At 70.4% G+C, this 55598-nt stretch carries 61 protein-coding genes (2 of these 61 cut by a window edge); 18 read left to right on the forward strand and 43 right to left on the reverse strand.

Features of this window, described 5'->3' with window-relative positions; translation table 11 throughout:
• Positions 1-1216: the 3' portion of a phytoene desaturase family protein gene (locus RC2_RS07430; protein WP_068145917.1), read on the forward strand. The gene continues 275 nt to the left of window position 1, outside the view; only the last 1216 of its 1491 coding nucleotides appear in the window; the start codon falls outside the window, past its left edge; the stop codon is at positions 1214-1216.
• Here the strand turns inward: RC2_RS07430 and RC2_RS07435 are convergent.
• From RC2_RS07435 to RC2_RS07480, 10 genes are all read right to left on the reverse strand, one after another.
• Positions 1213-1737 carry a phenolic acid decarboxylase gene (locus tag RC2_RS07435; protein ID WP_068145914.1) on the reverse strand — a complete coding sequence of 175 codons (525 nt, stop codon included), beginning with the start codon at positions 1735-1737 and terminating at the stop codon, positions 1213-1215. The two genes, RC2_RS07430 and RC2_RS07435, sit on opposite strands and share 4 nt — an antisense overlap.
• Positions 1734-2801 (reverse strand): lysophospholipid acyltransferase family protein, encoded by a 1068-nt coding sequence (locus tag RC2_RS07440; RefSeq protein WP_068145912.1) that lies wholly within the window; start codon positions 2799-2801, stop codon positions 1734-1736. The genes RC2_RS07435 and RC2_RS07440 overlap by 4 nt, the downstream gene beginning before the upstream one ends.
• Positions 2798-3898, reverse strand: a complete 1101-nt coding sequence (locus tag RC2_RS07445; RefSeq protein WP_072681244.1) for an NAD-dependent epimerase/dehydratase family protein — start codon at positions 3896-3898, stop codon at positions 2798-2800. The genes RC2_RS07440 and RC2_RS07445 overlap by 4 nt, the downstream gene beginning before the upstream one ends.
• A 216-nt stretch (positions 3899-4114) precedes the next feature.
• Positions 4115-4216 carry a 30S ribosomal protein bS22 gene (locus RC2_RS07450; protein WP_003402602.1) on the reverse strand — a complete coding sequence of 34 codons (102 nt, stop codon included), beginning with the start codon at positions 4214-4216 and terminating at the stop codon, positions 4115-4117.
• Positions 4217-4405: 189 nt separating this feature from the next.
• Entirely contained in the window at positions 4406-4654 is a 249-nt protein-coding gene (locus tag RC2_RS07455; RefSeq protein ID WP_068099453.1) for a helix-turn-helix domain-containing protein, read from the reverse strand.
• Between the two features lie 152 nt (positions 4655-4806).
• Positions 4807-5640 carry a pyrroline-5-carboxylate reductase gene (gene proC, locus RC2_RS07460; RefSeq protein WP_068145906.1) on the reverse strand — a complete coding sequence of 278 codons (834 nt, stop codon included), beginning with the start codon at positions 5638-5640 and terminating at the stop codon, positions 4807-4809.
• 26 nt (positions 5641-5666) lie between these two features.
• Positions 5667-6521 carry a thioesterase family protein gene (locus RC2_RS07465; protein ID WP_068145905.1) on the reverse strand — a complete coding sequence of 285 codons (855 nt, stop codon included), beginning with the start codon at positions 6519-6521 and terminating at the stop codon, positions 5667-5669.
• Complete coding sequence (locus RC2_RS07470) at positions 6518-7396, reverse strand: sugar phosphate isomerase/epimerase family protein (RefSeq protein WP_068145901.1); 879 nt, start codon at positions 7394-7396, stop codon at positions 6518-6520. The genes RC2_RS07465 and RC2_RS07470 overlap by 4 nt, the downstream gene beginning before the upstream one ends.
• Positions 7393-8436 (reverse strand): Rv0497 family membrane protein, encoded by a 1044-nt coding sequence (locus RC2_RS07475; protein ID WP_068145899.1) that lies wholly within the window; start codon positions 8434-8436, stop codon positions 7393-7395. The genes RC2_RS07470 and RC2_RS07475 overlap by 4 nt, the downstream gene beginning before the upstream one ends.
• Before the next feature lie 66 nt (positions 8437-8502).
• Entirely contained in the window at positions 8503-9459 is a 957-nt protein-coding gene (locus RC2_RS07480; RefSeq protein ID WP_068146090.1) for a Ppx/GppA family phosphatase, read from the reverse strand.
• Between the two features lie 127 nt (positions 9460-9586).
• On the opposite strand from RC2_RS07480, the gene RC2_RS07485 reads away from it, so the two are divergent.
• Positions 9587-10339: a DUF3109 family protein gene (locus RC2_RS07485; protein WP_068146093.1), complete on the forward strand. Its 753-nt coding sequence runs from the start codon at positions 9587-9589 to the stop codon at positions 10337-10339.
• Positions 10340-10361: 22 nt separating this feature from the next.
• On the opposite strand, the gene RC2_RS07490 is transcribed toward RC2_RS07485, so the two are convergent.
• From RC2_RS07490 to RC2_RS07525, 8 genes are all read right to left on the reverse strand, one after another.
• Positions 10362-11045 carry a winged helix-turn-helix domain-containing protein gene (locus tag RC2_RS07490; protein WP_068145896.1) on the reverse strand — a complete coding sequence of 228 codons (684 nt, stop codon included), beginning with the start codon at positions 11043-11045 and terminating at the stop codon, positions 10362-10364.
• A gap of 16 nt (positions 11046-11061) precedes the next feature.
• Positions 11062-12222 (reverse strand): sensor histidine kinase, encoded by a 1161-nt coding sequence (locus tag RC2_RS07495; protein ID WP_068145893.1) that lies wholly within the window; start codon positions 12220-12222, stop codon positions 11062-11064.
• A 105-nt stretch (positions 12223-12327) separates the two neighbouring features.
• Complete coding sequence (locus RC2_RS07500) at positions 12328-13083, reverse strand: phosphoglyceromutase (RefSeq protein ID WP_068145891.1); 756 nt, start codon at positions 13081-13083, stop codon at positions 12328-12330.
• Positions 13084-13135: 52 nt separating this feature from the next.
• Positions 13136-14596: a carboxylesterase/lipase family protein gene (locus RC2_RS07505; RefSeq protein WP_068145888.1), complete on the reverse strand. Its 1461-nt coding sequence runs from the start codon at positions 14594-14596 to the stop codon at positions 13136-13138.
• A 209-nt stretch (positions 14597-14805) separates the two neighbouring features.
• Entirely contained in the window at positions 14806-16401 is a 1596-nt protein-coding gene (locus tag RC2_RS07510) for an AMP-binding protein (RefSeq protein WP_068145885.1), read from the reverse strand.
• 151 nt (positions 16402-16552) lie between these two features.
• Positions 16553-17161 (reverse strand): type III secretion system chaperone family protein, encoded by a 609-nt coding sequence (locus RC2_RS07515; protein WP_082895384.1) that lies wholly within the window; start codon positions 17159-17161, stop codon positions 16553-16555.
• Positions 17158-18504 (reverse strand): D-inositol-3-phosphate glycosyltransferase, encoded by a 1347-nt coding sequence (mshA, locus tag RC2_RS07520; RefSeq protein WP_068145881.1) that lies wholly within the window; start codon positions 18502-18504, stop codon positions 17158-17160. The genes RC2_RS07515 and mshA overlap by 4 nt, the downstream gene beginning before the upstream one ends.
• Positions 18505-18575: 71 nt before the next feature.
• The gene (locus RC2_RS07525) at positions 18576-19406 is read right to left on the reverse strand and encodes an alpha/beta fold hydrolase (RefSeq protein WP_068145879.1); all 831 of its coding nucleotides are present in this window, start codon (positions 19404-19406) and stop codon (positions 18576-18578) included.
• A gap of 122 nt (positions 19407-19528) precedes the next feature.
• Between RC2_RS07525 and RC2_RS07530 the strand changes: the two genes are divergently transcribed.
• Positions 19529-20752, forward strand: a complete 1224-nt coding sequence (locus tag RC2_RS07530) for an alkane 1-monooxygenase (protein ID WP_068145876.1) — start codon at positions 19529-19531, stop codon at positions 20750-20752.
• 1 nt (position 20753) lies between these two features.
• On the opposite strand, the gene RC2_RS07535 is transcribed toward RC2_RS07530, so the two are convergent.
• Positions 20754-22061, reverse strand: coding sequence for an ROK family transcriptional regulator (locus tag RC2_RS07535; RefSeq protein WP_068145874.1), 1308 nt, complete (start codon positions 22059-22061; stop codon positions 20754-20756).
• Between the two features lie 305 nt (positions 22062-22366).
• Between RC2_RS07535 and RC2_RS07540 the strand changes: the two genes are divergently transcribed.
• Both RC2_RS07540 and RC2_RS07545 read left to right on the forward strand, forming a co-directional pair.
• Positions 22367-23272: a TauD/TfdA dioxygenase family protein gene (locus RC2_RS07540; protein WP_068146085.1), complete on the forward strand. Its 906-nt coding sequence runs from the start codon at positions 22367-22369 to the stop codon at positions 23270-23272.
• 20 nt (positions 23273-23292) lie between these two features.
• Positions 23293-24060 (forward strand): SDR family NAD(P)-dependent oxidoreductase, encoded by a 768-nt coding sequence (locus RC2_RS07545; protein WP_068145871.1) that lies wholly within the window; start codon positions 23293-23295, stop codon positions 24058-24060.
• Between the two features lie 6 nt (positions 24061-24066).
• Here RC2_RS07545 and RC2_RS07550 read toward each other — a convergent pair whose 3' ends face one another.
• Both RC2_RS07550 and RC2_RS07555 read right to left on the reverse strand, forming a co-directional pair.
• Positions 24067-25251, reverse strand: a complete 1185-nt coding sequence (locus RC2_RS07550; protein ID WP_442981462.1) for a L,D-transpeptidase — start codon at positions 25249-25251, stop codon at positions 24067-24069.
• Between the two features lie 31 nt (positions 25252-25282).
• Complete coding sequence (locus tag RC2_RS07555) at positions 25283-26344, reverse strand: UDP-N-acetylmuramate dehydrogenase (protein WP_245811013.1); 1062 nt, start codon at positions 26342-26344, stop codon at positions 25283-25285.
• An 88-nt stretch (positions 26345-26432) separates the two neighbouring features.
• Here RC2_RS07555 and RC2_RS07560 point away from each other — a divergent pair, with 88 nt between their 5' ends.
• From RC2_RS07560 to RC2_RS07575, 4 genes are all read left to right on the forward strand, one after another.
• The gene (locus RC2_RS07560) at positions 26433-28001 is read left to right on the forward strand and encodes an MBL fold metallo-hydrolase (protein ID WP_068145867.1); all 1569 of its coding nucleotides are present in this window, start codon (positions 26433-26435) and stop codon (positions 27999-28001) included.
• A 34-nt stretch (positions 28002-28035) separates the two neighbouring features.
• The gene (locus tag RC2_RS07565) at positions 28036-28554 is read left to right on the forward strand and encodes a DUF2505 domain-containing protein (protein ID WP_068145864.1); all 519 of its coding nucleotides are present in this window, start codon (positions 28036-28038) and stop codon (positions 28552-28554) included.
• A 100-nt stretch (positions 28555-28654) separates the two neighbouring features.
• Complete coding sequence (locus RC2_RS07570) at positions 28655-29158, forward strand: DUF2505 domain-containing protein (protein WP_068145863.1); 504 nt, start codon at positions 28655-28657, stop codon at positions 29156-29158.
• A 3-nt stretch (positions 29159-29161) separates the two neighbouring features.
• On the forward strand, positions 29162-29944 hold the full coding sequence (locus RC2_RS07575; protein WP_068145861.1) for a methylase: 783 nt from the start codon (positions 29162-29164) through the stop codon (positions 29942-29944).
• A 19-nt stretch (positions 29945-29963) separates the two neighbouring features.
• Here the strand turns inward: RC2_RS07575 and RC2_RS07580 are convergent, their stop codons facing one another.
• Positions 29964-30539: a type IV toxin-antitoxin system AbiEi family antitoxin gene (locus tag RC2_RS07580; RefSeq protein ID WP_068146081.1), complete on the reverse strand. Its 576-nt coding sequence runs from the start codon at positions 30537-30539 to the stop codon at positions 29964-29966.
• A gap of 106 nt (positions 30540-30645) precedes the next feature.
• Here RC2_RS07580 and RC2_RS07585 point away from each other — a divergent pair, with 106 nt between their 5' ends.
• Entirely contained in the window at positions 30646-31395 is a 750-nt protein-coding gene (locus tag RC2_RS07585; protein ID WP_139277310.1) for an LmeA family phospholipid-binding protein, read from the forward strand.
• On the opposite strand, the gene deoC is transcribed toward RC2_RS07585, so the two are convergent.
• Positions 31385-32074, reverse strand: coding sequence for a deoxyribose-phosphate aldolase (deoC, locus tag RC2_RS07590; RefSeq protein ID WP_068145855.1), 690 nt, complete (start codon positions 32072-32074; stop codon positions 31385-31387). The two genes, RC2_RS07585 and deoC, sit on opposite strands and share 11 nt — an antisense overlap.
• Before the next feature lie 54 nt (positions 32075-32128).
• Between deoC and purU the strand changes: the two genes are divergently transcribed.
• Complete coding sequence (purU, locus tag RC2_RS07595; protein ID WP_068145854.1) at positions 32129-33001, forward strand: formyltetrahydrofolate deformylase; 873 nt, start codon at positions 32129-32131, stop codon at positions 32999-33001.
• Here purU and RC2_RS07600 read toward each other — a convergent pair.
• Both RC2_RS07600 and RC2_RS07605 read right to left on the reverse strand, forming a co-directional pair.
• Positions 32998-34020, reverse strand: a complete 1023-nt coding sequence (locus tag RC2_RS07600; protein ID WP_068145850.1) for an alpha/beta fold hydrolase — start codon at positions 34018-34020, stop codon at positions 32998-33000. The two genes, purU and RC2_RS07600, sit on opposite strands and share 4 nt — an antisense overlap.
• A 15-nt stretch (positions 34021-34035) precedes the next feature.
• Entirely contained in the window at positions 34036-35061 is a 1026-nt protein-coding gene (locus RC2_RS07605; RefSeq protein ID WP_072681246.1) for an ATP-binding protein, read from the reverse strand.
• A 95-nt stretch (positions 35062-35156) separates the two neighbouring features.
• On the opposite strand from RC2_RS07605, the gene RC2_RS07610 reads away from it, so the two are divergent.
• Complete coding sequence (locus tag RC2_RS07610; protein ID WP_068145845.1) at positions 35157-36404, forward strand: Nramp family divalent metal transporter; 1248 nt, start codon at positions 35157-35159, stop codon at positions 36402-36404.
• Position 36405: 1 nt separating this feature from the next.
• Here the strand turns inward: RC2_RS07610 and RC2_RS07615 are convergent, their stop codons facing one another.
• The 4 genes from RC2_RS07615 to RC2_RS07630 form a co-directional block, all read right to left on the reverse strand.
• Positions 36406-36699 (reverse strand): DUF2516 family protein, encoded by a 294-nt coding sequence (locus tag RC2_RS07615; protein WP_068145842.1) that lies wholly within the window; start codon positions 36697-36699, stop codon positions 36406-36408.
• Between the two features lie 75 nt (positions 36700-36774).
• Complete coding sequence (locus RC2_RS07620) at positions 36775-37593, reverse strand: heparin-binding hemagglutinin (RefSeq protein ID WP_068145838.1); 819 nt, start codon at positions 37591-37593, stop codon at positions 36775-36777.
• 1 nt (position 37594) lies between these two features.
• Complete coding sequence (locus tag RC2_RS07625) at positions 37595-38062, reverse strand: helix-turn-helix domain-containing protein (RefSeq protein ID WP_068145836.1); 468 nt, start codon at positions 38060-38062, stop codon at positions 37595-37597.
• A gap of 152 nt (positions 38063-38214) precedes the next feature.
• A complete protein-coding gene (locus RC2_RS07630) occupies positions 38215-39471 on the reverse strand; it encodes a DUF445 domain-containing protein (protein WP_082895374.1) in 1257 nt (418 codons plus the stop codon).
• A 139-nt stretch (positions 39472-39610) separates the two neighbouring features.
• Here RC2_RS07630 and RC2_RS07635 point away from each other — a divergent pair, with 139 nt between their 5' ends.
• Entirely contained in the window at positions 39611-40363 is a 753-nt protein-coding gene (locus RC2_RS07635) for a TetR/AcrR family transcriptional regulator (protein ID WP_068146075.1), read from the forward strand.
• Here RC2_RS07635 and RC2_RS07640 read toward each other — a convergent pair.
• Together RC2_RS07640 and RC2_RS07645 are read right to left on the reverse strand one after the other, a co-directional pair.
• Complete coding sequence (locus RC2_RS07640; protein ID WP_068145831.1) at positions 40348-40548, reverse strand: hypothetical protein; 201 nt, start codon at positions 40546-40548, stop codon at positions 40348-40350. The genes RC2_RS07635 and RC2_RS07640 overlap by 16 nt on opposite strands.
• A gap of 65 nt (positions 40549-40613) precedes the next feature.
• Positions 40614-40853, reverse strand: coding sequence for a hypothetical protein (locus RC2_RS07645; RefSeq protein ID WP_139277311.1), 240 nt, complete (start codon positions 40851-40853; stop codon positions 40614-40616).
• A gap of 179 nt (positions 40854-41032) precedes the next feature.
• Here RC2_RS07645 and RC2_RS07650 point away from each other — a divergent pair, with 179 nt between their 5' ends.
• Complete coding sequence (locus tag RC2_RS07650; protein ID WP_068145823.1) at positions 41033-41614, forward strand: type 1 glutamine amidotransferase domain-containing protein; 582 nt, start codon at positions 41033-41035, stop codon at positions 41612-41614.
• A gap of 19 nt (positions 41615-41633) precedes the next feature.
• Here the strand turns inward: RC2_RS07650 and RC2_RS07655 are convergent, their stop codons facing one another.
• The 4 genes from RC2_RS07655 to RC2_RS18920 all read right to left on the reverse strand — a co-directional run bounded on the left by RC2_RS07655 (position 41634) and on the right by RC2_RS18920 (position 45836).
• Entirely contained in the window at positions 41634-42101 is a 468-nt protein-coding gene (locus tag RC2_RS07655; RefSeq protein ID WP_068145820.1) for a PPOX class F420-dependent oxidoreductase, read from the reverse strand.
• Positions 42102-42111: 10 nt separating this feature from the next.
• A complete protein-coding gene (locus tag RC2_RS07660; RefSeq protein WP_068145817.1) occupies positions 42112-44337 on the reverse strand; it encodes a putative bifunctional diguanylate cyclase/phosphodiesterase in 2226 nt (741 codons plus the stop codon).
• Positions 44334-45404, reverse strand: a complete 1071-nt coding sequence (locus RC2_RS07665; RefSeq protein ID WP_068145814.1) for a PHP domain-containing protein — start codon at positions 45402-45404, stop codon at positions 44334-44336. Before RC2_RS07665 ends, RC2_RS07660 begins: the two co-directional genes overlap by 4 nt.
• A gap of 72 nt (positions 45405-45476) precedes the next feature.
• The gene (locus RC2_RS18920; protein WP_068145812.1) at positions 45477-45836 is read right to left on the reverse strand and encodes an STAS domain-containing protein; all 360 of its coding nucleotides are present in this window, start codon (positions 45834-45836) and stop codon (positions 45477-45479) included.
• 383 nt (positions 45837-46219) lie between these two features.
• Between RC2_RS18920 and RC2_RS07675 the strand changes: the two genes are divergently transcribed.
• Genes RC2_RS07675 through RC2_RS07685 form a run of 3 tightly spaced genes read left to right on the forward strand, consistent with a single transcriptional unit; the run spans position 46220 to position 48320 of the window.
• Entirely contained in the window at positions 46220-46648 is a 429-nt protein-coding gene (locus tag RC2_RS07675; protein ID WP_068145810.1) for an ATP-binding protein, read from the forward strand.
• The gene (locus tag RC2_RS07680; protein WP_068145808.1) at positions 46645-47436 is read left to right on the forward strand and encodes a SigB/SigF/SigG family RNA polymerase sigma factor; all 792 of its coding nucleotides are present in this window, start codon (positions 46645-46647) and stop codon (positions 47434-47436) included. The genes RC2_RS07675 and RC2_RS07680 overlap by 4 nt, the downstream gene beginning before the upstream one ends.
• A 29-nt stretch (positions 47437-47465) precedes the next feature.
• Positions 47466-48320: a PPK2 family polyphosphate kinase gene (locus tag RC2_RS07685; protein ID WP_068145806.1), complete on the forward strand. Its 855-nt coding sequence runs from the start codon at positions 47466-47468 to the stop codon at positions 48318-48320.
• 19 nt (positions 48321-48339) lie between these two features.
• On the opposite strand, the gene RC2_RS07690 is transcribed toward RC2_RS07685, so the two are convergent.
• Positions 48340-49380 carry an NAD(P)-dependent alcohol dehydrogenase gene (locus RC2_RS07690; protein WP_068145805.1) on the reverse strand — a complete coding sequence of 347 codons (1041 nt, stop codon included), beginning with the start codon at positions 49378-49380 and terminating at the stop codon, positions 48340-48342.
• A 121-nt stretch (positions 49381-49501) separates the two neighbouring features.
• The gene (locus RC2_RS07695) at positions 49502-49759 is read right to left on the reverse strand and encodes a DoxX-related protein (RefSeq protein ID WP_068145802.1); all 258 of its coding nucleotides are present in this window, start codon (positions 49757-49759) and stop codon (positions 49502-49504) included.
• A 34-nt stretch (positions 49760-49793) separates the two neighbouring features.
• Between RC2_RS07695 and RC2_RS07700 the strand changes: the two genes are divergently transcribed.
• The gene (locus RC2_RS07700) at positions 49794-50576 is read left to right on the forward strand and encodes a class I SAM-dependent methyltransferase (protein WP_068145800.1); all 783 of its coding nucleotides are present in this window, start codon (positions 49794-49796) and stop codon (positions 50574-50576) included.
• Positions 50577-50607: 31 nt separating this feature from the next.
• Here RC2_RS07700 and RC2_RS07705 read toward each other — a convergent pair whose 3' ends face one another.
• The 6 genes in view from RC2_RS07705 to RC2_RS07730 are tightly spaced (at most 49 nt apart) and all read right to left on the reverse strand, a layout consistent with a single transcriptional unit that may run on beyond the window.
• A complete protein-coding gene (locus RC2_RS07705) occupies positions 50608-51312 on the reverse strand; it encodes an Rv1363c family protein (RefSeq protein ID WP_082895371.1) in 705 nt (234 codons plus the stop codon).
• A 49-nt stretch (positions 51313-51361) separates the two neighbouring features.
• Positions 51362-52309 carry an MlaD family protein gene (locus RC2_RS07710; RefSeq protein WP_068145798.1) on the reverse strand — a complete coding sequence of 316 codons (948 nt, stop codon included), beginning with the start codon at positions 52307-52309 and terminating at the stop codon, positions 51362-51364.
• Entirely contained in the window at positions 52306-53400 is a 1095-nt protein-coding gene (locus RC2_RS07715) for an MlaD family protein (RefSeq protein ID WP_082895370.1), read from the reverse strand. Before RC2_RS07715 ends, RC2_RS07710 begins: the two co-directional genes overlap by 4 nt.
• A complete protein-coding gene (locus RC2_RS07720; protein WP_068145793.1) occupies positions 53397-54455 on the reverse strand; it encodes an MCE family protein in 1059 nt (352 codons plus the stop codon). Before RC2_RS07720 ends, RC2_RS07715 begins: the two co-directional genes overlap by 4 nt.
• 1 nt (position 54456) lies before the next feature.
• Positions 54457-55437 (reverse strand): MCE family protein, encoded by a 981-nt coding sequence (locus RC2_RS07725; protein WP_068145790.1) that lies wholly within the window; start codon positions 55435-55437, stop codon positions 54457-54459.
• Positions 55434-55598: the end of an MCE family protein gene (locus RC2_RS07730; protein WP_245811014.1), read on the reverse strand. It continues 885 nt past the right edge of the window; the window shows 165 of its 1050 coding nt (coding positions 886-1050); the start codon falls outside the window, past its right edge — the gene reads right to left on this strand; it ends in the stop codon at positions 55434-55436. Before RC2_RS07730 ends, RC2_RS07725 begins: the two co-directional genes overlap by 4 nt.

Consider the following 55598-nt stretch of genomic DNA (forward strand, 5'->3'; position numbering starts at 1 on the left):
CACGGCGCTGGACATGCCCGGGTACGCCGAGCAGATCCCCGACGCGCTCGATGCCGCCCTGGGGGCCGGCGCGGGAGCGCAGTGGAGTGCCTTCTCCGCACGGGCCGAACGGATCTGGGACGCCACGCACGCCGCGTTCCTCGAGTCGTCCATCGGTCCGCGGGAGTTGCTGACGCTCGGACGCCGGGTCGGCGACGTGCGCACGATCGCGCCGTGGTCGAGCCTGCGCGGCCTCGGCGCGCAGTACCTGACGGACCCACGACTGACGACGATGCTTGATCGCTACGCCACGTACACCGGATCGGACCCGCGGCGGGCACCCGCTGCTCTGGCCACCGTGCCCCATGTCGAGCAGCGCTGGGGGTCCTGGCACGTGCCGGGTGGACTGCACCGGATCGCGGACGCGCTGGCGGACCGAGCGCGACTGTGCGGCACGGACATTCACACAAAGGTGACGGTGACCGGCATCGCCACCGAGAACGGGCGGGTCCGCGGGGTCCACACCACCGCGGGCACCGTCGACGCCGACGTGGTGATCGCGAACGCGGACGCCGAGCAGGTGTACCGTGACCTGCTGCCCCCGTCCCGGCGCACCGCGCTCACCCGGCGGCGAATCGGGGCCACCACGCCCAGCCTGTCCGGATTCGTCGTGCTGCTCGCCCTGCGCGGCCGCGATCCGGACACCCCGCACCACCGCATCCTGTTCCCCGCGCACTACGACGACGAGTTCGACGCCGTCTTCGGAACCCGTACGCGCGCTGCGCATCCCGCGACGGACCCCACCGTGTACGTCAGCGCGCCGAACGATCCCGCGCTGCGGCCGAACGACGACTCCGACGCCTGGTTCGTCCTGGTCAACGCGGCTCGTCACGGCCGCGGATCGCGCTCACTGGTGGACTGGGACGCACCCGGACTCGCGGAGAGCTACGCCGACCGCATCCTGGCGATCATGGCCGCCCGCGGTGTCGACGTCCGGGATCGCGTGCTGTGGCGGCAGATCCTCTCCCCCGCCGATCTGGAGCGTCGCACCGTGACGCCCGGCGGGTCGATCTACGGCACGTCGTCGAACGGTGCGCTCGCCGCATTCCTGCGCCCCGCCAATCGATCTCCCGTGGACGGGCTGTTCCTCGTGGGCGGATCGTCCCACCCGGGCGGCGGTCTGCCGTTGGTGACCCTCTCGGCCGAGATCGTGGACCGGATGGTGCGGGCGCGCTAGTTCGTGCGGTCGGCGAAGCCGGCGGGCAGGGCGCCCGGGGCGGTGTCGATCACGGTCTCGTCGTCATCGCCGACGTGCTCGAACAGCGTGATGTGGGCGAACTCCGGCACCACGTAGATCGGGTAGGTGGGACCGGCGTCGCGGTAGCGGCGCATCTCGTCGAGGTGGTCGTTCTGGTACAGGACGGTCTTGTCCCCGTCGAGTTCGATCCAGTGCGGGAAGAAGATCGTGCCGTGCAGCACGCGCTGCTCGGGCACCACGGTGACGACGACGCTCGTCCCGGTGGGCTCCGTCCAGGAGACCTTGAACACGCCGGCCGCCAGGGCGACCAGGTCGACGTCCTGGTCCCGCACCCAGCGGCCCCCGACGTGGCCGGAGTGGATGCGGTAGTCGATGGTGGTCGCGTTCTTGACGTACATCTCGTACTGCCACCCGTTGGCGTACGTGTAGATCATCCGGTGGCCGACCAGGCCGGAGAGATCCTGCGGCGGAACGGGATCGGAGACCGACGTCGGCCTCATCCGAGGAAGACCCCGCGCCGTCGGGTCAGCAACCGGTACAGCGTCTGCTGAATGGTCTCGCGGACGTGGTCGGTGACCTCGAAGAGCTCCATCGGATCGTCCGCCGCAGCGGGCGAGAACTGGTCCGTCCGAATGGGTTCGCCGAACTCGATGTACCACTTCGACGGCAGCGGGATCAGTCCCAGCGGACCGAAGTGCGGGAACAGCGGGGTCACCGGGAAGTACGGCAGACCCAGCACGCGCGCCAGCGTGGTCAGATCGCCGATCTTCGGGTAGATCTCCTCCGAACCGACGATCGAGCACGGAATGATCGGCGTCTGGGTCCGCAGTGCGGCCGAGACGAACCCTCCGCGCCCGAAGCGCTGCAGCTTGTACCGCTCGCTGAACGGCTTGCCGATTCCCTTGAAGCCCTCCGGGAACACCGCGACCACCTCGCCGCCGCGCAGCAACCGCTCCGCGTCGGGCTGGCAGGCCAGAGTGTGTCCGGCCCGACGCGCGACCGTGCCCACCAGCGGCGTCTCGAACGCCAGGTCCGCGGCCAACATGCGCAGGGCGCGCTTCTGCGGGTGGTGATCGCGCATGGCCACCGACGCCATCAGACCGTCGATGGGGATGACGCCCGCGTGGTTGGAGACCACCAGCGCTCCCCCCGTCGCTGGAACGTTCTCGATCCCGCGGACCTCGACGCGGAACCACTTGTCGAACAACGGCCGCAGCGCGGGCAGCCACACGTTGTCGGCGAAGTGCGGGTCGTAGCCGAACTCGTCCACCTCGTAGTCGCCGGACAACCGGGTACGCAGGAAATCGGCACCGCCGGACACACGCTCGGCGACCGCGCGGCGCAGTGCGTCGAGGGCCGACGACGTGCGCTCGGCTGCCTCGTCCGGCACGGACTCGGCGAGGACCGGCGCCGTGGGTGGGTCGAGCCGCGGACCGACGACGGGCGCGTCGGTGTAGGCCGACGGATGACGCCCGCGGACGTCCTCGGGCGTGCTGCCGGACGCCGACCGCGCCGGACGGGTCACCGAGCCGCGCAGCGGAATCACCTTCGCCACCCCGCTCACCGCCCCGCCGCCACGGATCGCATCGGAGCCGGTCGCGCGGCGTCGACACCGAGCAGCGCGAGCAGACGCGCTTCGGCGGCGTCGATCCATTCCCGTCGCACCACGGGCGTCAGCGCCACTCCGCGGACGAAGTCGTCGAACGCCTGCATCGTGGTCCACCTCGGGGTGAATCCCAGCACGGTCTTCATGCGCGTCGTGTCCACCCCGCAGCCGAAGTTGAAGTAGTCGAGTTGTTCCTCGGAGAAGCCGCGCATGAGCGACCCCATCACCGCCTTGCCCGTCGTGCGGAACAGCGCCGGCGGCACCGGCACCTCGATGCGCCCGGCGCGCCGGATGGCCTGCGACAGCATGACGATGCCGTCGGCGGCCACGTTGAACGTGCCCGCCGGCCCGGCGACGGTGGCTCGCTCCAGCGCCGCGAGAGCGTCCTCCTCGTGCAGCAACTGCATCCGGGCATCCCGCCCCAGCACCGACGGCGTGAGCGGTGAGGTCAGATACCGCGAGACGGCCCCGTTGAGCCGCGGGCCGATCATGGGCGCGTTGCGCAGGATGGTCACGTCCACGTCGGGACGACGACGGCCGAGCCCACGCGCATAGCCTTCGGTCTCCACCGCGTCGCGCGCGAAGCCGCCGCGCAGGCGCGATTTCGACCCCATCTCCTCGGTGAACTGGGCGGGGTCCTTGGCGCTGCACCCGTACACCGCGGTCGACGAGCGGAGCACCACCCGCCGTACCGACGGCGACTTCTGGCAGACGGCGAACAGCTGCATCGCGCCGAGGACGTTGAGATCCTTCATGACGGTGCGTCCACCGCCGCCGGGCGGCCGGGAGATGAGCGAGGCGTGCACCACGGTGTCGACCTCGCTGCTGCGAATGACCTTGCCGATGAGCGGATTCCTGATGTCGGCGCGCACGAACTCGGCGCGCCCCATCCGTCGGATCATGTCCTTGGTCGGGGCGACGGCGTCGACGGCGATCACCCGCTCGACCGACGGATCCTGTGCCAGCCGCGCCGTGAGGTAGCCGCCCAGGAAGCGGCTGGCGCCGGTCACCAGAACGACGCGCGGCGCGGCCGGGGCACGGCTGTCATCGCTCATCGATCTCACCCCGACTCGCTCGTGAATCTCGCCTACTCGTCCCGACCATCGTGTCACGGGTCGCCGATCCGCGCTGTGGACTCGGCCACAGACGACGCGGGGGGCGGGGCCCCGAGACACGACAGCCCCGAGAGACGACGCCCCCGAAACACGACTCTGCCCGTGCACCTGACGGGCACGGGCAGAGTCGGCGCGGCGGTCACCGCCGCGGACGAATCACTTACCGAGTTTCCTGCGCTGAACGCGGGTGCGGCGCAGCAGCTTGCGGTGCTTCTTCTTCGACATGCGCTTGCGGCGCTTCTTGATCACTGAACCCATGCGGGTGTCCTCGCGTTCTTCTGGTCGTATCGGTCGGCAGCGTGTGCTGCTGCGCACGGCGGGGCGGCGCACCTCGGAAGGTGCGCACAACGGCGCAGGGGCTGTCCGCACGCGCGTGTGCAGCCCCCATCATAAACCGGCAGGCAACGCTCGCCCGAATCGGGTGATCCGACCGCGGGGCTCGCGCGCCTATCCGGCGTCGAAGTAGGAGGTCTCCAAGTAGTCGTGCACCGCCTTCGCATGCACTCGGAACGAGCGGCCCACCCGAACGGCCGGCAGCTCGCCGCCGTGCACCAAGCGGTACACGGTCATCTTGGAGACCCTCATCAGCGACGCCACTTCGGCCACCGTGAGGAATTGCGTACCGGCCACGGCCGGTCCTCCGTCGTGCGACGAGTTCTTCGAACCCGACCCGGACGGCTTGTCCACTGATTCCATGAAATTCACATACCTCCGGCACGTCCGCGCCGCCGGCTTCCCCTCCGGCGGAACAGACACGCACGTGCTGCGACCGAGCTTAGCGGGACACCTGTGACTTCTGCGACGGGTGGGGGTGGATTTCGTCCGAATTGCCGACGGAGCCGACCCGATCAGCCGATCAGCGGAGTCCCGTCGGCCGGGATTCCGAGCGCCACGCTGCGCGCTCGGGCCGCCTCCACGGCGTCCAGCACGGCGGCCCTGAATCCGCGTCGTTCCAGCTCGGCGAGGGCGGCGGCCGTCGTTCCCCCCGGCGAGGTGACCCCGGCGCGGAGCTCCGTGGCCGTCTCGTCGGACCGATCGAGCATCGCGGCCGACCCCACCATGGTCTGCGTCACCAACGTCGTCGCCGTCTCGCGTGTCAGGCCCAACCCGACGGCCGCGTCCACCATGGCCTCGGCCATGAGGAAGAAATAGGCGGGCCCGGACCCGGACACCGCCGTCACCGCGTCGATCTTGTCCTCCGCGACCACGGCGGTCCGGCCCACGGTGCCGAGCAGCTTGCGGACGGCCTCGATGTGCTCGGACCGCGCGTGCCGGCCCGGAGCCAGCACGCTCATCGCCTCGCCGACGAGCATGGGGGTGTTGGGCATGACCCGCACGATCGGGATGCCCGCGGGCAGCTTGGGTTCGTACCGCGACGCCGGCACCCCCGCGGCCATCGACACCACGATCTGCTCGCGCTCGCCGTTCAGCTCGGCCTTGGACATCTGGGTGACGACGGAGTCCACGTCGTCCGGCTTGACGGCGACGACGATGACGTCGGCACCCTCCACGGCGTCGACGACGCTCGTCGCGCGGATGCCGAACTGCGTCGCCACGGCCTCGGCCCGCGCCGGGTGCTTCTCCGCCAGCACCACCGAGCCCGTCGGCAGTCCCCCCTCGATCAGACCGGCGATCAACGCCTCTCCGATTCGGCCGCCACCGATCACCGCGATTCTCGTCATGGGTGACAGGTTCTCACGCGGGCCGATCAGGCCGGCGGGAGCGGCACCATCGCCAGCTGACGGCTCTGCACCACCAGCGCGCCGGTCTCGTCGACGATGGTGTGGTCCTCCTCGAACCACTGTCCCCCGACGACGGCCGACGACGACGTCACGCGCAGCCACCCCGGCGTCGGCGTGCGGCGCAGGTACGTCGTCAACTGCACCGTCGGTGCCCACCCGAACAGCCCGCGGTTCATCGTGACCGGAGGGCAGATGTCACCCGCCATGACGGCGAAGAGCGCGGCGGTGGCGGGATCGTTCCCGTCGTCCGGTCGCGGGCGCACCCACATCCGGATCTCGGCGGATCCCTGTGCGCCCGTGAGGAAATGCGCGGCGGTCGGGTCGAGTCGCATGTCGCAGCCCCGGGCGACGTGGACGACGTCGGCCATCGGGTGTCCGGGTGCGACGCGGGCGGCGGTCTCCGGCGGGGTCGGATCCATGGCCAGGACGGACGCGAGCGGACCCTCGTGCTCCTGATGGACCGGCGCAGCGGTGTCCGGCGTGCCGAGGGTGACGACGCACCGCACCGCGGGGCGGTCGCCCTGGCTCAGGACGGCGTCGACGTGGGCGACGCGGCGACCACGCTTGTGGATCGTCGTGGTGACGGTCACCGGACCGGGATCGGGTGCCGCGAGGTAGCTCGCACTCACCGCGAGCGGCGAGAGCACGGCCGGGTCGTCGTCCCCCGCGAGGCGCTGCGCCGCGGCCGCAGCGCACACCGCCATCATCGCGCCGCCGTGCACCTTCGGGCCGATGGTCCACGTCGAGTCGACGGTGCCGGCGAACACGTCGGTCCCGGTCCGCTCGAGCGTCGTCAGATCGCGGAAGGGGGCATCGGTCACGACGTACTCGGTTCTGCCGGGGCCGACCGCGTGGGCCGGCCGAGGTGGGTGCGGGCGAAGGCGAGGGACCGTTCGAGGGCGGTGGCGCGCTCGGCCGCCGTGCGGGCGTTCTGCGTGTTGATCTCCACCACCGCCTGGCCGTCGAAGCCCCGCTCCGCGACGCGGCGCAGAACCTGCGCGACGGGCTGGGTGCCGTCGCCGGGCACCAGGTGCTCGTCGACGGACGCGCCGCGGCCGTCCGCCAGGTGGAAGTGCGCCAGCCCGCGGCCCATGCGGTCGGCGAGGTCGACGGCGTCGAGTCCCGACGTCGCGGTGTGCGAGAAGTCCAGCGTGTAGTGCGCGAAGCCGACGTCCGTCGGGTCGTACGACGGCGCGAAGGCGGACACGCCGAGGCCCGGCCGACCGCCGCGCCGCTCGAGTCGGCGCGCGGAGCCGGTCACCGCGCCGAACAGTCGATCGAGCCGCATCGGGAACATGTTCTCCACGGCCACCACGACGCCGTCGGACGCCTCCTCGAGCTCCCCGGTCTGCGCGGCGAAGCCCTCGACGTACGCGCGCTGCCACCGGAACGGCGGGTGCACCACCACGGTGCGCGCGCCCAGCGACTCCGCGGCGTGGACCGTCCTGGCCAACTTCGCCACCGGGTCCGACCCCCACACTCGCTGCGTGATGAGCAGGCACGGCGCGTGCACGGCCAGCACCGGAACTCCGTACCGACGAGAGAGTCGACGGATCGCCGCCGGGTCCTGACTGATCGGTTCGGCCCAGACCATGAGCTCGACGCCGTCGTATCCGAGGTCGGCGGCGAACCGGAACGCGGACTCGGTGTTCTGCGGATAGACCGACGCCGTCGACAGACCGACCGGCACCGTCATGTGGACAACATGAAGGCCAGCGGCCCCAGCGTGACGAACACGCCCACCACCACCGCGAGCAGGATCGAGACGATGTCGTCGGTGCGGCGCAGCACGCGGACCACGGCCACCAGGCCGACGATCACGAAGAACGCCAGCACCAGCGCGACCCACGGCAGCATCTCCCACAGCCGCTCGAAACCCTTGAACAGCAGCGCGCCGAGCACGATCGCGACGACGCCCTGGCCCACCAGTGACAGCCACTGCCGGATCGGTCCGCGCGACCGAGCCGGGGCGACGGCGTCCGGGGTCTCCTCTGCGGCAGGTTCGGTCGCGGTGTCCGTGTCGGCGTCGGTGTCGGCACGATCGGTGTCGTGAGCGTCGGTGTCGGCGTCGGCATCGGCATCGGCATCGACCCGGGTGAGCACGGTGGTCTCCGGCTCGGCCGCCTGCTCGGGTTCCAGGCCCGGATCCAGCTCGGGCTGGGGCTCCGGTTCGACCACGGCCTCCGGCTCGGGATGGTGCTCGGGCTCGCTGCGACGGTCCGGGCGGGCAACGGATTCCCGCAACCGGTCCCCCGCCACGCTGGGGGCGCCCGAGAAGAGCGCCGGCTCCTCCTGCGGCACGAAGGCCGGGGTGGGACGACGGCGGGTCGCCGTCTCGGCCACCGGCTCGGGCTCCTGCTCTGCCTCGGGCTCCTGCTCTGCCTCGCGGTCCTGCTCTGCCTCGCGGTCCTGCTCTGCCTCGCGGTCCTGCTCGGCCGGGGCCTCCTCGGCACCGGCCGGGGCCTCCTCGGCGACGACCGGGGTCTCTTCGGTTCGCTCCTCGCCGGCCCGGTCGTCGTCGTTCGGCGTGTTCTCGGTTCGGTCGTCGGCGGTCCGGTCGTCGGCCGGCGGCTCGTCCCGGACGACGGGAATCTCCCCGGTCAGCTCGGCGACCGAGATGCCGCCGGCCATGCCGCGACGCCGCCGACCGCCGGTGCCCACGGTCGCGCCGTTGCGGGCGAGCAGTTCCGCCACCGACACCGGGCCGGTGGTGCCGCCTGTGTTGTCGTCGGTCATCTCGCGCCCTGTCTCACTCACCTGGTCGTTTCGCGGTCGTTCTCGTCGGTCGGTCACGTCGGTCGGTCACGTCGCCGTCGTCGGCACGACGTCACCGAACGACTCGGTGTCGAGCTTGCGCAGGATCAACCCCTCGCGCAGCGCCCACGGACAGATCTCGAGCGTGTCGAGGGACAGCGCGCGCATGGCCGCCTCGGCCACGAGCGCACCCGCCACCATCTGCCGCGACCGGTCGGCGCTGACCCCCTCGAGCTCCGCGCGATCCGCAGCCGTCATCCGGGAGATGAAGGAGATCACCTGGCGGAGGCCGTCTGCGGTCAGCGTGCGCTTGACCCGGGGGCCGGCCGCCGACGGTGCCGCTCCGGTCAGCCTGGCCAACGAACGGAAGGTCTTCGACGTTCCCACGGCGCGGTCCGGCAGCCCGGGCGCGAGGACGGCTTTCGCCGGTTCCACCAGTTCGGCGTCCAACCAGTCCCGCAGGACGGCGACGCGACGTTTGCCCGGCGGGTCCTCGTCCAGCCAGTCGCGGGTGAGGCGCCCCGCGCCGAGCTGGAGGGACATCGCGACGTCGGGGTTCTCGTCGATACCCGTGCTGAGCTCGAGCGATCCGCCGCCGATGTCGAGGTCGAGGATGCGGCCGGCGCTCCAGCCGAACCAGCGGCGCACGGCCAGGAAGGTCAGTCGCGACTCGTCCTCACCGGAGAGAACCTGCAGGTCGACGCCGGTCTCGTCGCGCACGCGGCCGAGGACGGCGTCGGAATTGCGGGCGTCACGCACCGCGGACGTCGCGAACGCCATGAGTTCGCCGCATCCGGACGATCGGGCGATACCGGCGAAATCCGCGACGGTCCGCACCAGTCGGTCCGCGCCCGCGACGGTGATGTCGCCCGCGTCGTCCGTGTTCTCCGCGAGGCGCAGCGCAGCCTTGGTCGAGCTCATCGGTGTCGGGTGACCACCACGATGGGCGTCGACCACGAGGAGATGAACGGTGTTGCTTCCGACGTCGAGCACCCCTAGCCGCACATCGAACACCGTACTGGGTCTAGCGTCGTGGCCTGTGACACGTGCTCCGAAGGACGTCACCGAACGCCCGGCCGACGTGCTGGAACCGGTGGCGACGGCCAAGCTCGACCCGGCGCCCGAGGTGCCGATGGACTTCCCGCGCGAGTGGGTCGAGTTCACCGATCCCACCGATCCCGCCCACCTGGTGCGCGTGGACATGACGTGGTTGCTCTCGCGGTGGACGTGCGTGTTCGGCACCCCCGCCTGCCAGGGCACGGTGGCCGGGCGGCCCGACGACGGCTGCTGCTCGCACGGCGCGTTCCTCTCCGACGACGACGATCGGGCCAAGCTCGATCGGTCGGTCGCGATGCTGACGGAGGAGGACTGGCAGTTCTTCGAGAAGGGCCACGGCAAGAAGGGCTACACCGAGGTCGACGACCTCGAGGGCGAGCAGGCGGTGCGCACCCGGAAGTACAAGGACGCGTGCATCTTCCTCAACCGGCCGGGCTTCGCCGGTGGGATCGGCTGCGCGTTGCACCGCATGGCCCTGCGCACCGGCGTCGAGCCGCTCACCGTGAAGCCCGACGTCTGCTGGCAGTTGCCCGTTCGACGCACCCAGGACTGGGTCACCCGGCCCGACGGCGTCGAGATCCTGCAGACCGTGGTGGGCGAGTACGACCGGCGCGGCTGGGGCGAGGGCGGCGCCGACCTGTCCTGGTACTGCACCGGCTCCCCCGACGCGCACGTCGGCAGCAGGCCCGTGTGGCAGTCCTACGCTCCGGAACTCACCGAGCTCCTGGGCATCGACGTCTACACCGAGCTCGCCGCGCTGTGCCGCCGGCGGGAGGGGCTGGGCCTGATCGCCGTGCACCCCGCCACGCGCGAGGCCTCACGGACCTGAGCGGCCCTCGGCGCGGACCGGCTCACTCCTCGAGTTTGTAGCCCAGTCCGCGCACGGTGACCAGGTGGACCGGCTTGGCCGGGTCGGCCTCGATCTTCGAGCGGAGCCGCTTGACGTGCACGTCGAGCGTCTTGGTGTCGCCGACGTAGTCCGCACCCCAGACGCGGTCGATCAGCTGGCCACGCGTCAGGACGCGACCGGAGTTGCGCAGCAGGTACTCGAGCAGGTCGAACTCCTTGAGCGGGAGGGTGACCGTCTCACCGTTCACCTGCACCACGTGCCGCTCGACGTCCATCCGAACCGGGCCCGCGGACAGGACGGACGTGTCGTCGATCTCCTCGGTGTCGGCGCCGCGGCGCAGTACCGCCCGGATCCGCGCGATCAACTCGCGGGACGAGTACGGCTTGGTGACGTAGTCGTCGGCCCCGAGCTCGAGGCCGACCACCTTGTCGATCTCGCTGTCGCGGGCGGTGACCATGATGACCGGCACTCCCGAGCGGCTGCGCAGATGCTTGCAGACGTCCGTCCCGCTCATGCCGGGGAGCATCAGGTCGAGCAGGACGATGTCCGCCCCGGACCGATCGAACTCGGCCAGCGCGGACGGGCCGTCGCCGACCACCGTCGCCTCGAACCCCTCCTTGCGCAGCAGGAAGGCCAACGGATCGGCCAACGATTCCTCGTCTTCGACGATCAGCACACTCGTCACGGGATGTCCTTTGCGGTCATGACGGTTCTCCGTCGTCTTCGATGTGAGCGGGGATCAGCAGGGTGAAGGTGGACCCGGTGCCGGGCTTGCTCCACAGCTCGATGCGGCCGTTGTGGTTGGCCATGACGTGCTTGGCGATCGCGAGTCCGAGGCCAGTTCCCCCGGTCGCGCGCGACCGCGCCTTGTCGACGCGGAAGAAGCGCTCGAACACACGCTCCTGATGCTCCTTCGCGATCCCGATGCCGCGGTCCGTCACCGCCAACGCCACCATGCGCTGACCGTCGACGTCGCGCTGGGAGCGGGTGACCGTGACGGGCGCGCCCTGCGGTGAGTAGGCGATGGCGTTCTCCACCAGGTTCGACAGCGCCGTCACCAGGAGGGTCTGGTCGCCGAGGACCTCGAGCCCGCTGGGGTGATCGGTGGTGACGGTGATGCCCGCGGCCTGCGCCTTCAGCTCCGACCGGGCGAGGGCGTTGCGCACCACGGTGTCGACGTCGACCACCTCGAGGTCGGGCAGCTTCTCGGCGCCCTGCAGCCGGGAGAGGGAGATCAGTTCGCTGACCATGTTGCCGAGCCGCGTGGACTCGTCGAGCATGCGTTCGCCGAAGTGATGCACCGACGCCGGGTCGTCGGCCGATTCGAGCAGGGCCTCCGCCAGCAGGCCGATGGCCCCGACGGGGGTCTTGAGTTCGTGACTGACGTTGGCGACGAAGTCCCGACGCGTCGCCTCCATCCGCACCTGCTCGGAATCGTCGTCGGCGAACAGCACCACGAAGCGGCGGTCCTCGCGACTGAGCAACTGCGCCGTGCCGCGGACCGAGATGCCGGGCCGGCCCCGCTGATCGAGGACCGTGAGATCGACCTCGACGTCCTCCCCCGTCTCGAGGACACGGGTCGCGGCCTTCCAGGCGCGCTCGTCGAGCGACCGGGCCCGCACCAGTCCCAGCTCCTCCGCGCGCGGGTTGAACAGCACGACGTCGTGGAACTGGTCGACCACGGCGATGCCGCTCTGCGCGGCGAGGACGATGAGGTCGAGGACCTGCGACATCGTCAGCCCGTTCTCGCGCTTGATCCGCTGCGCACGCACGGACGTCAGATAGGGCACCAGCACGCCACCGACCAGGTAGCCACCGAACGCCGCGACGGCGACGAGGATGACGACGGTCGGGGTGTTCACGGGCGAATCGTACGGCGGTCGGAACGGGCGTCGTCGCACGGTGGGCCGGGTTTTCCCAACGTCACATCGCGTCCGACGCCCGTTCGCGCTGCGTTCACGTGGGGGCTACTTTCCGCCCTGGTTCGCCACGGCCGCCGCACCCGCTGCGGCGGCCTCCGGATCGAGATAGACGCCACCGGGCGTCGTCGGGACGAGCTTGTCGCCGGATTCGGTGAGGTCGTATCTCAGCGGGATGCCGGTGGGGATGTTCAGTGCGGCGATGTCGGCGTCGGAGATCTCGTCGAGGTACTTCACCAGCGCGCGCAGGGAGTTGCCGTGCGCCGCCACCATGACCGTGCGGCCCGCGCGGAGCTCGGGAACGATCGTCTCCTCGTAGTACGGGACGAACCGCTCGACGACGTCCTTCAGGCACTCGGTGAGCGGCACCGTCTCGAGGTCGGCGTAGCGGGGATCGGCGTCCTGGCTGTACTCGCTGCCGGCCTCGATGGGCGGGGGCGGGGTGTCGTAGCTGCGACGCCACAGCATGAACTGCTCGTCGCCGTACTTCTCCTTGGTCTCCGCCTTGTTCAACCCCTGCAGCGCACCGTAGTGACGCTCGTTGAGGCGCCAGTCCCGCACCACGGGGATCCAGTGCCGATCGGCCGCGTCGAGCGCGAGGTTCGCGGTGCTGATCGCGCGGCGCAGCAACGAGGTGTACAGCACGTCGGGCAGCACCCCGGCGTCCTTCAGCAGCTCGCCGGCGCGCCGCCCCTCGGCCTCGCCCTTCTCGGTCAGGCGCACGTCCTGCCACCCGGTGAACTGGTTGGACGCGTTCCATTCGCTCTCGCCGTGGCGCAGAAGGATCAGAGTTCCGATGCTCATGGGGTCAGTTTCTCACGACCGCCGCGCCGCCACGTCGTACCCGCGTGCGCGGTCACCGGACGCCGTCCCACACCTCCCGAGTCGCCGCGCGGGGATCGTCGACGGTCGTGCCGGGGAACATCTTCACCGTCCGGGCCGTGCCGTACCGCCCCCATCCCGGGTTGCCGGTGCGGACGAAGTCGACCCACGCGCGGTGCATCTCGTCGGCCAGCGTCTGCGGCGGCGTGGGACCGGTGATGCGGGCGGTCTCCGGCTTGTCCAGCACGTCGAACACGAAGGGCAGCTCCAGCGCGTGGCACGCCCCGAGATTCCCGTCGAACAGCGGTGAGCGCCAGGTGAACTCGTACACGTGCGCGGGGTGGGCCTCGGCGATCCGCACGGCCGGCATCCGGAAGAACCAGTCCGTCATGATCGCGATCATCAGCTCGCCCGGCGAGGCGTCCGGCACCTGCGCGCGGTAGACGTCCAGAGCCGCGGGGTCGAGCCGGTAGCCGGCGAGGATCGCCGCCAGGTAGTCCTCGGTGATGTGCGGGACGATGCCCGCCGGCACCAGGAAGAAGGCGTGCTCCTCGCTGGTGGTGCCGATCAGGATCTCCACCTCCGCACCCGCGCCGTCGGCGATGCGCGAGTACGGCTCCGCCGGCACGACGTCGCCGTCGACGTAGGGCTGGAACGCCATCGTCTTCAGCGCCAGCTCGCCCCACGCGCCGGACGCGGCCTCCGCCGCCACCCGGTCCGACAGCGACCGTTGCGCATCCAGCAGCGCGTCCACCGGGACGGATCCGAACCCGTCGATCGTGGGGTCCACCGACAGCGACGACGCGAGCGCCGCGGCCACCCGGGTCGCGGTCTCCTCCGCGATGACGTTGTGCCCGCCGCCGCTCTGCAGGATCGCGCGTCGGAACAGGCCGTCGGCGCGGGGCATCGCGAGCAGCGTGGCGACGCTCATCGCCCCCGCCGACTCGCCCGCCACCGTCACCTGCGACGGGTCGCCGCCGTACGCCGCGATGTGGTCGCGCACCCACTCGAGCGCCGCCACCTGATCGAGCAGACCGCGGTTGGCCGGCGCGCCCTCGATGCGCGCGAACCCGTCCACGCCGAGCCGATAATTGGTCACCACCGCCACCACTCCGTCGCGGGCGAACGCCGGCCCGTCGTAGGCCGGAACGGCGTTGCTGCCGTTGACGAACGCCCCGCCGTGGATCCACACGTACACCGGTGCCGATCCCGCGACGTCCGGGGTGTACACGGCGACGTTCAGGCACTCGTCACCCTCGACCACCGGCTCGCTGAGGATCTCGCTGGTCGGCGGCCGGTACCCGACCTTGGGCACCGTGGCGCCGTGGTCGAGCGCGTCGCGCACTCCATCCCACGACGGCGGCGCCGTGGGTGCCCGGAACCTGTTCGGCCCGAACGGCGCCGCCGCGTAGGGCACCCCGAGGAAGGCGGTGACACCGTTCTCGGTGCGTCCGCGTACCTGGCCCTGGGGTGTGTCGATCGTGGTCGTGTCCATGGCTCATTACTACCGTGCGATCGGCGACCTCGGGGGTGAGTCCGCTGGGACCGTCACGTCGCATCTCCCGACAGCCCGCCGCGCGCGAGTTCTTCCACACGATCGGGCCGAGATCCGCGATGTCGCGGAAACAGCCGCGATCGTGTGGGGAAACGCGCACCACCCCCGCCCGCAGGAGGCGGACGGGGGTGGTGAGAGAAATCGGGAATCTAGACGGTCTCGGCCGCCCGCAGATCCTTGCGCAGAATCTTGCCGGAGGCCGACTTCGGCACCGTGTCGATGAACTGCACGCGGCGAACCTTCTTGTGCGGCGCGACCTTCTCGGCGACGAAGGAGATGACGTCGTCCTCGGTGAGCGACGCGCCCTGCTGCAGCACGACGAAGGCCTTGGGCACCTCCTCGCCCTCCTCGTCGAGCACGCCGATGACGGCGGCGTCGGCGATGTCGGGGTGCGTGAGCAGCAGCGACTCGAGCTCGGCCGGCGGCACCTGGTAGCCCTTGTACTTGATGAGCTCCTTGAGGCGGTCGACGATGCTGACGTTGCCGTTGCCGTCCACGACGGCGATGTCGCCCGTGTGCAGGTAGCCGTCGGAGTCGAGGGTGTCGGCGGTGGCCTGCTCGTTGCGCAGGTAGCCGACCATGACGTTGGGTCCCTTGATCCACAGCTCGCCCGGCGCGCTGACCTCGGAGGACCCGGCCGCCGGGTAGGCGACCTCCTCCCCGGTGGCGGGATCGACGATCTTGTTCTCCGAGTTGGCCACGGCCGCACCGCAACTGCTCAGCGGGACGTCGTCGCCGTCGAACGGGATGGCGTGCGAGACGGGGCTCAGCTCGCTCATGCCGTAACCCTGGCGGACCTTGGTCTTGAGTCGCGTCGCGACGGCGTTGCCGAGGTTCTCGTCGAGGGCGGCGGCGCCGGAGAAGACGCAGCGGACGCTGGAGATGTCGTACTGCTCCACCAGCGGGTGCTTGGCCAGCGCGACGGCGACGGGCGGCGCGATGAAGAGGAAGGTGATCTTCTTCTCGGTGGTCAGGCGCAGGAACATCTCGAGGTCGAACTTCGGCATGGTGACCAGCGTCGCGCGGACCTTCAGGCCGAGGTTGAGCAGCACCGTCATGCCGTAGATGTGGAAGAACGGCAGGACGGCGAGCAGGACGTCGTCCCGGCCGGCGCCCATGCGTGGCTGGACCTGCGAGACGTTGGCGACGAGGTTCCGATGGGTGAGCATGACCCCCTTCGGACGCCCGGTGGTGCCCGAGGAGTACGGCAGCACGGCCAGGTGGGTGGCGGGGTCGAAGCTCACCTCGGGGGCCGAATTGCCCTCCGTCAGAAGGTCTTTCAGCGACTCGTGACCCTCGGCGCCGTCGAGCACGACGATCCGGTCGGCGGCGAGGCCGACCTGCTCGGCGGCGGCCTTCGCCTGCGGCAGCAGCGGCGACACCGTGAACAGCATCGTGGCCTCGGAGTCGGTGAGCTGCTTGGCGATGTCGTCCGCCGTGTAGAGCGCGTTGACCGTGGTGGCGACGGCGCCGGCGCGCAGGATGCCGTGGAAGACCGAGGCGAAGGCGGGCACGTTGGGCGAGTGCAGCGCGACGACGTCCCCGACCTTCACGCCGCGGGCGGCGAGAGCCCCGGCCACGAGGTCGATGTGGGCGACGAGGGTGCGGTAGTCGGTGACCGCGCCCGACGGCCCGTCGATCAGCGCAGGACGGGACAGGTCGTCCTCGGTCAGGTCGCCGAAGAGGAAGTCGTGAATGCTCTTCTCGGGGATCTCGACGTCGGGGTACGGGCTGCGGAAACTCATGGATCTCCTCGAAACGGCGCGGCAACGGGCGGAGCTCAGCTTACTGTGTACGACGGTCACACCAACCCGGGATTGCGCCCGTGTCGGTGACTGGTGTCACGTCCGCAGAGTAGCCGAGCCGTGTCCGATTCGGACGGCGATCAGTGCTCGCTCACCGCGGCGTCGGCCAGCCCCCGGTCGACTCCTGCGGCTCCACCAGGTGACGGAACGCCTCCAGGTTGTGCAGCGATTCGCCGCGGGAGACGCGCCACTCCCACTCACGGCGGATGGACGCGGCGAACCCGAGCTCGAGCAGGACGTTGAAGTCACCGTCGGCGGCCTCGAGCACCTGCCCGAGGACACGGTCGATCTCCTCCCCCGTCACCGCATGGGTGGACAGGCGACCGACCAGGTAGATGTCGCCGATCTTGTCGATCGTGTAGTGGACGCCGTACAGACGTCGGTTGCGCCGCAACAGGTATCGGTAGACACCCTCGAAGTTCTCGTCGGGCTTGCGGCACACGAACGCCTCGACGCGCACGCCGTGGTTCCCGACGGTGAGCAGCGTGGTGGTCTTCAGCTTCCGCTCGCCGGGCAGCTCCACGACGAACTCGGTGGCCGACGCTCGGTGGTGGTCCAACTCGCGGTCCGCGAGCACCTCGGCGATCAGTGCCGCCGTCCGCTCGATCCCGTCGGTCCGGTCGCTCGTTCCCTCGGCGGCACTCGTCCGATCGCTCGTTCCCTCGGCGGCACTCGTCCGGTCGCTCGTGTCCTCGCTCATCGTGCTCCCACCGATCCCGTTCGTCGCATCCTCCACAGCCCGCGCGGGCGGCGGGGGGAGAACTCTCCGGTCGGCCGGTCCACGCCGCCGGTGCGGCCGAACCGCCACGCCGCGCGCTCGTACGTCTCGAGCAGCCCGTCCGCGGTGTGGTCCCACGAGAAGTTCTGTGCGTGCCGTGAAGCATTCGACGCCAGGTGCCTGCGCAGATCGTCGTCGCGCAGCACCGAATCGAGGGCATCGGCCCACTGCGTGGCGTCGTGCCCGTCGACCAGCACCCCGGTCTCGCCGGACCGCACGGCCACACCGAGGCCACCGACGTTCGCGGCCACGACGGGGACGCCGCACGCCTGCGCCTCGATCGCGACGAGCCCGAAGGACTCCGAATAACTGGGCACGGCAACGAGATCCGACGCGCGGTAGACGTCGGCGAGGCGCTCCGGCGGCTGCGGAGGCAGGAAGGTCACGCGGTGCGCGATACCGAGGGAGCGCGTGAGTTCGATGAGGGAATCGGGACGCTCGAGACCGGTTCCCGACGGGCCCCCGACGACGAGCACGCGCAGCGGCCGTCCCGGATCGCGGTCGGCGAGTACCGCGGCGGCCGCGACGAGGACGTCGGGAGCCTTCAACGGTTGGATGCGACCGACGAACGTCACGACGACCTCGTCCTGCGACAGACCGAGTTTCGCGCGGGCGGCGCCCCGGTCACCGGGCGAGAACAGCGCGAGATCGGCTCCGGGCGCGACGATGTCCACGGTGTCCTCGTCGGCTCCGTAGGCGGCGATCAACGCCTGCTTCTCGTCGGCGGTGTTGGCGGTCAGGCGATCCGCCTCGGCGACCACCTGCCGTTCACCGATCTCCCGCGCCGCGGGTTCGGGGCGGTCACCCGCCGCCACCGACCGGTTCTTCACCGCGGCGAGCGTGTGGGCGGTGTGCACCAGCGGAACTCGCCACCGATCGCGCGCGAGCCACCCCACCTGACCGGACAGCCAGTAGTGCGAGTGGACGATGTCGTAGTACCCGGGCTCGTGCCGCGCCTCCTCGCGCAGCACACCGGCCGCGAACGCGCACAGCTGCGTCGGCAGGTCGTTCTTGTCCAGGCCCTCGAACGGGCCCGCCGCGACGTTGCGGACCAGCACGCCGTCGGCCGCCTCGACCACCGGCTCGTCGCGCGACGACGTCGCCCGCGTGAAGATCTCCACCTCCACGCCCCGCGCGGCCATGGCCTTCGCGGTGGCCAGGACGTAGACGTTCATGCCGCCGGCGTCCCCGGTTCCCGGCTGCGCCAGCGGAGACGTGTGCAGCGACAGCACGGCTACCCGGTCGGGACTGCGTCGGCGGACCACCGTTCCAGTGTGCCCTGTCCGGTTCCGGGGGACGCCACGGGCCGGTTCCGGGCGAGGAACGACCGACGGGGTCAGGGGCGGCCGAGTGCCCCGGTGAACGCCGTCGTCTCCGCCAGGAACCGGGCGGGGTCGGCCACGAACGGACCGTGGTCGGTGCCGTCCCACCACGACGTCGTGGCACCCGGAACGAGCGACGCGGTGTGGCGGCCCGAGGCGACGTCGACGACGGTGTCGGCCGTGCCGTGCAGGACCAGCGTCGGCACGTCGACGGCGCGCAGGGTCGCGTCGTGGTCGACGTCGCGGGCGAAGACCGCGGACCGGACCCGCGGACGGGTCGCGAGGGAGGTGCCGAACAGCGCCTGGGTGGCGACGCCGCTCGCGTCGGGACCGGTCAGGGCGGTGCCGAAGCTGCCGAGCGCGCGAATGGCCACGCGGGCGTCCTCGCTCATCGCGCCGGGGACGGCGGCCCGCATCGCCGTCCCGACCGTGCCGCCGGGCCTGCCGCGGCCTATCGAGGTGATGGCGCCGACGAACACGACGCCGGCGACGGCGGCGGTGCCGTGGACGGAGAGGTAGTCGCACAGCACGAGCCCGCCGTAGGACCACCCGAGCAGCACTGCGCCGGAGCGAACGCCTTCCTGCTGGAGGACCGCGTGCAGGTCGCCGGCCCAGAGGGCGCTGTCGTCGTACCCCGACTCGGGGGCGCCGGAATACCCGTGTCCGCGCAGGTCCACGGCGATGACGCGGTGGCGCTCGGCGAGGTTCGCGAGCAGCTCGTCACCCCAGCACGCGGAGTTCTGCGCCCACCCGTGCACCAACACCAGCGGCCGAGCCGCCGAGTCCCCGGACACTCGATACACCAGCGACGTGCCGTCGCGCCCGAACGCTTCCCGTATGGCCATGCCACCAACCTAAGGGGACGCCGATTGTGGGATCTCAGGAAGCCCGCCAGGGCGGGGCGACTCGTCGGTGCGAGGTCGTAACGTCGCGGACTGCACACGAATTTCGCAGGGGGTCTGTCGTCGTGACCGAGGTGCACCAGCGTTCCATCTCGCCGAAGACCGGTGAGTGGCGCGATCTGAACCGGTACTACTGGCCGTGGGCGCTCATCGCGCCGATGCTGCCGGCCATCGCGGTGGGGCTGGTCTACGGGCTGCAGTGGTGGGCTCCGGACGTCTCCCAGATCGCGTGGTGGGCCGGGCCGATCTTCCTCTACGTCATCGTGCCCATCGCGGATCGCCTCGTGGTGCCGTTCGACGAGAACCCTCCCGAGGATCTGGTGGAGTCCCTCGAGGCCGACTTCTGGTACCGCGGGTGCGTCTACGCCTACATCCCCATGCAGTTCTTCGGGGTGATCTTCTCGAGTTATCTGCTCACGGCGGACAACCTCACCTGGCTGGGCCTCGAGGACGGGCTGCCGACGGTGTCGAAGATCGGCCTGGCCCTGACGGTCGGCCTGGTCGGCGGCATCGGGATCAACACCGCCCACGAGCTGGGCCACAAGCGGATCGACTACGAACGCTGGCTCTCGCGCATCGTGCTCTCCCAGACCTTCTACGGGCACTTCTACGTCGAGCACAACCGTGGCCACCACGTGCGGGTGGCCACGCCCGAGGACCCGGCGTCGTCCCGACTCGGCGAGACCCTCTGGCGGTTCTACCCGCGCTCGATCGTCGGCGGTTTCCGGTCCGGCTGGACGCTGGAGAAGGAACGCCTCGCGCGCGAGGGCAAGCGCACGATCTCGTGGTCGAACCAGAACCTCACCGCGTGGCTCATGAGCACGGTGCTGTGGGCCGCTCTGTGCGCGATCTTCGGGCTCGACCTGCTGCCGTTCCTCGTGCTGCAGGCGGTGTACGGCATCTCGTTGCTCGAATCGGTCAACTACCTCGAGCACTACGGCCTGCTCCGCCGGACCAAGGAGAACGGCCGCTACGAGCGGTGCACCCCGGAGCACAGCTGGAACAGCGACTACGCCGTCTCGGACATCTTCCTGTACCACCTGCAGCGGCACAGCGATCACCACGCCAATCCCACCCGCCGCTACCAGGTGCTGCGCAGCATGCCGGAATCGCCGCAGCTCCCCGCCGGCTACGCGCCGTTGATCCTGGTGGCGTACTTCCCCCCGCTGTGGCGGGCGTTGATGGACCGCCGGGTGGTGGCGCACTACGACGGCGACGTCACCCGCGCCAACATCCAGCCCGGCAAGCGGGAGAAGTACCTGCGCGCCTTCCCGCCCGCCGGGGCCTGAGTCAGGCGCCCGCCCCGATCTTGCGCATCGTCCCCACCGGGTCGGCGTAGATCGGCCCCAGCGACACGGCCGCGGCGGCGTAGTCCTGCACCCGTTTGCCGAAGGCGGTGACTCTGATCGATCCCCTCGTCGATCCCCTCGTCGATCCCGTCGCGGCCAGGGCGCTGTGCCGGACGAACGACGCCTCGACGCGCTCCATCGCGGGTGGGTACGCCGTGAACGCCTGACCGCCCACCTGCACGCTGTCGGGATTGAGGACGTCGTGCACCAGGGCGAGGGCCCGGCCCAGCGCGTCCGCGCGCTCGTCGAGCACCTGCTGCGCCGCCGACACGCCGGTGCGCGCCGCCAGGTACACGGCGGCGACGGACCGCTCCGACGCCGGCAGGACCCCCGCGCGTCGGGCCGCGGCGACGATCGCCCGGTCGCTGACCGTGGCGTCGAGGCATCCCGTCCGGCCGCAATCGCACACCGCCGACGATCCCGTCGGCAGGTGCGCGACCGAGCCGGGCCCGCCCGACGGCGTGTGCACCCGCCCGTCGATGCTGATGGCCAGGCCGCTGGTCTCGCGCGCGTAGAAGTACAGGGAGGTACCGCTCTCGCGGGCCGGTCCGCCCGGCCCGCCCAGCAGCAACTCCGAGGCCGCCATGGCCTCGACGTGGGGTGCGACGGAGACGACGCTGCCGAGCCGCTCGCCGAAGGCAGCGCCGACGGGGGCCTGCGTCCAGCCGAGCCTCGGGTGGTCCACCGTTCCGGTCCGGGTGTCCACCCGGCCGCCGATGGCCACACCGACCAGCAGGATGCGCCGCCGATGCCAGCGTCCGACGAACGCCGCCGCACTCTCGGCGAGCGAACGCAACGCACCCGGGGCCGCGCCGGTGGGCGTCGCCACCTCCACGCCGCCGAGCACCACGCCGCGCAGGTCGACGGCGACGATGCGGGTGGTCGTGGCGCCGATGTGGATGCCGAGGGTGCACTGGCCCTCGTGGTCGACCTCGACGGGGATTCGCGGGCGACCGACGGCGCCGGCCGTGGACAGATCGGCGCGCTCACGGAGCAGGCCGGCCCCGATCAGCGCGGTGACGTGGCGGTTGACGGTCGCGGTGGAAATTCCGGTGTCGCCGACGATCACGTCGCGCGAGACGGGTCCACGCCGGACGACGGAGCGGAGGACGACGGATGCCGGCGCATCGGACACCCGCATCTCGGGAGCGATGACACGGGCGGGGCTGCGACGCAACGGGCGGGCGGCGGCGCCGGAACGGGTACGGAGCGACGCCGCGGAACGGGCGTGCACGGTCGGAACGGACATGGGTCCCTCGTCGGTACTGGAGGTGGACGGGCTGACAGGCCGGTCCACGACCGGCCACCGATGGCCGATCCGTACGCGAAGAGCGCGCGGTCAGGCCGAGAAGCCGCCGCGACAACACAGTTCACGAGCAAGGGGCAGGCGGGAGCCCAGCGCCGCGGTCACATAGGTGACCCGCGGTGCGGAGATCCGAGGCGCTGCCATGGAGCCGAAAGTAGCACCGACAGCGACGGACCGCAGAACGGCCGGTTGCACTCGAGGTGATTCCAACCGTCGACACCCCCGTGGTCGGCACCGATCATCACGCCATGGAGATCGTGAAGCTCGGCGCGAACATCGGCGCACGTATCGACGGTGTGACCGTGTCCGGAGACCTGCCCGACGACGTCGTCGACGCCGTGTACGGCGCGCTGCTCGAGCACGAGGTCGTGTTCTTTCGTGATCAACATCACGTCGACGAGCAGGTGCAGTACGCGTTCGCCGAACGGCTCGGCGTCCCGACCACTCCGCATCCGACGGTGCGCTCGCGGGGCGTACGGACGCTCGCCATCGACTCCACGTACGACAAGGCGAACAGCTGGCACACCGACGTCACCTTCGTCGATCGGATCCCCAAGGCGTCGATCCTGCGGCCGGTCGCCCTGCCGCCCTACGGCGGCACCACCACCTGGGCGTCGACCACCGCGGCCTACGAGCAGATGCCGCGCGCGCTGGCGGCCCTGGCCGACTCGCTGTGGGCCGTCCACACCAACGTCTTCGACTACGCGGCCACCGCGGCCGAGAACGCCGTCTCGCCCGAGGCCGCGCGGTACCGCCAGGAATTCCGCAGCGAGTACTTCGAGGTCGCCCACCCGGTGGTGCGCGTACACCCGGAGACCGGCAAGCGGTCCCTCGTCCTCGGACACTTCGCCAAGTCCTTCGAGGGTCTGTCCTCGAAGGAGTTCCGCGCGGTGTTCGACCTGATCCAGGACCGCGTCACCCGGCTCGAGAACACCGTCCGATGGTCCTGGCAGCTCGGCGACCTCGCGATCTGGGACAACCGCTCCACCCAGCACTACGCCGTGGCGGACTACGACGATCGGTACCGCCGCCTCGAGCGCATCACCCTCGCCGGCGACGTCCCGGTATCGGTGCACGGCGAGTACTCCCGCGTCGCCGCGGGCGACGCAACGGGGTACAGCAGCCTCCCGGGGCCGAACCGGCTCGCCGGCTGAGCCGTCCTACGCTGGAATCCATGACCGCACCGGACTCGACCACCCCCGACTCGACCACCCCCACCGCCGTCGTCACCGGCGCCAGCTCCGGCATCGGCGAAGCCACGGCCCGGAAGCTCGCAGCGGACGGCTATCACGTCGTCGTCGGCGCTCGTCGCGTCGATCGGCTCGAGACGTTGGCGAGCGAGATCGGCGGCACCGCCCTCGCGCTGGACGTCACCGACGACGACTCCGTGGCCGCGTTCGCCTCGGTTCTCCCGCGGGTCGACGTGCTGGTCAACAACGCGGGCGGCGCGAAGGGCCTCGCGCCCGTGGCCGACGCGGACCTCGACGACTGGCGCTGGATGTGGGAGACCAACGTGCTCGGCACGCTGCGGACGACGCGCGCCCTGCTGCCGAAGTTGATCGAGTCGGGCAACGGCCTGATCGTCTCCGTCACGTCGATCGCCGCCTTCGAGACGTACGACAACGGCGCCGGCTACACCTCCGCGAAGCACGCGCAGGGCGTGCTGCATCGCACCCTGCGCGGCGAGCTGCTGGGGCAGCCGGTTCGGCTGACCGAAATCGCGCCGGGCGCCGTCGAGACGGAGTTCTCGCTGGTGCGTTTCGACGGAGACGCCGACCGCGCCGCCAAGGTCTACCAGGGCATCGACCCGCTGGTCGCCGCCGACATCGCCGAGATCATCGGCTTCGTCGCGTCCCGACCGTCGCACGTCGATCTCGACACCATCGTCGTGCGGCCGCGCGATCAGGCGTCGGGCGGCCGCTTCGCCCGTCGGGAGTCCTGAGACCGGTCAGGCCAGCGCGCTCCACGACTGCCAGGTGGACCAGTCCACCGCCCAGTCGTAGATGTCGCCGTCGGCGGCCGACAGGTCGATCCGCGTGCCGCTGACCTCGACGGGGTCGCCGTACATCGCCATCTGGAAGTACGTCTGCGCGTCCTCCGTCGAGAGGTTGATACAGCCGTTGGTGACGTTCGACGAACCCTGCACGCCGGTGGTCAATGGGTTCGCGTGAATGAACTCGCCGTTGTTGGAGATCCGGGTGGCCCAGCGTTCCCGCACGTTCTCGTAGTACGGCGGGTTGGACATCAGGAAGTCCTCGTACTTCTCGGTGACCACGTGGACACCGCTGCGGGTGACGTTGCGGTCCTCGTTCCCCTGGCCGTAGCTCACCGGGATGTCCATCACGGTCTCGCCGTCGCGGACCACCTGCATGCGGTGGCTGGTCGCGTCGGCGATCACGCGCTGGTTGCGACCGATGGAGAAATCCAGCGTGACGTCGGAGTCACCGTAGGCACCGTCCCCGTACGAGAGCCCGTAGAACTTCGCGTCGACGTGCACGGCGGTACCCGGTGCCCAGTAGTTCTGCGGGCGCCAGTGCAGGCGGGAGCCCTGCTCGTCCGGCAACCAGGCCCACGATCCGACCGTCGGCGGCGTCGTGGTCACCGTGATCGCCTTCTCGACGGCGGCCTTGTCGGCGACGACGTCGTCGAACGTCAGGATGATCGGCGCCGCGACGCCGACGGTCTGACCGTCGCCGATGTTGGTGGACACGGACGTGGTCGACGACGGTTGCACGGTGGTCACCGTGCCCGCGACGGGCACCGTCTTGCCGTCGGTGCCCACGGCGGAGCCGGACCACGTGTACGTCGCGCCGTACCCGAGGGGCTCACCGACGGTGAACGTGGTGGACGACGGATCGAGCGAGCCGGTCACCGCGCGCCCGTCGGTGGTGGTGAGGGCGACGCCCTGCAGCGTCCCCTCGGTGACGGACACCGAGATGGGCGCCGTCGGTGCGACGTCCGTCGCGTCCGGTCCGGGCGTGTACGTCACCTGCGCGACGGGGGCAGCCTCGGTGGTCGGGGCAGCCGCCTGGCCGCCGCCGGACGAGCCACCCACGGTGCAGCCGGCCACGAGCGCGACGACGGCGAGCAGTGCCGCGATCACCGAAGCGACCGAGAAACGAATCCTGTTCACTCGGACCAGGATACCGCCGGGTACGACACGGTCAGTCCAGCGAGCAGTTGACCAGGCGGCATTCCGGGGTGAGCGTGATCCCGTACTTCTCCCGCACCCCGGCGCGCACGTGCGAGGCGAGCGCCACGACGTCGGCCGCCGTGGCGTCTCCCCGATTGGTGATCGCGAGGACGTGGCGGGTGGACAGCGTCGCCGTCCCGCGGCCGAAATCGGCGCCGTAGCCCCGGTGGAACCCGGCGTGCTCGATCAGCCACGCCGCACTCAGTTTGATGCCCTTCGGGTCCGTGAACTGCGGCGATCCGAGCGCCTCGGCGGGAACGGACTCGACGATGGGGTTGAGGAAGAAGGATCCGACGCTCCACGAGTCCTGGACGGCGACGTCCCACACCATGCCGCGGTCGGTCCGCAGAGCGACGACGGCGTCGCGGACCTCGCGGGCGGAGACACTGTCGCCGATGCGCACGCCGAGGCGCTCCGCGAGGGCCGCGTACCGGACCGGCGCGGACATCTCGCTGCGCTGGAACCGAAACGTGACATCCACCACCACGTAGCGATCGGTGTACTTGAATGCCGACGAGCGGTGCGATCCGAAGCCGCAGCGGGCGTTGTCCCAGACCTCGACCTCGCCGGTCTGCCGGTCGAGGACGGTCACCGTCTCGAGCCATTCCGACGTCGACGTTCCGTACGCGCCGACGTCCTGCACCGGAGTCCCACCGGCCGTGCCGGGGATGCCGGACAGCGCCTCGGGGCCGGCCAGACCGTGGTCGAGCGCCGTCCGGACCACGAGGTCCCACTCCACGCCGGCGTCGACGCGGACGCGGGTGTCGTCGACCTCGAGGCCCGTCGTCGCGATCCGCACGACGGTGCCGTCGAAACCCTCGTCGCCGACCAGGAGGTTCGACCCGCCGCCGAGCAGCAACATCGGCGTGCCCGCGGCGTCGGCCTCGCGGACCGCGCGGACCAACTCCGCGGACGTCGTGGCGGTGACGAGATGGCCGATCGGGCCACCGACCCGGATGGTGGTGAGGTCGCGGAAGCACACGGGATCGCCGGTGCTCGGGCCCGTCTCGAGAGGCGCGGTACTGCTGGTCACCGGTGAGACGGTACCCGGATGGTCGGGAGCATCGCACCGTCGCGCCTACCATGGAGAGGATTCAGCGTCAGCTCTTCGGGAGGATCACGTGCAGGTCACCAGCGTCGGACACGCCGGGTTCCACATCACGACAACGGCCGGAACCATTCTGTGCGATCCGTGGGTGAACCCCGCCTACTTCACGTCGTGGTTCCCGTTCCCGGACAACTCGCAGCTCGACTGGGACACCCTCGGCGACTGCGACTACCTGTACGTCTCGCACCTGCACAAGGACCACTTCGATCCGAAGCACCTGGCCGCGCACGTGAACAAGGACGCCGTGGTCCTCCTCCCCGACTACCCGGTGCCGGACCTGAAGACCGAACTCGAGAAGCTCGGCTTCCACACCTTCGTCGAGACCACCGACTCGGTGAAGCAGACGGTGTCCGGGCCGAAGGGCGAACTGGACATCATGATCGTCGCGTTGCGGGCGCCCGCCGACGGGCCCATCGGCGATTCCGGCCTGATCGTGAGCGACGGGGAGACCGTCGCGTTCAACATGAACGACGCCCGCCCGGTGGACCTGGACATGATCACCGAGGCCTTCGGCCACGTCGACGTCCACATGCTGCAGTACTCCGGCGCCATCTGGTACCCGATGGTCTACGACATGCCGCAACGAGCCAAGGATGCGTTCGGCACGCAGAAGCGGCAGCGGCAGATGGATCGGTGCCGCCAGTACATCGAGCAGGTCGGCGCCACCTGGGTCATTCCGTCCGCCGGCCCGCCCTGCTTTCTCGACGACGAGCTGCGCGGCCTCAACGACGTCTACGACGACCCGGCCAACATCTTCCCCGACCAGATGGTCTTCCTCGACCAGATGCGTCGCCACGGCCACGACGGTGTCGAGAAGCCGGGGCAGGGCCTGCTGATGATGCCCGGCACCACCGCCGACTTCACCGGCTCCGAGCTGAACGAACTGGTCCACCCGCTGCCCACCGACGAGGTGGAAGCAATCTTCACCACCGGCAAGGCCGACTACATCGAGGCCTACGCGCAGCGTCAGGCCGACGTGATCGCCGCCGAGAAAGCCGCGTGGGCGCCCGCCGAGGGCGAACCGCTGCTCGGCCCGCTGCGCGAGCTGTTCGAGCCGATCATGGCCCAGACCGACCAGATCTGCGACGGCATCGGGTATCCGGTGGAGTTGGCCCTGGGCGGCGAGACCGTCGTGCTCGACTTCCCCAAGCGCATCGTGCGCGAGCCCATCCAGAACGAGAAGTTCCGCTACTCGTTCGAGATCCCCGCCGAGCTCGTCCGCACCGTCCTGCGCGACGACGAGCCGGACTGGGTCAACTCGATCTTCCTGTCCACCCGGTTCCGGGCCAAGCGGGTCGGCGGCTACAACGAGTTCCTCTACACGTTCTTCAAGTGCCTCACCGACGAGCGCATCGCCTACGCCGACGGCTGGTTCGCCGAGGCGCACGACGACTCGGCCACGATCGTCAAGGACGGCTGGGAGATCCAGCGTCGGTGCCCGCACCTCAAGGCGGATCTGGGCAAGTTCGGTGTCATCGAGGGAAATACCCTGACCTGCAACTTGCATGGCTGGGACTGGAACCTCGAGACAGGGAAGTGCCTGACCTCCAAGGGCCACGAACTGCGGTCGCAGAAGGTCTGATCCGCCCGGCAGACCGACGCGCTAATCTCACCGAATGCCACGCAAGTTCGACCACACCGTCCCGTCTCCGCTCTCCGCCGCGCAGGTGCATGCCGCGCTGACCACCGAGGGGTACTGGCAGGCCCGGCTGGACGCGATCGGTGGGCCGAAGGCGACGCTCGACGAGGTGGTCGTGAAGGGCGACTCCCCCGACACGCGCACGGTGCGGGCGGCGATGACGCAGGCCATCGCCGAGGAGTTCCTGCCCAGCGCGCTCACCAGCATTCGGTCCGGCGATCTGGTGATCCATCGCGTCGAGTCGTGGGGGTCGCTGGACGCGCAGGGGGCGGCCGGGCGGTTCGAGGCCAAGGTCGAGGGCGCTCCGGCCACCATCACGGGCACGCTGACCCTGTCGACGACGGAGTCGGGATGCACCATGACCGCGACGGGCGCCGCGGAGGTCAAGGTCCCCTTCATCGGCGGAAAGATCGAATCCGCGGTGATCGAGCACATCCTCGCCCTCATCGACGCCGAGCAGGAATTCACCGACACCTGGGCTCCCGAGCACACCTGATCGGTCGGGCCGTCGCGGCCCGGGCTTTCCGTACTGCCGACACCGACCTGCACACCGTCGAGTTCCGCACCCCCACCGGCCACCGGTAGCCTTGCCGCTCATGGCACGTCGCATGAACTACTCCGCACGTCTCCCGTTCACCACCGAGCAGGTGTACGGAGCGTTGACGTCGCAGAGCTACTGGGACGCGATCGTCGAGGAGTTGCGCAAGTACTCCGAGAACGAGATGACGTCGTTCACGGTGTCGGATGCCGGCATCGACGTGACGATGCGCCACATCATTCCGCGCCACACACTGCCGGACATCGCGCAGACCGTGATGAAGAAGGACATGGTCATCACGCGCAACATCCACCACGATGCCTTCGGCGAGACCACGTCGGGGAAGTACGACGCGTCGATCCCCGCCGGGCCCGGGTCGCTCACCGGGGTCACCGAGCTGTTCCCGACGGAGACCGGGTCGACCCTGCGCACCACCAGCGAGGCCAAGGTCTACATCCCGTTCGTCGGCGGCAAGCTCGAGCAGCTCATGCTGGTCAACCTGCGTGACCTGTGGAGCGGCGAAGCCGAGGTCACGCACGACTGGCTGAAGAAGAACGCCTGACCCGTGCCCGGCGCCGGGTCCGGCCCGCAGGGTGTCGTCACCCGCGGCACCACCAACATCAACCGGCTCCGACGGAGCGACCGACGGCTGATCCACCACCCGACCGTCCGAGCACTGTTGCGCGCGCCTGCGCACCCCCTGGTGGTCGACCTCGGCTACGGCGCCAGCCCGGTCACCACGGTGGAACTCGCCCAGCGGCTCCGGACCGTCCGACGGGACGTCGACGTCGTCGGGCTCGAGATCGACCCCGGTCGAGTGGTGCCGGACCGCGACGGTGTGCGCTTCCGGCACGGTGGGTTCGAGCTCGCCGGACTGCGCCCGCACCTGGTCCGCGCGTTCAACGTCCTGCGCCAGTACCCGGAGGACGCGGTGGCCGACGCGTGGGGGCGGGTGACGTCGTCGCTCGCGGAGGGCGGGCTGCTCGTCGACGGCACGTGCGACGAGCTCGGCCGCCGGGCTGCCTGGGTCACCGTGGGCGCGGACGGGCCGCGATCGCTCACGCTGGCGTGGGATCCGTTCGATCTGCCTCGCCCCTCCGACATCGCGGAGCGGCTACCGAAGGCCCTGATCCACCGCAACGTTCCCGGCGAGCGCATCCACGACGTCCTGCTCCGCGCCGATCGCGCGTGGGACATCGCGGCTCCCCTCGCCGTCTACGGTCCGCGGGTGCGCTGGCGTCACGCGGCCGAGCTGTTGGCTCAGCAGGGGCTGCCGCTGCGACCGTTCCGTCGGCGATTGCGCGACAACGTGCTCGAACTGCCCTGGTCGGCGGTGGCACCGGCGTAGGCCGACCCCCGTCGACGCTCTACCGCAGCGAGGCCTCCACCCGATCCCGCACGCGGTCCCCGGCCTCCTCCGCGCGGGAACGCAGGATCGCGGGGTCGAGTCGCCCGAGCATCAACCCGTCGGCCACCACCTCGTCGAGGGTGAACTGGGAGATGCCACCGGCGGCGAGATCGAGCACCGTGCGGGTGGGGGTGGTCATCCGGAAGGTGCCGGTGCACTCGATGTCGTCGCCGACCAGTCGGCCGCGGTGCAGGGCGAGACGCTGATCGTGCGGACCGGCGGTGCCCGCGACCCGGACGTGGACGAACTGCGGGTGCAGGCTGCCCATCCCGTGCAGTTCGGACGCGCTCTGGTGCGAGATGACGGCGGAGGCGCCGAGCCAGGCGCACCACTTGGAGAACTCCTCGAACGCGTGCCGCGGCCAGTCCGCCACGCGCAGCAGGTCGGCCTCGACCACCGTCCAGGACCCCTCGCTCACGCGGGCGGCGATGTCGGCCGAGCGGTAGCCGGCATCGAGCGCCTGAGCACGGGTGAAGAACCCGTCCTGCTCCGTCACGAGGCAGTCGAGCCGCTCCACCACGTCGTCTCCGGACATGGTCACAGACTACCCGCGATGTGTCGCCTGTCACAGCGCAGGGCCCACCCCGTGTGGTCGTGTCACCCATCCCGTCCTCAGAGTTGCCACACCAACGTCCCGCACAATGGTCCGCATGACGACTTCCGCTCCCCGGCGACGCTCCCGGCTCCCCCTCGTCGCCGCCGTGGTGGTGATCGCCTTGGTCGCCGCTCTGATCGGCGGCGAGGTGTACGCCCGCAACCGCGTGAGCCAGTGCCTCGCGACGCAGTTCCAGAACGACCTGGGTTCCAAGGTCGACGTCGACCTCGGCTGGCAACCGGTGTTGCTGTCGCTGGTGACGAAGTCCTTCTCGTCCGTCGACATCTCGAGCGACGACTCCCGCTTCGGACCGGCGCAGGACATGCAGGTTCGGGCGACCGTGAACGACGTCGACCTCGAGACGTCGGAGACGTCCGGCGGCACCATCGGGTCCTCGACCGCGGACGTCGTCTGGTCCACCGACGGCATCCTCGCGACGCTGCAGCAGCAAGGCATCGGTTCCGTGGTCTCGGGCGTCACCGCCGACCCCGGCGCCGGAACGCTGCGGTTCGACATCGTCGGTGGCCTCGCGGCGCTGACCGTCCAGCCCACCGTGTCCGGCGACACCATCGACGTCCGGACCACGGACGCGTCGATCCTCGGCATCGGCATCCCGACGGATCTGGCGGACAGCGTCGTCGGGATCCTCACCGACAGCCTGACCACGTTCCCGCTGGGCATGACGCCGGACACCCTGACCGTCACCGACACCGGGATCGAGCTGACCCTCTCCGGCGGGCAGTATCGGATCCCGCCGGCGCAGGCGGACAGCGGCGAGCAGGCGCTCAGCTGCTGACGGGGAAGCCGTCCAGCACCGCGCGGGTACCCGAGAGCCCGAGCCGGGTCGCGCCGGCCTCGATCATCGCGCGCGCGGTGTCGGCGTCGCGGATTCCGCCGGACGCCTTGACGCCGAGGCGTCCCCCGACGGTCTCGGCCATGAGTTCGACGGCCCGGACCGACGCCCCGCCGGCGGGATGGAAGCCGGTGGAGGTCTTGACGAAGTTCGCGCCCCCGCGCTCGGCGGCGCGGCAGCACTCGACGACGGCGGTCTCGCCCTGCGGTGACGCGAGCAGCGCCGCCGACTCGATGATGACCTTGAGGACGGCGGTGTCGCCCATGGCCTCACGCACGGTGATCACGTCGGCCAGCACGGCGTTCCAGTCCCCGGCGACGGCGGCGCCGACGTCGATGACCATGTCCACCTCGGCGGCGCCCTGCTGCACCGCCAGCCGCGCCTCCGATCCCTTGATCAGCGAGTGATGCTTGCCGGACGGGAAGCCGGCGACGACGGCGACCACCAGGTCACCGGTGTTCCGGAGGGGCAGCATCGACGGCGACACGCACACCGCCAGCACGCCGAGCTCGGTGGCCTCGGCGACCAACTCCCGCACGTCGGCGTCGGTGGCCTCGGGCTTGAGGAGGGTGTGATCGACCAGGCGGGCAACGGCGTCGCGGGTGAGCTCCATGGTCGCCATGCTCGCATGCGACCGGTGCGAGACTGCCTCGCGCTCGGTGAAAGACTGTCGGGCATGTCGCACGCCCCCCGCTACGTCGTCACCCTCGGCTGCCCCGACCGCACGGGCATCGTCGCTCGCATCGCGACGTTCCTCGCCGACCTGGGCGGATCCATCGTCGAGGCGGCTTATCACGCCGACGCGGACAGTGGGTGGTTCTTCACTCGTCAGGCCGTGGACGCTGCGTCGATCGACATCGGGGTCGACGAGCTCCGGGAACGGTTCGCCACCGTGGCGGCGGAGATCGGGCCGGACACCGAATGGGCCGTGCACGATTCGTCCGTGCGCAAGCGGGTGGTCCTGCTGGTGAGCAAGGAGGGGCACTGCCTCCACGATCTGCTGGGCCGCGCGGCCGGCGGTGAGCTGCCGGCCACCATCGATGCCGTGATCGGCAATCACCCGGACCTGGAGGCCGTCACCCGCGCGCACGGGACCCCGTTCCATCACGTGCCGTTCCCGTCCGACCCGGCCGAGCGGGGACCGTCGTTCGCGCAGTTGCGGGAGCTGGTCGACTCCTACGATCCCGACGCCGTGGTGCTCGCGCGCTTCATGCAGGTACTGCCCGAGGAGCTGTGCGATCACTGGGCCGGCCGGGCGCTCAACATCCACCACAGCTTCCTGCCCTCGTTCGTCGGCGCGCGGCCCTATCACCAGGCGTTCGCGCGCGGCGTGAAGCTCATCGGCGCCACCTGCCACTACGTGACGGCCGAACTCGACGCGGGCCCGATCGTCGAACAGGACGTCATCCGCGTCGACCACGCCGATGCCGTGTCGGACATGGTTCGCCAGGGCCGCGACATCGAGAAGCTGGTGCTCGCGCGTGGGCTGCGCTGGCACCTCGAGGACCGCGTCCTCGTGCACGGCCGGAAGACCGTGGTCTTCAGCTAGCGGTCGGCCAACCGGACCAGGGCGGCGTCGAACTCCGCGATCGCCTCGACCGACGCCATGTGTCCGACCCCGGGCAGTTCGACGAGCTCGTCGAGGACGTTCGCGCGGTCGAGTTGCTCCGCGAGACGTCGGGACTGAACGGGTGGCGTCAGGCGGTCCTCCGTGCCCACCACCACGACGGTGGGCACGTCGATGTTGGTCACCGCGTCCCGGATCTCGACGGTGGTGAGAACGGCTCCCCACATCCCGCGGGTGCGCGGGGCGCAGTCCCGCACGACGCGTTCGCAGAACGCCACCTGTGCGGGGGTGGACCGGGTGCCCATCGTGGCGTAGCGCAGGGCCCGCGTCGACAGGCGGGTCGCCGGCAACGGCAGGGCCGACCCCATGACGGACGCCGCCAGACGGGCCGGTACCTGCGGGACACCGGGCGGCAGCGGTACGACGGTGGTCTCGCGCACCAGCGAGTCGCTGGCCGTGTCCGCCAGCAGGATGCCCTTGGCGCGCTCGCGCACCTGGGTGGGGTAGCGGGACGCCCACGACATGACCGAGATCCCGCCCATGCTGTGTCCGGCGATCACGGCGGGGGCACCCGGCCGCACGGTGGCGGCGAGGACGGCGGCGAGATCGTCGCCGAGGACGTCGGGGTCCAGCGGGCGCGTCCCGACCTCGCTGCGACCGTGTCCGCGCTGGTCGTAGACGACGACGCGGTACTTGTCGGCCAGGTCGTTGATCTGCGGCGCCCAGAAGTCGGCGGAGCACGTCCACCCATGGCTGAGGACGATCGGGGTGGCGTCGGGGTCGCCGTACTCGAGAACGCGGAGCCGCGCTCCGTCGTCCGTCACGACGTCGACCGTGCGCGGGACGAGGTCGGGCGTCCGCAACAGGTCGTCGGTGTCCGCGAGCCGGGTCGACGGCGGTGCCGACCGGCGGGTGCGGCGGCGGAGCAGGACGCCACCGACGACGAGGGCGCCCGCCAGAACGGGAACGACCCGGGCACCGGATCTCTTCTCCGTGGACATGGCCGTAACCCTAGGTCACGTCTTTCTCGATTTCTCGGTCGCGTCGCTCCCCGCCGCCCGGCGCGCACCGTCGACGAGCCCGTTGACGGTGGCGGTCAGGTCGTCGATCCGGGCGACGGCGTCGCGGTAGATCGTGGTGTCGTCCGGGTCGCGTTCGGCGCGATCGAGGCGCTCGCGCAGGTCGGCGAGCGGCTGACGAAGGTCCTCCCCGGCCGCGATGACGAGGTCCTTCTGGGCGCGATTCGAGGCGTCGACGGCGTCCATCATCGCGTTGAACCGGACCGCGAGAGCCGCCAGCTCTCGGTCGCCGACGACGGCCACGGGGGCGAGATCGGCGGTGGTCACCACCCGCTCGAAGGCGAGCCGGAGCCGCCGCACCGGTCGGAGCCCCGTCGTGAGTACGACGGCGGTGAGCACGTAGGCGACCAGCCACACCGCCGCCGTGAAGATCACCAACGCGACGTCGAGTCGGCGTAGCTGGGCGTGCAGCGTGTCGAGGGAGTTGGCGACCATGACCACGCTCGCCGGGCCGTCGGCATTCCTGGCGCCGTCCGATCCGGTTCCGGGGCCGGGCGCGGCGACGTAGCCGATGGTCCAGTCCCCGGCGTCGACGAACGCGATCGAGTCGGTCGCGCGGGCGGCGAGATCGCGGGCGAGCAACGACGGTCCGCCCTCGGGCGCGAGGAACGGACCGTGCCCGCCCACCGGATAGGAGGTGAGGAGGGCACCGTCGCGATAGATCGCGTCGACCGGGGCGCTCCCGTCCATCGGGCGGAACAGGGTGGTGGCCGTCGCGAGGCGTTGTTCCGTGGCGGACGCGGTGACGATGCCGGTGATGCGCGACGTGAGCTCGGTCTGCACTCGCGAGGCGAGCAGATGCTGGGCGGCGACGTGGGTGCAGAGCGAGAAGCCGGCCAGCAGGACGATGGTCGTGAGGCCGATCTGGACGCGCAGTCGGTGGACCAGGGACCACCGTGCGGTGTCGGGCCACCACCTCCGCCGGACGGTGCGCGGCCGCCGAGGACGCCGGAAGGCGGGCATGGTGGGCAGTGTCCTCCGCACACCTGAGACCAGCCTGAGCCGGATGTGTTCGGGTAGCCGAACTCTTCCGTCCGGCGTCCCCTACACTCACCGCCATGTCCGATCGACTCGCGTACCGCGCGGCCGCCCCCGGCCGCACACGCTCGGTGATGCTCCTGGGCCCGGCATTCGTCGCCGCCATCGCCTACGTCGATCCGGGCAACGTGGCCGCCAACCTCACGGCCGGAGCGCGGTACGGGTATCTGCTGGTCTGGGTCCTGGTGGCCGCGAACGCGATGGCGGTGCTCGTCCAGTACCTGTCGGCCAAGCTCGGCCTGGTCTCCGGGCGGTCGCTCCCCGAGGTCCTCGGGGACCGCCTGCGCCCGTGGACCCGACGCGCGTTCTGGGTGCAGGCCGAGGCGGTCGCCGTCGCCACCGACATCGCCGAGGTGATCGGTGGCGCCATCGCGCTACGACTGCTGTTCGGCATCCCGCTCCCGCTCGGCGGCCTCATCACGGGCGTGGTGTCGATGATCGTGCTGGCCGTGCAGTCCCGACGCGGCCAGCGCACGTTCGAGTTCGTCGTCATCGGCATGCTCGCGGTGATCACCGTCGGCTTCCTCACCGGGCTCTTCTTCTCCGACGTCGACGCCGCCGGAGTCGCGGGCGGCCTGGTCCCCGGTTTCGACGGCAGCGGGTCGGTGTTGCTCGCCGCGAGCATGCTGGGGGCGACGGTGATGCCGCACGCTATCTATCTGCACTCGGCGTTGGCTCGGGATCGACACGGAGTCGAGACGGATCCCGTGAAGCTGGACCGACTGCTGCGGGTGACGAAGTGGGACGTGACGTTCGCGTTGATCGTCGCGGGCACGGTGAACATCGGCATGCTGCTGCTCGCGGCGTCGTCGCTGCTCGGCCGCGAGGGCACCGACACCATCGACGGCGCGCACGCCGCGATCCAGAGCACGCTCGGCCCCTCGGTCGCCGCGGTCTTCGCCGTGGGGCTGCTGGCGTCGGGGCTCGCCTCGACCGCCGTCGGCTGCGCCGCGGGTGCGGAGATCATGAAGGGACTGCTGCGCAAGCGGATCCCGCTGCAACTCCGACGCGTGCTGACGCTGATCCCCGCACTGATCGTGCTGGGCGCGGGAGTCGATCCCACTCTGGCTCTCGTGCTCAGTCAGGTGGTGCTGAGCATGTGCATCCCGTTCGCCCTGGTCCCGCTGGTCCGACTGACGTCGGACCGCCGTGTCATGGGCGACCGGGTGAACTCACGCACCACGGTGACCCTGGCGACACTGGCCACCGGGGCCATCGTGGCCCTGAACGTGGCGTTGTTGTGGCTGACCGCGACCGGGCGGGCCTGACCTACCAGCGAGGTCCGCGCTGGACGTCGTCGACCTTCGGGCGCACGTCCACCAGGTACACACCCATGGCGACGACGGCGATGATGCCGATGAAGTTGATGACGGGCACCACCAGGAGCACGAGCAGGGCGATGACGAGGATCGCGATCCAGCCCTGCTTGCTCAGCTTGTCCGCGGCGGTGAACGCGTCCCCGCGCTGACGCACGGCGTGGAACAGCGAGAACGCGACACCGAACAGCGCGATGAGCTGCAGGACGTACTCGATGGCGCTGGTCGCGCTGGTGGCGAGGGGCATACGTCCGATTCTAGAGCGACCGCGGCCCCCGCGCACGAAGGGTGCGCGGGGGCCGGGACGAGTCGGCGGAGCCGATCAGCTGGTGCTCTTCTTGGCCGGGGTGGCCTTCTTGGCAGGGGTCTTCTTCGCCGGGGTGGTCGACTTCGCGGCCGGGGTGGTCTTCTTGGCCGGGGTCTTCTTGATGGGCGAGTTCGCGTCGTTGCGCGTCTTGCCCTCGACCGTGCCGGCAGCGCCGGAGACCTTGTCGGAGGCCTTCTGGCCGGCCGTCTTGGCCTTGTCGCCGGCCTCGTCGAGGTTCTCGCTCAGCTCGTCGGCGCCGTCCTTGATGGCCTCGGCGGCCTCGTCGGCGCCCTCCTGGACTCGCTTCGAGGCGCGGCCTGCCAGCTCCGCGGCACGCTCACCGACGGCGCGGGTCTGCGAGGCGACGGTGCCGAGGGTGTCCTCGGTGAGGTCGACGGCGTCGTTGGCGGCCTTGTTGGCGCGCTCGAGGCCCTCCTCGATCTGCGGGTTCTTCCGGATGCGCTCGACCGTCTCCTCACCACGCTCCGCGAGAGCGGTGTAGAGGTCGGACGCCACCTTGAGGTACGCCTCGGCGACCTTGCGCAGCTCCTCCGGGGTGAAGCGCTCACGCAACTCGGCGATCTCCTCGGGCAGCTCCTGCGGCAGCGCCTCGAGCCGGTTCCGGAGCGTCTCGACGCTCTCGGTCACGTCTTCCTGCAGGTCCGCGAGGCGGGCGCGGGCGGTGTCGACGCGGTCGCCCACGTCTGCCTGCGTGCTCTCGGCGCGGTTGCGCACCTGGGCCACCACGTCGGCCACGGCCTGCACCACGGCGTCGCCGGCGCCGACGGCGGCGTACAGCGGGGTCTTGACGGTGTCGAACTTGGGATCGGTCATGTCACTCTCCTGGGGTCGTTGTCGCTCGGTGTCGGGGCGTGTCGGGGGTCTCGTCCTCGGGGCCGGCGTCGTTCTCGCGCCGGAACGAGTAGTAGATCTCCAACAGCACCTGCTTCTGCCGTTCGGTGATGGATTCGTCGCCGTGCACAGCGTCGACGACGGGGCTGTGCGGCCGCTCCTCGAGCAGACCGGCTCGCACGTAGAGGACCTCCGAGGACACCCGAAGACCCTTCGCGATCGAGGCCAGTACCTCGGCGGACGGCTTGCGCAGCCCACGTTCGATCTGACTCAGGTACGGGTTGCTGACACCGGCCGACTGGGCGAGCTGGCGCAGGGACACCTGCGCGGACTCCCGCTGCGACCGGATGAAGCTTCCGATGTCCGACGTCGCGCTGCTGACGACTCTCGCCGCGAGATCGCCGGGAGACGACTGCGCGTCGCCACCGCTCTCGGTGTCGGTGTTCGCCATCGCTGCACCTCCCCTGATCGGCCATGCCGTGCGGCCGTGTCACCCGGCCGCGTCGTACGAAACCCACGATAACGAGGGGTGCTAGCAAGAGCAAGCACTCTGCTAGCACCGATGTCGTTACGCCGATCACACCGGTGCCGGCGCCCGGACGATCAGTGCCCGAACAGCAGATCCGACGCCGTGTAGATGGCCAGTCCGGCGAGCGACCCGACGACCGTGCCGTTGATACGGATGAACTGCAGATCCCGCCCGACCTGGAGTTCGATCTTCCGCGAGGCCTCGTCGGCGTCCCACCGCGCGACCGTGTCGGTGATGACGGTGGTGATCTCGTCGGTGTAGTTCTCGACGATGTAGCGGACCCCGGCGAGCAACCACCCGTCGACCTTCTCCCGGAGGGCGGTGTCGTCCCGCAACCGGAGCCCGAACTTCTGCACGTTCTGCGCGATGGTCGCGCGCAACGTGCTGTTCGGATCGTCGACCGAGTCCACGATGAGCCGTTTGGCCACCTTCCACGACGCCGCCGCCAGCCCGGTGACCTCGTCGCGGCCCATGATCTCGGACTTCACGGCCTCCGCCTTGGCGATGGTCTCCGGATCGTGCTGCAGGTCGTTCGCGAAATCGACGAGGAACTTGTCCGCCGCGAGACGCAGCTCGTGCTGCGGGTTCGAGCGCACCTTCCACGTGAAGTCGACCAGCTCGCGGTGGATGCGCTCGCCGAGCAGGACGTCGACGAACTTCGGTGACCACGACGGTGAGTCCCGGCTGACGATCCGGTCGATCGTCGGCAGGCTGTTCTGCGCCCACTCGTGCGCACGCTCGGCCAGCAGGTCGATGAGCGGCTTCTGCCGGTTCTCCTCGAGCAGCGAGGTCAGGACCCGACCGATCGGCGGGCCCCACTGCGGATCGCCGAGTCGCTTGACGATGGTGTTGTCGATGACCTGCTGGATGTCCTCGTCGTCGAGCACGTCGAGGACACCGCGCAGCACGGTGGCCGTCTCCTCGGCGACGCGCTCGGCGTTCCTCTGCTCGGCCAGCCAGGTCCCGAGTCGGAGCGGCACCCGCGCGGCCTGCACCTTCTGCGACACCACGTCGACGGCGAGGAAGTTGGTGCCCACGAAGGAGCCGAGGCTCGCGCCCAGCTGGTCCTTCTTGCGCTTGATGATCGCCGTGTGCGGGATCGGCAGCGCGAGCGGATGCCGGAACAGGGCGGTCACCGCGAACCAGTCCGCCAGGGCGCCCACCATGCCCGCCTCGGAGGCGGCGCGCACGTACCCCACCCAGTCGCCGGCGCCGCGACTCTCCTGCCAACGGCAGTAGAGGTAGACGATCGTGGCGAACACGAGGAAGCCCGTCGCGACGCCCTTCATCCTGCGGAGATCCCGCCGCTTGACGTCCTCGTCGAAGCTCATCAGTTGCACCGGCCCATTCTGCCCGTCGCCCCGGGCACTAAACTGGGCGGGCGCGCCCGACCAGGGCCGTGAGCGTCGAACACGTGCGCCGATCCCGACCGGATCGGGAGTGCGACGGATCGGGACGGAGCAACCACGCGTGGCGAGCAGATCGGCAGCCGAGGCCGACGACGGGGACGGAAAGCCGGACGGCCGGAAGCGCCGGTGGCGTGAGCACAAGATCGCGCGCCGGGAAGAGTTGGTCGACGGCACCCTGGCCGCCATCCGCGCCCGCGGACGGTCCATCGGCATGGACGAGATCGCGTCCGAGATCGGCATCTCCAAGACCGTGCTGTACCGGTACTTCACCGACAAGAACGATCTGACCAACGCCACGCTCGAGCGCTACGTGGAGACCACCCTCGCGCCGCGCATCTACGAGGCGATCGCGGTCGACGTCGACGAGTACAACCTGACCCGGCGCGTCGTCACCGCGTACGTCGAGACCGTCGCGGACGACCCCGAGGTCTATCTCTACGCGATGAGCACCAGCTCCGGGCCGAACCGAGACGTCGTGGCCGAGTCCGAGCGCATGATCGCGGAACTGCTCTCGACCGTCCTCGGCGAGCGTCTGCGCCGCATGGACATGGACTCCGGCGGATCCCTGCCGTGGGCCTACGGCATCGTGGGCGGAGTCCAGCTGGCGACCCACTGGTGGATCTCGAACAGGTCGATGTCGGCGACCGATCTGATCGACTACCTGACCATGATGGTGTGGGGCGGTATCCACGGCGTCGCCGCCGCGGGCGGGTCACCGGCGCGGTTCAACTCCGTCGAGCACCCTCTCGTGGACGGAACCGTCGAGGGAGAGGGAACCGCGACGGCGGACGACTCAGGTCAGCCTCGGTCGTAGTCGTCGTCGTCGAGCGGGACGTCGAGATTCTGCTCGACGAAGTCCGCGTCCGACACCTCGAGACGGGGCAGCGTCGCGGGCAGCTCGCCGGCGTCGGGTGTGAGGTCGCGCTGCTGGTCGAGGGCGTCCTCGATCGGCAGTTCGGTGCTCGGCAGTGCGGTGGTGCTGTCGGTCGGCTGGGTCACGGTGTCGCTCCTCTCGCTCGTCCGGTCGATCCGGGTCGATCCACGTCGGTCCGCGTCGATTCGGTCTAGCCGGTCCTGTCGATCGGCACGGTCACGGCGATGATCCCGGCCGTACCGATCATGAGCACTCCGACGAGTGCGCCGAGCGCCACGGAGCTCAGCGCGGCGGCGACGAACACCGCCATGCCCACGCAGAACGCGAGAAGCACGACGGCACCGGCACCGGCGGATTCGAAGAGGCACGCGGCCTCTGCCGTGTCCGCCGCTCGGGCCGCCGATTCTACCGGCGGAGGCACTGTTGTCACCGGGGGTCCTCGTTCACGGGGGATCCTCACTCGTGTTGCGGTCGACGTTCGCTCTCCCGATACCCGACGGAGCGGAGCCTCAATCTCGGCAGTCCGACGGGTGGTGGGAGTCACCCCGGCGCGGCACGGCCGTGGGCGGCCTCGTTTCCGGTCCCCCGCGCCCGGGTAGCTCTGCTGCCATGACCGAATCGACCGCATCCCCCTCGCTCACCGGCCGCACCGTGGCCTTCCTGGCCACCGACGGCGTGGAGCAGGCCGAGCTCACCGATCCGCGGACGGCGCTCGAGGAGGCCGGCGCCACCACCGTGCTGATCTCCCTGACGCACGGCGAGATCCAGGCCTACGAGTCCGACGTGAACCCCGCGGACACCTTCGCGGTGGACGCGGTGGTCGCGGACGCGTCGATCGACGACTACGACGCGTTGGTGCTGCCCGGCGGCACCACCAACCCGGACGCTCTGCGCACCGACGCCGATGCCGTCGCGTTCGTCCGGGACTTCGTCGGCAGCGGACGCCCGGTCGGCGTCATCTGCCACGGGCCGTGGACGTTGGTCGAGGCCGATGTCGTGCGCGGGCGCACCCTGACGTCCTACCCGAGCGTGCGCACCGACATCCGCAACGCCGGCGGCACCGTCGTCGACGAGGAGGTCGTGGTGGACGGCAACCTGATCTCGAGCCGGAACCCCGACGACCTGCCGGCGTTCGGCAAGGCCCTGGTGACCGCGGTGGCCGAGGCGGATACCCGACCGACGAGCGCATAGGTCAGGACCGCCGCGTGGGTCAGGACTGGTCGGTGGGGGCCGGGAAACCCCCGGTCGCCACCGGGCCCCAGGTGTCGATGGAAATCCGCAGGATCGACTTGCCCTGCGTGCGCATGGCCTCGCGGTACTCGTCCCAGTCGGGATGCTCCCCGGCGATCGAGCGGTAGTAGTCGACCAGCGGCTCCACCGAGTCCGGCAGGTCGAGCACCTCGGCGGTACCGTCGATCTGCACGTACGGCCCGTCCCAGTCGTCGGAATGGACGCACAGCGTCACCGACGACGAGTGGCGGATGTTCACCGTCTTCGCTCGCTGCGGGTAGGTGGAGATCACGATCCGCCCGGCGTCGTCGAGACCGCACGTCACCGGGGAGATCTGCAGACCACCGGACCGGCGATGGGTCACCAGCGTCGCCCGATGCCGCTCGGCGACGAAACGATGCAGAGTCTCGAGGTCGACCCGCTCGGCGGTCGCGTACTTCCGTGCCATGACGTCGAGCTTAGGGGGACGGGCCGGGGGCGGCGAGCACCCCGCCCGCACGCACGAGCGCGGCGACCGAGTCGGCGTCGGTCGGTCGACCCAGCAGGTAGCCCTGGGCGAGCCGGCACCCGCACCGCCGCAACGTCGCCAACTGCTCCGGCGTCTCGACACCCTCACCGATCACGTCCAGGCCGAACGCCTCCGCCACGGACACCATCGCCCCGACGACGGCCTCGGACCGGGCCACGGACAGTTCCGCGACGAAGGATCGGTCGATCTTCAGGCCGTCGAGAAGCGGGAATCGGGTCACCGAACCGAGCGACGAATGCCCGACACCGAAGTCGTCCAACAGGATTCGGATTCCGCGCTCGTGCAGTCCGCGCAGCGCCGACCGGACGGTGTCGCTGTCCTCGAGCCACACCGACTCGGTGATCTCGATGCCGAACGTGGACGGGTCGAGTCCGGAGTCGGCCAGCGCATCGTCCACCGTGGCGAGGAACCCCGGCGTCCGCAGTTGGAGTGGACTGACGTTCACCCGCAGGTGCACGGTGGGCGCCGTCGATCCGACCGACCCGTCCCCAGTTCCGGTTCCGGTTCCGGTTCCGGTTCCGTCGAGCAGCCGATGCCACGCCACGGCGTCCCGGCACGCGCGCCGCAGCACCCGTTCCCCGAGCGCCGCGATCAGCCCGGCCTGTTCGGCCGCCGGGACGAACTCGTCGGGACCGAGCGGTCCGAGAGTCGGCGAGGTCCACCGCGCCAACGCCTCGACCCCCACCAGGACGCCGATGTCGATGTCGAACACCGGCTGGTAGACGACGGTCAGGTCGTCGGCGTCGATCGCGGCACGCAGGTCGGTCGCGACGGCCCATCGTCGTCGCAGGGCACCGCCGGCCGCGGCGTCGAAGACCTCGACGTGGCCGGGTCCGCGACGCTTCGCGGCAGCCACGGCGATGTCCGCCTCGCGCACCAGGTCGGCCGCGGTTCGGTTGCCGTGGCCCACGGCGACGCCGGCGCAGGCGGTGACGACGGTGCCGCGGCCCTCCACCGAGAACGGTTCGGCCAGTGCGGCGAGGACCGACGTCGCCAGGTCGGTCGCCTCGAACGTGCTGGTGAGGCCGGGGCAGATCACGGCGAACTGGTCCGCTCCCAGTCGGGCCACCGCGTCGCCGCGTCGGGCGGCGCCGCTGATCACCGGCGCCACGGCGGCCAGCAGGGCGTCGCCCGCCGCGAATCCGAAGGTCTCGTTCACACTGCGGAACCCGTCGAGGTCGATCAGCACCACCGCCGTCAGCCGACCGTCGTCCCGTCCGGCAGCGAGGGCGTCGTCGAGGCGCCGATAGCCCGACGTCCGATTGTCGAGCGAGGTCACCGGGTCGACCCGGCTCCGATGGCGCAGTCGGTGTTCGAGGTCCGTGCGATGCACGGCCGCCCCGAGAACATCGGCCAGGATGATCAGCACCGTCAGGGCGTCCGGCGTCACCACTCCCGCCGATTCGCGGTAGACGGCGAGGACGCCCCAGTTCTCCGGTGACCCCGGCACCGGCACGGCCGCCGCGCTCCGCAACCCGTACCGACGCATCTCGGACGCGTCGAATCTCGTCTCGCGGGCCGTGTCGACGCACACGACGGGTGTGCCCTCGCGCATCACGTACCCGGCGATCCCGCTCGCGCGGACCTGCATCCCCTCGAGTTCCCGGGTCGTGCGGCCCGTCGCTCCCAGCACGGCCATGCTCTCGCCGTCCGGCACCGGCCGCAGTATGAGTACGTGCTCGGCATCGAACAGCGGCGGTACCGTCTCGAGAATCGCGTTGGCCAGGTGGTCCGCACTCCCGGTGACGGAGATGCGGTGCAGGGCGGACACCACCCGCTGCTCCTGCGCGCGTCGCTGCACGTCCCCGGACACGTCACGCAGGTCGACGTCCGCCGGCGGGTCGAGCGCGGCCGGTGTGCGGCTGACGACCACCATCGCGATGTCGGACCCCGTCCCGGCATCGACCATCCAGGCCGACGCGACGAGCTCGCCGGGAACCTCCGCGGGATCGGTGACGGCGCCCGACCAGAATCCGCTGCGACGGGCCGCATCGACGATGCCGGCCAGCACGGGGGAGATCGCCTCCGCGCCCGATGCGAGCGAATCCCGCGCCGAGAGGTTCGCGTACCGGAGAACACCGGACTCCACGATCATCACACCGTTCGCGGCGGTGTCGGCGACCGCGGCCACGGCGGCGACGAACGGGTGGGTCACGACCGGGCCGTGGTCCAGGCGAGCAGCCGGTCCACCGGCCAGGTGGTGACGATGCGCTCCGGCGGGATGCCGACGGCCGCCGCCCGGGTGCAGCCGAGACCCAGCCAGTCGAGTTGTCCGGGCGCGTGCGCGTCGGTGTCGATCGCGAACAGGCACCCGATCTCGAGTGCGAGCTCCATCAGCCGCTCCGGCGGGTCCTGCCGTTCCGGTCGACTGTTGATCTCGACGGCGGTGCCGGCGTCGCGACAGGCCTCGAACACCGCCCGCGCGTCGAAGGTCGATTCCGGCCGGGTACCGCGTCCACCCTCGACCAGTCGACCCGTGCAGTGGCCCAGTACGTCGACGTCCGGGTCCGTGACCGCGGCGATCATCCGCGCCGTCATCGTGGCGCTGTCGGCGCGCAGGTGCGAGTGCACGCTGGCCACCACCACGTCCAGCTCCGCGAGCAGCGCGCGCTCCTGATCGAGGCCGCCGTCGTCGAGGATGTCGACCTCGATCCCGGTGAGGATGCGGAAGTCCGGGCCCCCGTCGGCCTCGACCTCGCGCGCGAGGTCGGTGAGCAGGTCGAGTTGATCCCGCAGGCGATCCGCGGACAGGCCGTTCGCGACGGTCAGGCGGGGCGAGTGGTCGGTCAGCGCCCAGTACTCCCGCCCGAGGCGACGCGCGGTCGCCGCCATCTCCGCCGGCGGGCTGCCCCCGTCCGACCAGTTCGAATGCGTGTGCAGATCACCGCGGACCGCCGCGGCGAGCTCGATCGCGGCGGCGGAGAACTCCCCACCGGAGTGCGGGCCGATCGGCTCCGCGTCGGCCCGCAGGGTCGCGAGGTAGTCGGGCACCTCGCCCGCCGCGGCAGCGGCGGCCACGGCGGCGGTCTTCGGTCCGATCCCCCGGAGGGACGTCCAGTCACCTCGCCGGGCGATCTCCGCCCGACGGCCGGGGGGCAGCGCCGCGAGCACGTCGGCGGCGTTGCGGTAGGCCTTCACCCGGCGCGTCTCCTCCCGAGCGCGCTCGAGCCAGAAGGCCACCTCGCGCAGCGCCTCGACCGGGTCCGACGAGTCGGGGTTCATGATGGGCCGAGAATACCCGTGGCCCCGACCGGAAGGTTCCGATCGGGGCCACGGGTCTTCGAGGTGGACGCGTTATCCGCGCACGTCGACGACGTGAGCGGACGGCTCCCACCGTGCGGCGACCATGACGCGCGCGACGGCGTCGCCGACTCGGAGCGTCAGTCGGCTCCCGCGGTCTCCGCAGGCGTCGTCGAGCGCGGCCACGACCGTGAGCGCGGCGGTGCCGAAGAAGTCGACGGCGGTGAGGTCGAGCACCACGTCGCCGACCGGCTCGTCGCGCAGGGCGTCGCGCAGGTCGGCCGCGTTGGCGAGGTCGATACTGCCGCCGACGCGATACGTCGTCGTCGTGTCGGTGCGGCTGACGGTGAGAGTTCCGTCGGACAGGTGAAGAACGGTGGTGCGGGGATCGAATGCGATCGTCGAAACGGTCATGAGTGACTCCAAGTGCCGATCGAGCTGCTGAGCACGGATCTGCGGGTGCCGCCCGGAGTGGACTGCGGAAGGAGCAGTCCCGGCGGGGTGGTCCGGCCGCACGAGAGGCGGGGGACGAAAGAAAGTGGATACGGCAACCACCGACGGTGCGTCGTACGTCGGCTGCTGACTCAACCTGATCTCGAACCTACGCCGCCCGGGACTCGTTGCCAACCGGTTTCCCCGGCCGGGGGCCCGGGTAACCCCTCTCGGTACTCCGCCGCGGTGGGCGTCTCGTCGACCGCGGGTACCCGCCAGAACAGCACCGGTCGGCCACCGATACATTCGCAGCAGAGCGTCCGCCGCGCACAGTCCGCGCGGAGGACCGGAAAGCGGGAAATTCCATGACACGGGCCATCACCACCGATCCCGACTCCGCCGGGTCGGCGTCGACCATCGAGTTGGGCGTGCTCGCCGACCCGAGCCAGCTCTCCGTCACGCGCGCCGTCGCTGCGGCTCTCGCGGCGCAGGAGGACTTCGACCTCGACAGCATCGCGGACATCCGTCTCGCCATCGACGAGTCGTGCAGCCGCCTCATCGTCCGCGCCACGCCGGGCGCTCGTCTGGTCTGCGCGTTCACGCCGGGCCCGGACGTGCTCGACGTCGCCGTCACCACCACCACCGAACCCGGTGCCGACCTCGATGCCAGCGGCTTCGGATGGCACGTGCTCAACGCCCTGACCGACACGGTCTCGACGTCCCAGTCCGAGCACGACGGCGTCGTGACGACCACCATCGAGTTCACCAAGCGCAAGCACGGCCTGGACGAGTGACGACAAGCGAACGCAAGAGCAAGTCCCGGCGGTCGGCCGACGAGTACGCCGACGTCGCGGCGAAGTTCTCGGCCATCGGCGCGTTGCCCGAGGGCGACCCGCAGCGTCGCGTCCTGCGCGACCAGCTGGTCACCCGGTGCCTTCCGCTCGCCGAACACATCGCCCGCCGCTTCGACGGCCGCGGCGAGGCGCACGACGACCTGGTGCAGGTCGCCCGCGTCGGCCTGGTCAACGCGGTGGACCGCTTCGACGTCGAGCGCGGCTCGGACTTCGTGTCCTTCGCCGTGCCGACGATCATGGGCGAGGTCCGTCGGCACTTCCGCGACGCCGGATGGGCCGTCCGCGTCCCCCGCCGCATGAAGGAACTGCACCTGCAGCTCTCGCGCGCGGTGGCGGATCTGTCGCAGACGCAGGGCCGATCTCCCACCGTGTCCGAACTCGCGGAGTACCTGGACCTGGACCGGGACGAGGTCGCAATGGGCCTCACGGCCGGCAACGCCTATCAGACCCTGTCCGTGGACAGCGCCTCGAGCGGCAGCGACTCCGAAGGACTCTCCCTCGCGGACACCCTGGGTGACTACGACAAGGAGATGGAGAACGTCGAGAACCACGAGGCGCTCCGTCCCCTGCTCGAGAAGCTGCCCGAGCGCGAGCGAAACGTGTTGTTGCTCCGGTTCTTCGGCAACATGACGCAGACCCAGATCGCGGACAAGATGGGCATCTCGCAGATGCACGTGTCGCGGCTGCTGGCTCGCACGCTGGCGCAACTGCGCGAAGAGCTGCACTAGCCCGGCACACGGGCCCTACAGTTCTCGCCATGAGTTCGCGCAACGGGTGGTCGGGGTCGGCGACGAAGATTCTGCGGGTCGATCCCGACGTCCCGTTCGGCGACGTCGACGCGTACACCAAGCCGGGGTTCACCGGGTCGAAATCGGACGGCAAGGCGTGGCTCGATTCGCGCGCGACCGACCTGCTGGAGCTGCAGGAGAAGCTGTACGCGAACGGACGCTCCGGCGACCGGCGCTCCGTGCTGCTCGTCCTGCAGGGAATGGACACCTCGGGCAAGGGCGGCATCGTCAAACACGTTCTGGGACAGGTGGAACCGCAGGGCGTCGACCACACGTCGTTCGCCGCGCCCACCGAGGAGGAGCGGGCGCATCCGTTCCTGTGGCGCGTCGAGAAGGCGCTGCCCCGCGCGGGGCAGATCGGCGTGTTCGACCGCTCCCACTACGAGGACGTCCTGATCGTGCGGGTACACGACATGGTGCCCCGCGAGGTCTGGGAGGCGCGGTACGACGAGATCAACGCGTTCGAGAAACGCGTGGTGGAGTCCGGCACCACCCTGATCAAGGTCGCTCTGGCGCTGTCGATGGACGAGCAGCGGGAGCGGCTCGCGCGGCGCCTGCGCCGACCGGACAAGTACTGGAAGTTCGACCCGTCGGACGTCACCGAGCGAAGCTTCTGGGGCGACTACATGGCCGCCTACGACGCGGTCTTCGAACGGACCTCGACGGAGTACGCGCCGTGGCACGTGGTGCCGTGCGACCGCAAGTGGTACAGCCGGGTCGCGATCACCGAACTGCTCGTCGAAGCCCTGCACGGGTTCGAGCTGGACTGGCCCGCAGCGGATTTCGACGTCGAGGAGCAGCGCCGCCGGCTGCAGGAGAGCTGACGGCGCTGCTCGAGGGCGATCAGAGAGTCGCGGTGTCGATGACGAAGCGGTAGCGCACGTCGGACTTCACGACGCGGTCGTACGCCTCGTTGATCTTGTCCCCCGGGATGACCTCGATCTCGGCACCGATGTGGTGCTCGGCGCAGAAGTCGAGCATCTCCTGGGTCTCGGCGATGCCGCCGACCATCGACCCGGCGAACGAGCGTCGGTTGGCCAGCAGGTTGAACGCCGGCACCTCGAGAGGCTTCTCGGGCACACCGAGCTCCACCAGGGTGCCGTTGCGGGCGAGCAGCCCCAGGTAGTCGCCCATCGGCAGGTTGGCGGAGACGGTGTTGAGGATCAGGTCGAACTTTCCGCGCAGATCCTTCAGCGCCGTGGTGTCCTTGGTGGCGTAGTACTCGTCGGCCCCGAGGCGCTTGCCGTCCTCCTCCTTGCTCAGCGTCTGGCTGAGCACGGTGACGTGCGCGCCGAGGGCGTGGGCGATCTTGACGCCGATGTGGCCCAGTCCGCCCATGCCGATGATGGCGACCTTCTTGTCCGGGCCCGCACCCCAGTGCTTGAGCGGCGAGTACAGCGTGATGCCGGCGCACAGCAGGGGGGCGGCGACATCGAGGTCGACGCCCTCGGGGATCCCGAGGACGAAGCGCTCCGTGACGACGATCTGGGTCGAATAGCCGCCGTGGGTGAACTCGCCCTCGTAGGTCTCCGAGTTGTAGGTCTGCACGACACCCTTGGTGCAGTACTGCTCGTCGCCGTCCCGGCACGCCTCGCACTCGCCGCAGGAGTCGACGAAGCAGCCGACGCCGACTCGGTCGCCCACCTTGCGGGTGGTGACCTCGGAGCCGACCTCGGCGACGATGCCGGCGATCTCGTGTCCGGGCACGACGGGGTAGGTGGTGCCACCCCACTCGTTGCGCGCGGTGTGGATGTCGGAGTGGCAGATGCCGGCGAACTTGACGTCGATCAGGACGTCGTGCGGGCCGAGTTCGCGACGCTCGATCGTGGTCTTCTCGAGCGGCGCGTCGGGAGCGGTGGCCTGATATGCGGTAGCTGTGGACATGTCCTCATGCGTACCCGTGCATCGTTGACTGGTAAACAACATCGGACCCGCGCCACACCACGATGTCCGTGTCGTCCGAAAGCTCCCGCGTGTCGCGCGGCTTCGACGAGCGTCCGCAGTCCTAGCCGGTGACGGCGCGGAACCCCAGGAAGCCGACGTACACGGCCAGGCCCACCAGACCGATCTTCCGCGTCGCGGGAATCGCGATCGCCGTCCCGATCGCCAGTTCCGACGCCCCGTTCCGGTAGGTCCACGTCTGCGTGTCCTCCGGGAACACCGGCTCGGTGATGGGACGGAAGGCGTCGGGAACCACGAAATGCGCTGCGCCCGTCGCCGCCAACGCGACTCCGGCGACGGTGGGGAGGGTGATGGATGCCATGGCCGAACTCTAGTACCCCACCTACCGTGGACTCATGGCCGACGCGCGCGCTGTGGACCGCACCCGATCGCTCTTCCGTCCGGGTGTCCCGAGCACCCTCCGACACGACGGCGTTCTCGACGTCCGCCGGCCCGAGAGCGAGCCCGACGGGTCACGGGCCGCCCAACGCCTCATGCGCTTCGGCCCGCTCGCCACGATCTACGAACGCGCCTGGCGCCCACTCTTCCGGCTCTGGATGGGCGTGAGCGGACCCACCGTGGACGTCGAGCGCACGTTCGCCGTCCGCGATCTGGGCCTCGTCGACGACAGCACGCGCATCGTGCTCGACGTCGCCTGCGGACCGGGCAACTTCACCCGCTTCCTCGCGGAGTCCCTCGCCGACGCCGACCGCCGCGATGCCCTGGTGATCGGCCTCGACGCCTCCGAGCCCATGCTGGCGCGCGCCGCCCTCGACAGTGCTCGCACCACCCGCACGGACCTCGCCTACGTCCTCGGCGACGCCCGCGAGTTGCCCTTCGAGGACGACTCCATCGACGCCGTCTGCTGCTACGCCGCGCTCTACCTCGTCCCCGACCCGATGCGGGTGTTCGCCGAACTCGTCCGCGTCCTCCGACCCGGCGGCCGCCTCGCCGTCATGACCACCGTGCGCCGCGGGCCCGAGGTGGTCGCCGACGCCATGGCCACGGCGGTCCGCCCCAGCGGACTCACCGTCTTCGGTCCCGACGACTTCACCGACGTCCTGCGCCGCGCGGGTTTCGACGTGGTCGAGCAACGCATCCACGGCGCGGCGCAGTTCGTCACGGGCCGCAAGCGCTAGCGGCTACGCCGCTACCGCGGCACGGTCGCGGCTATGCCGCCCCGGTATCCGCACCGTAGTCCGACACCAACCACTGCTCACCGTCCTTCTCGACGGTCACCGTGAGAAGGGTCGGCACCGCCCCCGGCTCCGGCTGTTGCAGGTTCTGCGTGGTCTGGGTGGCGAAGACCTTCACGGTGTAGACGTTGCCGTCCTGCGCGGTCACCGTGGCGGCGTTGACCGTTCCCGACGCCACCACCTGCGAGTCCGTCATGATCTGGGTCAGGACCTCGCGCACCCCGTCGAAGCGCTCCCGCAGCGCATCCGTCGTGCCCTCCTGGACGCCGGCGAAGAAACCGTCGATGTTCGTGTGGTCGTAGGTCAGGGACCGTTCCGTGTATCCGCGAGCGACGTCCACGGCGGCGGCGCGGTCGGCGTCCGCCGCTCGTTCGGCGTCCAGCGCCCCCGCGGCGGACCGCCACTGCCAGGCGGCGAGCGCGGCGACGATCACCGCGAGCACCGCGACGACGGCGAGCACAACGGTGAGACGACCACCACGGGTGGCTCGGACCCTCGACTCGGCGGTCGGCTCCGTAGCGGTGGACTCGGCAGCGGTGGGCTCCGCAGCGGTGGACTCGGCAGCGGTCGACTCGGTGGCGGCAGAGGTGTCGCTGTCGCCGTCGACGAAGTCGGACTCCGAGAGGTCGGACTCGGAGAGGTCGTGGTCGGGGAGGTCGTGCTCGACACGGGTCGTCATGGTTGTCCTTTCGGTCCGGAACAGCGCGGCCGGATCAGGTCGGTACAGGTCAGTTCGGGGGCAGGGTGACGGCGACGCGGGCGGGTCCGCCGCGGGGGAACACCTGCTCGAGCATGGTCACCAGGGCCCCCGCATCGACCCGGAGCGGGCGGATGGGGCGGGTCACCGGACGGAGGACCGTCGCGACGAACCCGAGGTCCGGGGACAGTTGGCTGAGGTATTCGTCGATCTTCGGCACGAGGCGAGCGAGTTCGCCGTCCCACACCGTCTCGCCGACGTACGAGTAGTCCTGGTAGGACCCGATGAGGTGTTCGAGACCGTCGCCCGACGCACGCAGTTCCGGCACGGCGTCCGCGAGCCGCGGTCCGAGCGAGTCCGCGTACGCGTTCTCGCCGAGCACCTGCAGGTTGTAGTACGCCTGCCGGACCACGTCCTTCTTGTCCTCGAGGGTGAGGGACAGCAGCCGCAGGACCTCGACGACGTTGTCGATCTCCGGCTCCCGGCCCCGCGTCGCGGTGTCGATGGTGTCGACGATGCCGCCGAGTGCCTGCGTGTCGATCTCGGCGGTCAACGCCTCGGCGACCGCGAGGGTGTCGCTCACACTCGGGGACACCACCACGTTGCCGGTGTCGACCGTGTCGCCGTCGGACAGGAACGGGCCCGTCGCGGTCCGCGGCCGGAAGTCGAGGAACTGCTCACCCGCCGCGGACAGGTTGGACACCCGCACTTCGGTGTCGCGCGGGATCGGATCGGCGGCGTCGACGCGAACCACCGCTTCGAGCCCGTCACGGCCGACGTCGATACGTTCGACGCGTCCGATCTCGGCACCGCGCAGGGTGACCTGCGAGGTGTCCATCAGGCCACCGGAGGTGGTGAGCGGCACGGTGATGCTCAGATGGTCGCGCCGGGGATCCATGTCCAGCACGCCCAGGGCGAGGTAGGCCACGCCCAGCACGGCGACCACCGCGAGCGCCCCCACGGACAGCAGCGTTCTCATCGCACGAATCCGATCCCGCGGAGGACCGCGATCATCTCGTTCGCCCGATCGACCGGTGCCTGGCCGGGTGCGGGCGGGCCGGAGACCGACGTGACCCGCACGTTCGGCGCCGAGGAGAAGAAGGGCACCAGCCGCTCGCGCAGCAACGCGTCCATCCGCGACGCCAGCATCGGCGCCGTCAGGTCGGCCGTGGCGAGAGTGCGCACCATCGGCTGCAGCGTGGCAACGACGTCGCGCAGGTCGCCGTAGACCGGGTTGATGATGTCCCCGATGTTCCGGGACATGTAGCCCAGGTCGATCAGGGCGTCGACGACGACCAGGAGCGCGTCGGCGAGGCCGCCGACCCGTTCGGGCCCGGTGGTCAACACCGTGTCCAGCGTGTCGGTGCGGGCGGCGAACGAGCCGAACACCGTTTCCGCGGCGCCGAGGATGCGGTCGAGCTCGTCGTCGTTCGTGGCGAGATCTGTCAGCGCCTGCCGCGCCTTCTCGTTGATGAGATCGACCGTCTCGGGGGGCGGTATCGCCCGGTTGAACCGGTCGATCGACCGCTGGAAGTCGACGATGTGTCCGCCGGCGACCACCTCGGACAGCCCGCGCAGCACGTCCTCCACGTTGTCCGCCGGGTCGGTGCGCTCGAGCGGGATGGTGTCCCCGTCCTGGAGGGCCCCGCCCTGCGGAGCATCGGGCGCGGGGCGCTGCAGCGACACGTAGATCTCGCCGAGGATCGTCCCCTGCCGCAGCTCGGCACGCGTGGCCGCGGGCAACTCGACGGTGCGGTCGATGTCGACGGCGGCGACGGCCGTGGTGCCGACGAGGTTCACCGAGTCCAGCAGTCCGACGTCGACACCGTCGAGCACCACCTTTGCGCGGTCCGGCAGGTTCAGCACCGAGGAGAACTCGATGTTCACCCGGTAGGTCGGGCCGGGGACGTAACTCCCCGGCAGCGGCAGTTCGGCGATCGACGCGCCGCACCCGGCGACGGAGAAGGTCGTGACCACGACGAGGGTCGCGGCGACCGCACGGACCGCCACCCCGCCCGCGATCCCACCCCGCCGTCCCCGCATCGAGAGCCGTGTCGAGAGCCGCGTCATCGGGTGCCTGCCGTTCCCAGGATCATCGGGACGAGATCGACGGCGACCGACGTGCCGCCGGCCGGCTCGACCTTGGGCGGAACGACCGTCAGTCGCGCTGCGCCGGTCGCCGGGTCGGTGAGCGACGCGGTCTGCTCGGCCGCCTTGGGCACCCGCGAGAGGATGCTGGCGATGTCGCCCACCTTGCTCACCACGATCGCGACGATCGGGATCAGCACGTCGAGGACCTGGTAGATCTTCGGCGCGACCTTGGGAAGCACGCGCTCGAGGATCGGCAGGAACTCGACGGTGAGATCGATGCCCTGTGCGAAGCGTTCCGAGAAGTCACCGGCCGCACCCAGACCCTGCTTCAGGTTCTCGATGAGCACGGTGATCTCGGGCCATCGATCGACCAGCGTGGTGGTCAGCAACTCGACGTTGTCCATCATGCGGCGGACCTGGGTGTCCTTGTTCGCCGGATTGCCGACGAGCGCGGAGATCTGCGACAGGGCCGTGCCCAGCTGATCGCCGCTGCCGTCCAGTGCGGTGTCGAGTGACCGGAGCGTGTCCCCCAGCAGTTGTTCCTCCGGCGGACGCGGCGACACGGGGTCGGTGGTGGACGTCGTCCCGAGCAGTTCGGCGCCCAGGTCGTTCACCGCGGCGAGCGTGTCGCTGATCCCGAGAGGCGTTCGGGTGCGTTCGAGCGGAATGCACTCGTCCCGATCGAATCGGGCACCGTCGCGGTAGGGCGTCGTCAGTTCGAGCCGGCGATCGGTGACGATGGAGTCCGACAGGGTGACCGCGCCGACGTCCGCGGGCAGGGCCAGCGTCTCGTCGACGGACATGGTGATGCGCACGTGGTCGCCGCGGGGCTCGATCCGACGAACCTCGCCGACGGGTATCCCGAGCAGCGTCACGTTGTTGCCCTCGTACAGACCCACCGAGTCGGACATGTCCGCGCACATCTCGGTGCGGGTGGTCGACACGAGCTTGGCGGCGGACGACGCGGCGGTGCCGGCGCCGACGACGAGGACGGCCGCCAGACCGACGACGACGGCCTTGCGTGGTGCGGTCACGTCAGCAGCTCCTTCCCGGAACGGGCACGCACAGCGCGGTGCCGGTGATGACGTCGTCACCACGATCGACGACGGCACCGGTGCCGGTGGCGAAGATCTCGGCCATGGAGTCGGAGAACTCCCGACCGGCGACGATGGCGTCGTCGAGGGTGACGGTCTGCTCGCGCAGGGTCGCGGCGATGGACTCGAGTTCCTCGATGGTCGGGCCGAGACCCTGATCGAGCGCGACGATCGGCCGGTGCAGCAGGTTGAACAGGCGGTAGAGCTTGTCGGCGGCGGCGGCCACGTCGGCCCGCTTCGCGCCGAGCTTCGAGGTGATGATGCCGATCTGCTGGAGCAGTCCGAGCAGGATCTCGCGGTCCGTGGCCAGCGCCCCGAGATACTCGTCCGCGACGTTCAGGCTGCGGTCGAGATCGTCCTGGCGGTCGGCGACGGCCGCGGTGAGCGAGGTGAGGTTGTCGGTGATCCGACGGATCGACTCCGGCTGCGACTGCACGGCCTTGTCGAGCTCGACCACGTTCTCGCGCAACGTCTTCCCGTTGAGGTCACGCAGAATGGGGGTGGCGGCCTCCACCGTGTCGGAGAGGGTGAACGGCACGGTGGTGTGCTCGATCGGAATGCGCCCGTCCGGGAGTTCGCCCGAACCACCCGGACGGAGCGTGAAGTAGTGGCCGCCGACCGGGGTGAGCAGCCGGACACCCATGGACGTCGCGTCGCCGAGCTCGATGTCCTCGCGCACCTCGAAGGCCACCTCGACGTGGTCGTCACGCAGCTGCATGCCGGTGACCGTGCCGACCGAGATCCCGGCGATGCGCACGTCGTCGCCGGCGTGGGCTCCCCCGGTGTTCTCGAACGCTGCGGTGTAGGTCCGATGGCCCAGGGGCAGGACGTAGATCACGACCGCCGCGACCACGGCCAGCACCATGGCCACGACGCCGACGATGCCCCAGACGGTCTGGGTGCCCGCACGGAGGGAGCTCATCGACACACCACCAATCGTTGGTTGCCGAGCACGACCGATCCGATGCCCGGAATGTCGGCCTGTCCCGACGAGCACGCGTAGACCTCGCCGGCCCCGGCGGACGCCTGCCCCTCGGCGCCGCCGGACTGCAGCGACCGGTCGACGCCGCGGAGGAGGCCGGG

It is taken from the genome of Rhodococcoides corynebacterioides NBRC 14404, from assembly GCF_001894765.1.
Taxonomy (GTDB): domain Bacteria; phylum Actinomycetota; class Actinomycetes; order Mycobacteriales; family Mycobacteriaceae; genus Rhodococcoides; species Rhodococcoides corynebacterioides.

Coding starts and splice junctions, on each gene's coding strand:
- RC2_RS07525 (WP_068145879.1), bottom strand. CDS start 19,406: ATGGCCATACGGGAAGCGTTCGGGCGCGACGGCACGTCGCTGGTGTAT.
- RC2_RS07690 (WP_068145805.1), bottom strand. CDS start 49,380: ATGTCCACAGCTACCGCATATCAGGCCACCGCTCCCGACGCGCCGCTC.
- RC2_RS07585 (WP_139277310.1), top strand. CDS start 30,646: ATGGTCCGCATGACGACTTCCGCTCCCCGGCGACGCTCCCGGCTCCCC.
- RC2_RS07630 (WP_082895374.1), bottom strand. CDS start 39,471: ATGAGCTTCGACGAGGACGTCAAGCGGCGGGATCTCCGCAGGATGAAG.
- RC2_RS07515 (WP_082895384.1), bottom strand. CDS start 17,161: ATGAGCGAGGACACGAGCGACCGGACGAGTGCCGCCGAGGGAACGAGC.
- RC2_RS07500 (WP_068145891.1), bottom strand. CDS start 13,083: ATGAGCATCGGAACTCTGATCCTTCTGCGCCACGGCGAGAGCGAATGG.
- RC2_RS07705 (WP_082895371.1), bottom strand. CDS start 51,312: ATGACGACCCGTGTCGAGCACGACCTCCCCGACCACGACCTCTCCGAG.
- RC2_RS07545 (WP_068145871.1), top strand. CDS start 23,293: ATGACCGCACCGGACTCGACCACCCCCGACTCGACCACCCCCACCGCC.
- RC2_RS07700 (WP_068145800.1), top strand. CDS start 49,794: ATGGCCGACGCGCGCGCTGTGGACCGCACCCGATCGCTCTTCCGTCCG.
- RC2_RS07725 (WP_068145790.1), bottom strand. CDS start 55,437: ATGAGCTCCCTCCGTGCGGGCACCCAGACCGTCTGGGGCATCGTCGGC.
- deoC (WP_068145855.1), bottom strand. CDS start 32,074: ATGGCGACCATGGAGCTCACCCGCGACGCCGTTGCCCGCCTGGTCGAT.
- RC2_RS07470 (WP_068145901.1), bottom strand. CDS start 7,396: ATGACGGTGCCGGTCGGTCTGTCGACGGCGTCGGTCTATCCGCAGAAC.
- RC2_RS07655 (WP_068145820.1), bottom strand. CDS start 42,101: ATGGCACGGAAGTACGCGACCGCCGAGCGGGTCGACCTCGAGACTCTG.
- RC2_RS18920 (WP_068145812.1), bottom strand. CDS start 45,836: ATGACCGTTTCGACGATCGCATTCGATCCCCGCACCACCGTTCTTCAC.
- RC2_RS07715 (WP_082895370.1), bottom strand. CDS start 53,400: ATGACGCGGCTCTCGACACGGCTCTCGATGCGGGGACGGCGGGGTGGG.
- RC2_RS07615 (WP_068145842.1), bottom strand. CDS start 36,699: ATGCCCCTCGCCACCAGCGCGACCAGCGCCATCGAGTACGTCCTGCAG.
- RC2_RS07565 (WP_068145864.1), top strand. CDS start 28,036: ATGCCACGCAAGTTCGACCACACCGTCCCGTCTCCGCTCTCCGCCGCG.
- RC2_RS07710 (WP_068145798.1), bottom strand. CDS start 52,309: ATGAGAACGCTGCTGTCCGTGGGGGCGCTCGCGGTGGTCGCCGTGCTG.
- RC2_RS07610 (WP_068145845.1), top strand. CDS start 35,157: ATGTCCGATCGACTCGCGTACCGCGCGGCCGCCCCCGGCCGCACACGC.
- purU (WP_068145854.1), top strand. CDS start 32,129: ATGTCGCACGCCCCCCGCTACGTCGTCACCCTCGGCTGCCCCGACCGC.
- RC2_RS07620 (WP_068145838.1), bottom strand. CDS start 37,593: ATGACCGATCCCAAGTTCGACACCGTCAAGACCCCGCTGTACGCCGCC.
- RC2_RS07650 (WP_068145823.1), top strand. CDS start 41,033: ATGACCGAATCGACCGCATCCCCCTCGCTCACCGGCCGCACCGTGGCC.
- RC2_RS07675 (WP_068145810.1), top strand. CDS start 46,220: ATGACACGGGCCATCACCACCGATCCCGACTCCGCCGGGTCGGCGTCG.
- RC2_RS07665 (WP_068145814.1), bottom strand. CDS start 45,404: ATGAACCCCGACTCGTCGGACCCGGTCGAGGCGCTGCGCGAGGTGGCC.
- RC2_RS07505 (WP_068145888.1), bottom strand. CDS start 14,596: ATGGACACGACCACGATCGACACACCCCAGGGCCAGGTACGCGGACGC.
- RC2_RS07445 (WP_072681244.1), bottom strand. CDS start 3,898: ATGAGCGATGACAGCCGTGCCCCGGCCGCGCCGCGCGTCGTTCTGGTG.
- RC2_RS07450 (WP_003402602.1), bottom strand. CDS start 4,216: ATGGGTTCAGTGATCAAGAAGCGCCGCAAGCGCATGTCGAAGAAGAAG.
- RC2_RS07570 (WP_068145863.1), top strand. CDS start 28,655: ATGGCACGTCGCATGAACTACTCCGCACGTCTCCCGTTCACCACCGAG.
- RC2_RS07540 (WP_068146085.1), top strand. CDS start 22,367: ATGGAGATCGTGAAGCTCGGCGCGAACATCGGCGCACGTATCGACGGT.
- RC2_RS07435 (WP_068145914.1), bottom strand. CDS start 1,737: ATGAGGCCGACGTCGGTCTCCGATCCCGTTCCGCCGCAGGATCTCTCC.
- RC2_RS07625 (WP_068145836.1), bottom strand. CDS start 38,062: ATGGCGAACACCGACACCGAGAGCGGTGGCGACGCGCAGTCGTCTCCC.
- RC2_RS07485 (WP_068146093.1), top strand. CDS start 9,587: ATGGACTTCCCGCGCGAGTGGGTCGAGTTCACCGATCCCACCGATCCC.
- proC (WP_068145906.1), bottom strand. CDS start 5,640: ATGACGAGAATCGCGGTGATCGGTGGCGGCCGAATCGGAGAGGCGTTG.
- RC2_RS07600 (WP_068145850.1), bottom strand. CDS start 34,020: ATGTCCACGGAGAAGAGATCCGGTGCCCGGGTCGTTCCCGTTCTGGCG.
- RC2_RS07605 (WP_072681246.1), bottom strand. CDS start 35,061: ATGCCCGCCTTCCGGCGTCCTCGGCGGCCGCGCACCGTCCGGCGGAGG.
- RC2_RS07475 (WP_068145899.1), bottom strand. CDS start 8,436: ATGACCGACGACAACACAGGCGGCACCACCGGCCCGGTGTCGGTGGCG.
- RC2_RS07455 (WP_068099453.1), bottom strand. CDS start 4,654: ATGGAATCAGTGGACAAGCCGTCCGGGTCGGGTTCGAAGAACTCGTCG.
- RC2_RS07580 (WP_068146081.1), bottom strand. CDS start 30,539: ATGTCCGGAGACGACGTGGTGGAGCGGCTCGACTGCCTCGTGACGGAG.
- RC2_RS07510 (WP_068145885.1), bottom strand. CDS start 16,401: ATGAGTTTCCGCAGCCCGTACCCCGACGTCGAGATCCCCGAGAAGAGC.
- RC2_RS07695 (WP_068145802.1), bottom strand. CDS start 49,759: ATGGCATCCATCACCCTCCCCACCGTCGCCGGAGTCGCGTTGGCGGCG.
- RC2_RS07535 (WP_068145874.1), bottom strand. CDS start 22,061: ATGTCCGTTCCGACCGTGCACGCCCGTTCCGCGGCGTCGCTCCGTACC.
- RC2_RS07685 (WP_068145806.1), top strand. CDS start 47,466: ATGAGTTCGCGCAACGGGTGGTCGGGGTCGGCGACGAAGATTCTGCGG.